Source organism: Mesorhizobium sp. M4B.F.Ca.ET.058.02.1.1, from assembly GCF_003952505.1.
GTDB lineage: Bacteria > Pseudomonadota > Alphaproteobacteria > Rhizobiales > Rhizobiaceae > Mesorhizobium.
The window spans coordinates 4,161,063-4,218,733 of sequence record NZ_CP034450.1; the positions used below are offsets into that span (position 1 = coordinate 4,161,063).

Sequence of the window (57,671 nt, forward strand, 5' to 3'; positions counted from 1 at the left end):
GCGGGCTGCCGAACTGGCGCAGCGCGCTGTCGCCCTCGATCCACTCGACGCGCGCAATCATTTGGTCGTTGCGTGGTCAACGGCGATGACTCGACATTTCGAACAGTCGGAAGTGCACTACGAACTAGCCGCTGAACTTAACCCCAACAGTCCAAAAACGTTGGTGTCGGCTGCTCTGGGTATGGCGTTCATGGGCCGCGTCGGTCCAGCTACTCAGTTCTTGGAGCGTGCAATGGATTTGACATCCATGTTTTTGGACTACCAGTGGTCACACATCTCGGTAATCCGCTATTTTGCCGGAGACTTCGAAGGCGCAATCGCGGCGGCCGATCGGTCCAGAAACGCAATAGTCGACACCGCCGGCTGGAAGACTGCCGCCCTGTGCAGGCTGGGAAGAACAGATGAAGCTCGCGCGGCGCTGATGCAATTGCAGGAGTCCGTTGCCGCAGCCTGGGCAGGACCTGCACCACCGACTTTGAAGGACATCTTGGACTGGTTTCTAGGCGCCTTCCCAATCAAGCGGGACGAGGATCGGCGTGATCTGGTGCAATTGATCGAGGTATGATTCCCGAACCCAATTATCTGCAGCGCCGCAGCATGATGGTTCCGAACAGATACTTCCTTACGTCGTCAGAGACGACCCCGCCTACATCGGTTATTACTTTGTCCAGGTATGACCCATTGGCAAGGATCACTGGATCTCTTGGGGCCGTAAGCCGCATGTTTTCGTTCCCGTTGCTGTCCGGCTTGTCCCTTTTTGCCTCTATTTTTAATTTTATGTAATTTCCGTTTACATTATACTTGTATTGTCCATGGCTCGGTGGATTTCCATTGTTGGTGTCTATTTCTAGAGTGTATTCTACACCGTTACTATGCGTGTATTTGCTCTTGTAAAGAGCAGCACCTGTGGAATCCTTTTCCGTGATGAGGTCATCCAGCGTCTTGATAAGGATCACGTCCGCGTCATTGTTGGGGTTTTGAGTGGCGGAGGCTATTCGATCTCCGGCCTCCTTCATTCCCTGGAACCTGTTCTCTGCGCCTTGAACCATTTTGTATACGACTATCGACGCCATGGCCTTCTCCTCCTAGCTGGCTTTCTGTTGGGTTGCGATAAGGTCGTGTAGGGCAAAGGGGCAATCGTCCGGTCCGAAAGGGCCACGTCCGCGTCCGCCGAGTTCGGACTTGGGCTCGAAGCAAACCCGGTTGTGGGCATCAACAATGCCATTTGGAGTGGCCTGTATGGCGGCATGGATCGTTTCCATGACGATGCGGCTGGCAAGCGGTCCCAGCCGCTGGCCGCCCTGAAAATGCTCCGCCTCGCGAATTGTATAAAACCACAATGGCGTCCGCTCGCGCAGCCGCTCCCCGTAGGAAATCCCCGCGTTGAGGCACTTGCTCACCAAGCAGGTCGTTTGGTGATCGATCTGCCAGTTCTCGAGAACCGCGAGGTCTGGTCTCCCCTGGAGACTTCTGGCGACACGAGCCGCCACGTCCTGTGCGTTCGGGATGAGCACGGTCCGCCCCCGCACAAGTGTGCGGGCCGCCAGATTGGCCGTACTTGCGATTTCACAGCCAGGCTCGGTCGGGAACATCCAATCTGGCAGTCGAAATAGCTTCTGCGCCAGGTGAGTATCAATCCGGGCCGCCTCTATCGGCGCGTTCTGCCCTCCGCCGGCAAGATTCGGCCAATGGACGACCCAGTCCGCCGGCAAGCGCCCGTCTTCCAGGCCTCCTCCGAGATGTGTGAGCTCCAGTAGTCTTGCCAGCGCTCCGCCGTTCTGCCTTCCCCAGGTCATGTATTCCGAGCGGACCATGCTGTGCCCGAAGCGGAAACATGCTGCTGCGAATTCAACCGGGAGAAGGAACGGCTCCTTGTCGAAACTGCTATCTGGTCGCACGACAGCGCGGCCATTCCTGAATACGTCGCGATAAACAACCGGATCGATCACGTGCTTCAGATAATCGAACAGGACCACCGCCTGGAAATGCTGCCGGGTGATGCTTCTCTGCTCATCCTCGCTCTCATGCGGAAAGCGTGAGGCAACGGCCTGGTGGAACCTGGTCATGGCTACGTGGAACTGTGCGATCCCGAGATTGCTGTCGTTGCGCTGGTCCGCAATCACGGCCTCACCTTGCCGGGTGCGGGGCAGATCGTCGAAGCCTGCGTTGGGGCCGTGCGTTTTGCCCAGTCGCAAACCGGCGCTCAGGCATGTGTCGCGCACCGGCTGCAAATGTCGGTCGACAGGACCGAATAGGCTGTCCAGATCGAGTGCTGCAGAGCGCCAATTCAGCGTGGGACAGGCAGGATCCTCATCCCGCATCTGCGAGAGATCATGCGCTATGAACTGGCCGAGATAGGTGTAGGCGGCCGGCATATGCGCACCGACGGTGACACCACCGGCCCCTTCCATCATCGCTTCGCCGAGCGCTGCAAGCGCGGCCGGATCCGGTAGCTCCGAAGGCTCCGCCGTAGGCATGATGCGACCGTAGAGCGTCGAACCCTTCGGTAAGTCCGGTACCAGCCTTTCAGCGAGGAATAATTCTGCGCCTTTTGGCGACAGCGCGACGGACCGCTTCTCCGGTTCGTAGAACCCGTCCAGCTTCAGGCCGGCGAAGCGCCCATCCAAGTCAAAGACGGTGAAGCTGGGTGACTGGTTTTGAAAAGAAAATGGAGGCGCTTCGGAGTAGTCCGCAACGACATGTAATCCGCCACCATGAACCCTCGACATTCGCATCCCTCGATTGCGAAAGGCGCCCTGAACTACAATAGTTAATCACACCCAACAGCACCGGTCCAGAGATACGGAACCTCGCGAGCGAATGGCTCGGCTCCTCGCGGAATTTTCAATTCTTCTCCAGATACAAGAAATAACAATTGGACTGGAGCATAAGTGTTCGCCTAGTTCTCTGGTCGCCACGACATTTTCTTCAACTTCTTTGTCAGCTCCGGTTTTGCCGAATCACTTAGTCTTCTTTCTGGAGCCGTATTTGACCATGCCATTCCGCCTAACCCTTACATTCGAAATGTAAGACACGAATACACTGGTAGAATTGGCGGCAGGAATCATCTTGCGCGCGAGGCAACTCCCCCGCTCGCTCCTGCGTCAGACAGCAAAAAGGCCCGGTTACCCGGGCCCTTTTTGCTTTTCAAATCTGAGAAGATTTGGAGCGGGTGAGGCGATTCGAACGCCCGACCCCAACCTTGGCAAGGTTAGAGATGGGGTACTCCACACTATCCGCTAATATCCAAAAGTTCGATATCATATTGATAATCCTTGACATTATTTTCAGCCGTTCGCTAGGCTAACCTAAGCTTTTCCCTCACGGTGTTGACCAGGTGTTGACCAAAAGAGTGGCTTGGAGGAGATGACTTCGTGGCAAAGCGCGTCGGCGTAGCCCTTACAAAGCGGGTGGTTGATTCCGCTGACAAGAGGGACGAGCGGTACTTCATTTGGGACAGTGAACTGTCCGGCTTCGGCCTGCGGGTCGAAACGAGCGGCGCCAAAACCTTCGTCGTCCGGTATCGTGCCGAAGGCGGTGGGCGATCGGCTGCGCAGCGATTTGTGACCATCGGCAGGTTGGGCACGCTTACCCCCGAGCAGGCGCGAAAGCAGGCAAAGACTGTTCTCGGAGGCGTCGCCAGGGGCGAAGATCCAGCCGATGAACGCCGGGCAAAGCGGCGCGAGATGAAGATCAGCGGCCTGATCGAACTCTATGAAGAGGAGGGCTGCGTGATCCAGCGCGGGAAACGGCAGGGTCAGCCGATGAAGCCGCTGACCAAGCAGCTGACCCTCGCGCGCCTTCGCAACCATGTCGTACCGCTGCTCGGGCACAAGCGCGTCAGCGAACTGAATGCAGGTGACATCGAACGGTTCGTCCGTGACGTCACCGCAGGCAAGACGAATCGAGACGAGAAGATCGGCCCCCGCAGACGTATCATTGTACGCGGCGGAGACGGCGCGGCTCGGAAGGTCGTGCGAGACTTGTCTGCTGTTTTTAGCTTCGCGATCCGCAGCGAGATTGTCCAGAAGAACCCTTGCGAAACAGCGGCCGTTCGCAAGACAGACAACCAGCGAAAACGCTTCCTCCTGCTCGACGAGGTAGCGCGTCTCGGAACTGCGCTGGATGAACTGGAGGCCGAAGGAGTCAATCCAAAGGCGGTCAATATCGCACGGCTCTGGGCGCTAACTGGCTGCCGACGAGAGGAGATCGCGTCCCTCAAGTGGGCGGAGGTAAATCTCAGTGAGGGACTTTTGCAGCTCGACGATAGCAAGACCGGAAAGTCGGTCCGACCGTTAGGAGCTGCTGCGGTTGCTCTGCTCGAAAGCCTGCCGCGTGAGGCAGGCAACGATTTCGTCTTCCCGGGTGAACGTGGCGACAGCTATTTCCAGGGGACCAAGCGCATCTGGGCTAAGGCGATCAAGAAGGCGGACCTCCCCGGGGTTACTCCCCACACACTTAGGCATACGATCGGCTCGACCGCGATTTCGACGGGCGAAGCGCTGGCACTGACGGGCGCGATCTTGGGCCATTCAAATCCGCGTTCGACCGCTATCTATGCGCACGTGCAAAATGATCCGTCTCGGCGTGCTGCCAATCGAGTGACGAAAAGAATCGCAGCGGCGCTCGCCGGAAACAGCCAAACGTCGCGTAGGTCCCTCAGGAAAACCGGAGGACCGGAGGGCTTGGCCGATCTCCATCAGCTAATTCAGCTATTGTCCTCTCGTCTCTTGATCGAGGGAATTGATGCGGCACAGGTCGAGCGCATCGTTGCGGGCGTGATTGCTGGGCGCGAGACTGGTCCCAAGGTTGTCTGAACGTCGATCTGGCTCGTTAACGGATAAAAGCACGTGGCGGCAGCGGGGGCGGTGCTCATGCCGGGTCCATGCTTCTTATTGAAAGGCGCATTGCTTGCTCGCCGACACGGTCGCCCATTTGCTCCACAATGTCATTCCTGCTGCCGCCGACTACGCGGCGGCGGAGGATGCGCTGAGCGAGGCTTATGCGGCAGACAGCGCACCCGCTGCGTGGGAAATGGCCGCTCGCACAGCGAAGCGCCGCGCCGCCGAGTTGGCAATCGCCATCGATGGCCTCACCGACCGGTGCGCTGCCGAACTTGGTGTCTCGAAGGCCTCTGTCAGAAATTCGATAGCTGCATTGTGCTCCTGGCCCGGCAGCACAGTCTTTCGCGCGGGGGCCCATGACCGGGTGCGCGGCGTTGCGAATGTCTACAAGCACCATGTCTTGAGCGACCCGACGCTACCGATATCTACCGAGGCCGACATCCTTGTCGTCGGGCTCGGCTACGGACTGGATGGATATGGGGTTGGAAAATTTGGCGGACTGGAAGTCCTGGTTCAGGAGCGGAGCGGCGTGAAATGGAAGTTCCTGGGAGATGCGCCTGTGGCGGTGTCCGCCTGGTTTAAGCATCTTGCGGCCAATGGAGCGGTTTTGCCTGCGCAAATGCAGACGGTCTGCGGCGTCCAGATTTATTCATGAAATCAGTTTGTACCGGATTGCACACGGGTCCAACCAACCAGTAACTGCAAGGCCTTGAAAGATGGGCCGGTTGTGGTATGTTCCTCCTTTGTTCTAGATGTGCGCATACGCCTCATGATCCCGCCTATGAGCGCGGAGCATGCCATGGGCAATTCGCCGGCGGGTGTTGGGGATTAACGTCGAGATCATACCAACCGGAACCGACAATCTCTAGACCTTAGGCGAAACGAAGGGTTAAGTGTATGACCTGCAGTGTTGCAACAAGCATGTGGCGCAGGATTGAGTTTCAACCGTAACTCTTCCCGGCTCGGATTGGCGTGGGGGCGAACTGGGATGAGCGTGAAAACCAAAGGCCAAAAGCCTGTCTTTATCGACGCCTTCGCGGGTTGTGGAGGCCTCAGCCTCGGCTTGCTGCGTTCCGGCTGGCAAGGCATGTTCGCAATCGAGAAGGATGCGTTTGCATTCAGTACTCTGAAGGCCAATCTGGTCGATCCCGGGGCTAGGGTCCGCTACGACTGGCCGGCTTGGCTGGAGCAACAGCCATGGACGATCGAATCGCTGGTAGAAGCGCATGGAGAGAAGCTCGCGGCGCTCCGGGGCAAAGTTGACCTCCTCGCGGGGGGCCGCCCTGCCAGGGATTTTCAAGTGCCGGTCGCCGGCGCCAGGGCGACCCGCGGAACGAGCTCGTTGAGCGCTACCTCGAGTTCGTTGAGATTGTGCTTCCCCGGATGGTGCTTATCGAGAACGTGCGGGGCATAACATACGACTTCGTTGGCAAGGACGAGGATGCGCCGGCTCGGAACTTTGCAGCGGAGCTCGTCGCGCGCCTTGGCCGGCACTATCATGTCTACAAGGATACCGTCCGGTGCTCGGAATTTGGAGTGCCCCAACAGCGACCGAGGTTCTTCCTCGTGGGCATGCTCAAAACCGAGATGCGGAAGCTCCCGCGCCGGGACGACCCGTTTGCCCGGCTCCGGTCGGCGAAGGCGCGATTCCTTGGCGAACGGGGACTGCGCCAAAGGGTAAGCTCCCGACAAGCGATTTCCGACCTCGAGCGGGATCATGCCGGGACTGGTCCTTGCCCGGATTCCGACGGGTATGACGCCTTGCTCACGACAGCGCCAAGGACCGCGTACCAGCGGCTGATGCGTGGTGATTTCGTTGGTGTCGTCCCCGATACCCGGCTTGCCAAGCACCGTCCCCACATAGTCGAGCGCTTCGCAAGCATCATCGCGGAATGCAAGGCGGCCGGCCGGCTCAGCGTGCAATTGAACCGGGAGATGCGGGAGCACTACGGGATAAAGAAGATGGCCACTCGCGTGTTGGACCCCGAAAGGGCTGCCCCCACCATAACCAGCATGCCGGACGACCTGCTGCACTATTCGGAACCCCGGACGCTAACCGTTCGTGAGAACGCGCGTCTGCAGTCGTTTCCAGATTGGTTCTCATTCCATGGCAAGTATACGACTGGCGGCGACCGCCGGGCCCGTGAGGTTCCCCGCTTCACCCAGGTTGCGAATGCAGTTCCACCGCTTATCGCCGAGATGTGGGGCGAGGTACTTTTGAGGTACTTGGTGGCGGCAACCCAACCCGCCAGGATAGCGGCCTAGGTTGAGTCTGATTCGCCTGCCAACATGGACAAGGCCGTGGAGAACGAGGATAGGGTGCAATATCCGGCGGGGTTGCTTGAATGGGCGGGTCACCGCAGCGGTGGGGTGAGGCGGCTGTTCGACGATAGCAGCGGCCGGCCCGGCAAAGATATCTTCGAGACCAACCTCCTCTTTCGCCTTCGAACCTGGGCAAGGAACATCGCAGCAGATAACGCCGGTGTTCCCCGCGTGGTGTTGCTGGTTGGTGGCCCAGGCAATGGCAAGACTGAGGCCGTCGAGGCGACGGTCAAAGAACTCGACGCTGCGCTTGGTTGCTCCGGTAACCTGGTAGCCGAGCTGGCACGGTCGTATCATCCGCCCGAGGGCATGCCAGTGCCTCGGCTTGTCGCCGCGGACGCCTTGTCGGCAGGCCAACAAGCCAGGCATCTTAGGGTAGAAATCGTCCAAGATGCCTCGGTAGGAGGCCAGTCTGCCGCAATCCAGCTGGTGAGGGAGCTAGAGCAAGCGCTGGCATCGCGGGCAGTGGCCTACATATGCTGTGTAAACCGCGGTGTCCTCGACGACGCCCTGATACATGCGATCGACTCGGGGCTCGACAAGTCGCAAGAATTGCTGGAGGCCGTCGTGCGCGCGGTAAGCCAAGCGTCTGGCGCCCCATCTTGCTGGCCGCTTGAAGATTACCCTGACGTCGCAGCCTGGCCGATGGACTCAGAGTCGCTGACGGAGCCAACCGACAACGGTGGCGAAGCTCCTGCCGCTGCGGTGCTCGGGCGTGCGGTGGATCCTTCGCACTGGCCAATGCCAGGGGCTTGCGAGGCAGGCAGCTCCTGTCCCTTCTGCGGCAGCCGAAAGGCCTTGGCCGGCACCAAGGAGTCAACTGCGTTCCTTCGCATGCTACGATGGTTCGAGCTCGGCACCGGAAAGCGCTGGGCATTCCGAGATATCTTTTCCTTGGCCTCCTACTTGCTCGCTGGAAATGGGACAAGCCAGCACGGGGTATCCGTCGATCCGTGCAAATGGGCCGCGTCCCTGGTGGAGGCTGACAAGCAGGCCCAACTAAGGGGCAGACCAAGGCGGGAGGTATCGGCCGCGTTGTTTTGGCTAGTCTCGGCGCAGTATGAGCACGCGTTGTTCCACCGGTGGGACCGAGGCCTGCCTGCCTCCTTGCTCAAGGACATCCGGGACCTCGGGCTTCAGGAGGACAACACTGCGATGGGGTTGCACTATTTCCTGCAATCTCGCACGGCGGGATATGTCCCGGCACCAATCGCGACACTCCTTGATTCCTTCGTGGAGTTGCTTGACCCAGCTATGTCATCGCCCGACATGGAGGTGGCCTTGTGGGGCGGCACGGTCCGACTAGGGGAATTCGACGCGCGCTTCAGTCGCTCCGTCCGCGAGGGCCTGGATTACGCGGTTGGCCGCCGGGCATTGTCGTCCAATGAGCGCATGCTACTGGAGCGACTCTCGGTGCTGGATGAGCTTCTTGCCGTCCCGCGATTGCGACTGAGACGTCCAGGCGCGGCCAGCCGAATCCAACGCGTCGTCAGGGATTTCGCGTGCCGGATTGCGCGTCGCAGCATCGGGGCACGGAACGCGGCCGTGCCAGATGCAAAGACGCTCGAGGCCTTCCAGAACGTAGTCGCGGATGCCGACGGACGGGGGCACGACTTGCGCGAAGTCGCGAACCAGGTGGAGGATCTGCTCAACGATGAGCATAACTTCAAGGTGTCGTTGACGACGACGTTCGGCCAGCCGCTGCCGCCGCCACGCCGCCGCGCCACGCTCGTTGTGCCCCGCCGCCGAGTCGTCCCGAGAGACGCCGCCCGGGATGGCCGGCCGCGCCCTTCGATTTGCTTCCTGGACGTGGAGGTAGGGCCGACGCTGCAACCGGTCGCGCTGACCTACGACCTTTTCAAGGCGGTGAGTGACCTCGACCATGGCTTGTCGCCCGCCTCGCTGCCCCGCAGCGTCCTTGCGCTCCTCGATACGACGAGGGCAAGGATAGCCGGCTCCATCGTCCGGGACCGCGACGTGCGCGAGCGTCCTACCATCGTGCTGGGCGAGGCGGTGACGATCGAAAGATACAGGGGCCGCTTTGAGGTACAGAAGCGAGGGGGTACCCGATGAACCTCGCGGAGTTCAAGGCCTCACCCTGGGCCAAGTCGCACCCGACGTACAAGGCAGCCGCGCTCTCGGTCACCCCGGCCCCAGAATATGCGAATTCCGAAGTCCTCATTGCAGGACTCTACCGGACCATTGGGCTGGATGGGTTCGCGGAGCGGGTGGTGCCCGGCAAGGGAAGGGATCTCGACCGCAACATCGCCGTTCGGCGCGACAAGAGGACCAAGCCGGACAGCGCCGCGCTCGACGGCGGGGCGGTGCATGCGCTGCTGCACGACGTGCTCGAGAGCCCGAAGCTTCCCAACCAGTCGACTAAGCGCTTCTTGCAAGTGACGCCCCTGGTCGGCGAGACGGCATCGTTCTCGGGCTCCGCGCGCCTTGCGGGTAACCCTTGGCCCGCTGGCGCCCTAGTCCGCAGGATGGTCTGGCTTGGATCCGACGGCGAGGAAGCCGCGCAAGCCCGCTGGTTGCGCTTGTTCGACGCTCTGCTGGTGCACGACGACGACGATGTCTTCGCTCGGTTTCTCAGAGACGAGCTGGCAGCCTGGACCGGGACGAAGTGGGGACAGTCATGCATCGCGCCCGACCCTGGCGACGTACAAGCCCTCCCCGCCCACGAACTCGAAGGGCGTGCCTTTCCGGCGCGGCAGTTCGTGCGGGACCTAGACGCCATCCTGGTCGCAAAGACATTGATGACCCGCAGGCAGTGGACCAGCCTCCTGGAGGCACTTGTGCGCGTCGCAGCTGTCGCCCACGTGGCATGGCTCTGCGAGGTGCAGAAGATGACATGGGACGCCGTGCGGCTTGCGATCGGGGGCCAGACGACCCCGGAGGATGCGCGGGCCATGTTCTACCCACGGGTGCTAGCCTACCTTAGCTACGGAACCGGCGCGGTCTCGGAGCTGAAGGACCGGATTTCGAAATACCTCCGCTCTCGGCTCGGGATAAATGCCGCCCTATGGAGCCTCCAAGAAGCTGGCGTAGCGTACGAGGGATCACTTTCGTGCGCCGCAGACCTCGCTGCCTTTTGCCGCCACGTATCCGGGCATCGATCGAGCTTGCGCGACGTGATGGCGCTCGTCGACGACCTCGCTGACAGGGAGGCCCGTGCGCTCCTCTGTCGGAAGGGCGTGGGCTCCAATCTCATGGAATTTGGGCGGCATGTCCTGTACCAGCGGCAGGCTGCGAACCCAATTCTCCGGGGGTATGACCAAGGCTATGTCTTGCGCAAACGCGGGGCGTCAAAGTCGAGCCCATGGGTATGCGCCCCGGGGCCGGTAGCCGTGCTTGCACTGGTCCACTGCTCGCTTGCCGGCCTGACGGGACCCCGGTCCGTCCATAGGCTCGCCCAGCACATGGCCGCCTATGGAATAGCCGTCGACCATCGTGAGATTGCCGAAAACGACCTCGGGCACCAGCTACGCATGCTGGGCCTTGTGCTGGATAGCCCCGACGCCGAGAGCGGGATGCTCCTGGTCCCGCCATTTGCCAGCGTCCGAAACGGCGGCGAGGGCATTGTCCAATGAGCAGACTTGCCGACTGGTTGGCTGGTGCAATCCGAACACGCTTGGCCGAGACCGCGACCAGCACATCCGGAGGGGGCGAGTCCAGGTTGATCTTCCACGGTCCGCCGCTTGAGATCCTTGGCGAGGTCTACGAGCGTCTTGTCGCGGAAGCCAATGGCGAAGGCCTGCCGATCCTCTTGCAAATCGGCGAACATGAGCCTGGTGCAGCCAACCCTCCTATCGGTTCATCCGGGCGATGCGACGAGGCCCACCTGCTGGACTTGCGAAATTCCCCGACCGCCTCCAGCTATCTCGCGTTGGTCCCGCCGCGACAACACGCAATCAGGTCAGTGTCATCTACGACCGACGAGTTTGGCGTCTCGGGGGCGAGCAACGGAGCCAACGTTCCATTCGACGAATGGTGGGCCGACAGTTTTGTCCAGAGGGTGGTCGCCGCCGCCCTTGAGGCGACAAAGGTCCCACAGGCCGGCCGCGACGGCGCCGCAGAACTTGTGGAGCGCGCCATGCAGGCGGTCGACGATGTTGACCCGGACAAGGATAGCCGTCGGGCCGCATGGCGTCTCATTTCCCGCATTTTCGCTGTCGGCGACAGCTCGCTCACCGCGACACGCGGCATCAGCCTGGCCTGCGGCATACCTCCAATGGCCGCTGACAAGCTGTCGCCGGGCGAACAGCATGCCAGCCTAGATGGGGTGGCTGCCGCGCTATCCGACGGCTTCAAGTCTGGCCTCGCCCAGGCTATCGACGCTGCAACTTCGGAGCAGAGGCCCTGGCTCCAGTCTTTCTTGCAACACATCCGGTCGACATGCGATGTTCCGACCGCGCTTGAGCGGTCGCCGGAGGCATTCTATGCGCCGGCCGTAGGGCTGGATCTCGCAGACCCCCCGGCCTGGTGGACTGGCCTGACGGCCGAGGCATGGGCGGAACTGCTTAGCGACGAGCCAGAGATTTCCGGTGACATCCAGCTAGAGTGCCTCAACCCATTGCTACCTGCCTCGCGCGGGGTGCCATTGCTAGTTGACGGGGACGTTGAGCTCTCTCTCCGGGTGGGGTCGGAAAGCAACAATCCAGTCCAGGTAGCGCTAGAGCGATCGCCCGGCAAAAGCAGCGGCGGCTTCCCCGCACTGGTCAACGCGCTGGGCGAGGCCGAATTCACCGACCGCACCCCGCCCCAGCATCGCGCGCCGATCCAGTACAAGGCGACCGCCGAGGGGCACAAGCCCGGGTCCCTCAAAGTCATATCGCTTGCGACTTGGCTTCCCGGCATATTCATCGCCTGCCGACCCGCCAGAAAGATAGTGGCCCCGAAGGCCCCGGCCAGACGCACCCGCGGGGCTAACTGGGAAACTAGCATCGCGCTTCCTGGTCCCGGTCGATATGAACTACTGGTATTCCTGTCGCCGGGTTCAGTCGTGGCCGCGCGCGCCACGGGGACCGCAAGCGGGGAGGGCGATGGCGGCGACGAGGGGCAGGAACTCGTCCTCCGAGAGATGCGGGCGGGCCTGCACCAGCTCGAGGTTGAAGCGGATGGCTCATATCAAGTCGACATTGCCTTTGAGCGGACTTTGCAGAACGGCACGTCTGCGGCCGAGGTGTGCCGCGTATTCCTTTCCTGCGAGGATGTCGTCGAGGAAGGCTGCAGGAGCGAGTTCGAGCGACTCATCAAGCTGAACCGGCGACAGGTCGATCCATCTGGATCCAAGCCGATCGTGCAGCTAAACAGGAGCGCTAGGACGAGTAGCTTGCAGGCATGGATGCTGCAGGACGAGGTTGCGTCGCTGTCCTACCTGCCGATCGTGCTTGCCGAGGACTATGGCGACCATTGGGTGCAGCCAAAGTGGGACGAGGAGACCGGACGAATCCTGTCGGCCGGACGGTTCCTCCAGGATCCAAGACCCCCGCGAGCCATTTCAATCCGCCTGCCACCTTCATCCAGTCCCGGCGCGCGATAGCAGCGCTGGTGCGGGGCCCGGACGACCAGTCCGGCCTGGTCGAGGCGGCGCCGCTAGGGGACTGGCTAACCCACCATGAGTCGTTCCCAGGTCTCGTGGAGCAATATCTCGACGCCTACGCCACGTGGCTCAAAGCTAGTCCCGAGGTAGCGGCGTGGTGCGACGTCACCGCCGTAGCCTCCTTAGAGCAAGGCGGCCGCACATTGTCTCGCGTGCCTGATGCCATCATGCTCTCGCCCCTACACCCGTTGCGGCTGGCCTGGCATGCCGTGGCGCAAGGAGTCCTGGACGCCTCGGCATCAAGCAGCCTGCCCTGCCCCGCTGCAGGGGTGCTCGACCCCGGAATGGTGCCGGATATCCTCCATATGCCGCTTCTCGCGCCGGAAGGGATCGAGCACGTGCCGTTCCTGGCGGTTGAATCGAACTCGGACTATTGGTCGATACTTTGGAATGGCGCGCGGCTGGGAACTTTGGCCGACAGGTCCACGCGCCCACCCTTCGGTCCAGCCCTGGGCCTCTCGGTCGGTGGAATTTCAACGGGATTCAGCGCGAGCCAGGTGGAGCGCGCGCTAGACGATGTCTCAAACGTCCTCTGTGCGAAGCCGATCATCAGCGTCGTCGTCGCCAGCGCTGGCGGCGCGACGGATTCCTGCAACGAGGGACTCGTCGCATGGTCAAGCGCCCGCTACTCGGAGGGAGGCAAGGCGGGAAGGCCGCAAGCGCCGGGACCTCGCCGCCTTGATGTGTTCGACACCAGGGCGGAGGCCGCCCGGCCCGATGAGGCAACGATCGCCAACCTTTCAGAGGACACTCGGAACCACGTCAGGTGGTTTGCCGCCGATCCACGCGGGGTTGGGCTTGATCTGGGCATTATCGCGCAGCTTGACTCGTCGGAGCCTGAGGCATCAGAGACACCGAACCTTTCGGCGTTGGGAGCCGGTGGCCTTATTCGCCACCGCGTCCGCCGGCAGCTCCCGAACTTTTTCCTTAGCGAGTCGCGTCAGGCGCGACTCGCCGCCACATCGGGTAACCCGCTGGCAGACAAGCTAGCCGGCTGCATCGGGGCGCTGGAGAACATGGGTGGGCAGCCGGCTGGCCTGCGCTTCGCCCCGAACGTCCATGCGATCGGCGAAATGCTCGAAGTGAAGAAGACCGACTTCGTGGCGATCTCGTCGTCGGCCGTCGATCCAGCTTGCTTCCTTGGTGGCTGGCTTCCGCAATCCTACCTTTGGGACTACGACCTACCCTCGTATTCCCACCGTGCTGGCGATACCAATGGCTACTATCTGCTGTCTCGGGTGAAGGCCACGGACCGCGACGGGCTCAGGAAGGTACTGTCCCGCCTGCCTGGCTGCCAAGGCCTAGATGATGCACTCGCAGAGGGCATCCTGCTTGAAGTTGCAAGGCGGGGTATCCCGACGATTCGGGGGCTGGCAGGCGACGACACTGGTGCAACTGGTGACCTCGGCCTGTTTGTCGCCGCCCGCCTTCTGCAGGACCGATTCCGCACGGGGTCGAGTGCTGATAGCCTGTTGCCAGTAATTGCGAGAGACGGCGACCGGCAGTCGATCTCGCTGGTGATTCCGGTTGATCCGTTCCGCGGCTATCTCGACGACCTGTCCCGTGCGTTGAACAAGGATCGCCCCGACGCGACTCTGGCCCGGCCAGATTTGCTCGTCGTAGGCATCACAATGGAGCCCGGGAAGACGCGCATCCACCTGACGCCGGTGGAAGTAAAATGCAGGCTAGGGTCGATTTTCCCCACGGCCGATGCCAAGGACGCCCTTGGCCAGGCAAGATCCCTGGCAGACCTGCTTCGTGCGCTTGCGCAACACAAGGATGCCCTGTCGGCCTGGCGACTCGCCTACGAGCACCTCCTCTTATCCGTAATAGGGTTCGGGATGAGGGTCTACAGCCAGCACCGGGACGTGGGAGGACAGTCCGCCGAATGGGCTGTGTTCCACGAGAGGATTGCGGATGCCGTCCTAGGGGGAAGCGGAGAAGTCACCATCGACAGCCGTGGCCGCCTCGTCATCGTCGATGACAGCCCTATCAGCGACGCCCATGATCGAGATGGCGATGGCTTTGAGGAAACCATGGTGATTGGCGCGCAGGACGCCGGGCGGATCGTCGCGGGCGATGCGCAGGGGTTCTACGACAGCGTCCGGGCGAAGGTCGCGGACTGGGCAATGGCAGCATCACGCCCAGGCGACGGTGCAAAAGATGACGGAGCCCACGGCACGAGAACCCCAGGCCCTGCTGGCGGTGCACCGGAGGCTGGCGGCCCGGTATCCCCCGGGCCTGCCGATGTCACGGTGGGCCCCGTCGCGGGCGCGGTGGCAGCAGGGCAGGAACTAGCCGATCCACTCGAAGGGGGGATTGGTGTGGAACTTGCGCTCGGGACGACAGTCGATGGGTTCCAGCGCCAGGACGTCTCACTGCTGTTGTCGGACACCAGGCTCAATCAGCTCAACATGGGGGTGGTTGGCGACCTTGGAACGGGCAAGACCCAGCTCCTAAAGTCACTCGTCTACCAGATTGCCTCCTCGACCGCCGGCAACCGGGGGATAGCACCCCGGGTGCTTATATTCGACTACAAGCGCGACTACAGCAGCGAGGATTTTACCAGGGCCACGGCCGCCAGGATCGTAAAACCTCATCGCCTCCCCCTCAACCTCTTCGACACGGCTGGCATGGAAGGCTCCATGGTGCCTTGGCTGGACCGGTTCCGGTTCTTCGCCGACGTCCTGGACAAGATCTATTCGGGGATCGGACCGGTGCAGCGGGACAAGTTGAAGCGCGCTGTAAAGGCCGCCTACGACAATTGCCACGGAAGCGCACCAACCATCTATGATGTCCACTCCGCCTATGCTGCCCTCCTGGACGGCAAGTCGGATTCGCCGATGTCGATCATCGACGACTTGGTCGACATGGAGATTTTCGAACCCGACCCTGGCAAGGCCAAGCCATTCGACGAGTTCCTCGACGGCGTCGTGGTTGTTTCGCTCGACGCCCTCGGCCAGGACGACCGCAGCAAGAACATGTTGGTCGCAGTGATGCTGAACATGTTCTACGAGAACATGCTGCGCATCCCGAAACGGCCATTCCTAGGGCAGCACCCCCAACTGCGCGCCATCGATTCCTACCTGCTAGTCGACGAGGCGGACAACATCATGCGCTATGAGTTCGATGTCCTGAGAAAGCTGTTGCTGCAGGGTCGGGAATTCGGCTGCGGCGTGATCCTCGCCTCGCAATACTTGCGGCACTTCAAGGTCAACGCAACCGACTACAGAGAGCCGCTGCTGACTTGGTTCGTTCACAAGGTGCCAAGCGTGGCCGCTGCGGAGCTTGGGGCCCTCGGCTTGGCCAAGCCCGCAGGAGAGATTGCAGAGCGCGTCAAGGGCCTGCCCAATCATCATTGTCTCTACAAATCGTTCGACGTGCCCGGGCAAGTCATCAAGGGACTTCCGTTCTATGAGCTGATGGCGAGCAAGAGGTAGAACGTTGCCAGACTTCCTTTCCCCTGCCGAACGATCGGCCAGGATGGCACGGATCAGGTCGAGCAACACGTCGCCCGAGATAGCGCTGCGAAAGGCCCTCCACCGACGAGGACTTCGCTATGTCCTGCACAAGGCCGGCCTACCCGGCAAGCCCGATCTCGTACTCCCGAGGCACCGCGCCGTCGTCTTCGTCCATGGATGCTTCTGGCACCGACACAAAGGATGCAAGATTGCCTCCACGCCGAAAAGCAATACTCAGTTCTGGCAGGACAAGTTCGATAGGAATGTTACTCGGGACGACCGCGTCCAGCGGGAATTGCGAGCCCTAGGCTGGCGCGTCTTCGTGGCCTGGGAGTGTGAACTGCAGTCAAAGGCCAGCACCAGTTTGAAGGCTGAGATTCTTGCAGAGGCAATCCGAGACCTGGCCCAGCCCAGCTAGCTCAAGTCATGCAGGGAACTTCCGGCCAGACCGGCGCACCTTGACGAGAGTCGTCAGGGATGCTCGACCATTGGCAATGGGAGGGCCGAGCATGACCGAAATTGAGGAATGGACGCCGGAGGCGGCAGCTGCAATCGGGCTCTGCGAGGCCTGGGCAGAAGAGGTGACGGCCGCCATTCCATGCACCATCTACCTCTTCGGGAGCGCCATCTACAATGGAGGCGACCAGTTTGACATCCAAAGTAGTGACCTGGACCTAGTCGTCGTCTTTGACGAGGACCTGGACGCAACCGAGCGCGCCGAGCGGTTGCATCTATTCTCCCTGTACAAGGCAAAGCTGGAATTGCGAATGGTGCCATCTCTTCGCCGGACCAACTGCAAGGATCCGGGCGTCAGCATCGTTCCGATCACCGCACTCGAGTTGACCGGAAACATCCACAAGAGCGGGGCGCCGCGATTCTTCGACAAGAACATTTTCCTTGACCTCGCGACAGGTAAGCAATCGCTGGGCTTGCCAGGGGCTGGCCTTGGCATGCTGCCTTATAACAGCAGGCAAGCGCTGGAGTACGTGCAGAAAGTTCGAAATCAATTCCTGGCGGTAAGCGCCAACCTAACCGGTGGTATCTCCCCCTTTGACGAGGTCGATCCGCTCCCCAAGCCGCTCGCTCGCGCCGCCGCCCAGCTCGACCCGAATGCTGCGGATGGCGAGTGGTATGACACCCGCCTCGGGCTGGAATATTTGTTCGCGGAGCTTACCCGGCGCCGGTCCGAGTCTGACGCCTTGGCGGCGCTATATCGGAAGGTTTCAATTCGGCGTGGCGGCAGGGGCCGACGATCTCCACTAACCGCCGCGGACCAGTTGCTGCTTGCGGAACTGCTCTACGATCTCGCGGCAAAGATCCCACTCGAGGCTGTCGCCACCTGGGAGATACGCTTCGGAGGCACGCCGCCGACAGATGCGGAACGCTCGCGTCTTGTCGACGAACTGCGCCGACTAGTTCCGGATGCACAAGTCCTGGGCATCTTCGTCGGAAGCATCGTGATCCGAGTGAGGAGCTCCAAGCGCAGCTACGCAACGATCCGGCAACTTCAGCAACTTCGCGTGCTCCCACGCTTCTTCGGCGTCAAGACGGTGGATGTCTCGCAGCCTAGCGACCCGGGCGAGCCTGGGGCCTTCACGGGCATTTCCATCGTCGAACGCATCGCCGGCAGGATCAAGGACTGGCGACCGCAGTCCAGAGACAGCCTGCTGGCCACGGAGGCCGGCCTCGCCGATTGGATCGGTCAGTGGCTTGCCGAAGAGAAGGCGTTTGCGCACACCACCGTCTCTCGAGAGGCGCTGGTAAGCGATGGACCTGGCGCGGCACGTGCGGATTTCCTCCTACGACTCGGAAATGGCATGCCGGAGCAATTGCTGGCGATCGAGCTCGTTCGCCTCCGCAATCGCTCTAGCTTCTTCAGCCAACTCGAGCACGTGCTTCAGTTCAAGCTGCCAACGATACTGGTGGTCGTGGGGACATATGAGCAAATTGACGGCCTCCGCGAAGACATTAGACGTCTTGAGCAGCTGAGCGCCAGGGTCCGCGTCGTTGCCGTGCCGCTTGACAACGGTTGAAGCCGGCCCGACGTATGGCTCCTTGGTCGCTATCCTAAGCCAGCTTGCCGCGGCAGAAAGGTCCCTCTGCGCTTTTGCGGCCAACGTCGTGCTGGGCCTCGTCCTGCTTAGTCTGCGATATAAGTGAACTGCGACGCGCCAGCCAATGCGACTCCCAAATCCCTGTCGCTCGCTACCGCCTCCCGGCCATTCTGCCTATTTTGGCTCGCGGCTGCGATAGAATGAGTATTTATGTGCGAATTCATTGCGGCGGTCATTGTAGTCACCGCACAAAGTGTAAAGCACGTTTTCGACCTGGATATTGCTCCAGTTCCATTCGCTGTCCTCCCACTTGGCGTCATAGAACCCGTCGAAGCGATAAGCCCCTGGTCATGGTGAAAGACAATCAAGCCGGCAGCACGCAAGGCCGATGCCGGGTCGACTAGCAACCCCGCCCGTGCCAGCAACCCGTCATCTGTCCCGGCACCCTCGAACGATGGTGACCGATAGATCTGTGTGCCAACCGCGCCAAATGCCAAGTGCCAAAGCGCGCCGCTTACGCAAGCTCCGCCCAGGCGGTCACAATAGTAAACAGGTGCCAATGTCCCCGAGCCTTGTCCCGGTAAAGGCAATCGCAAAACATTGGCCAGAGCAAAAGTCGGACCGCGCTGGAACTGCGCTTTCTTGAAATTGCCCGCGGCCTTCTGGATCAGGGTTTCGATGCATTGCCGCACCGACCGGGGATCATACCTCGTATCGTCTTGATATCGACGATATGGCGCAATTACGCCTTCGGCCATGGCGACTCGGCGGCCCTCCCTGACTTGCCTTTCGAGCTCGATTTGCACGGCCATGCCGTCTTCAAGCATTTCAGGAAGTCGCTGTGGTGCATCCGCAATGTCCAGCGACTTGACTTCGATGAAGAACTCAAGGCGCTGCTCCTCACCATTGTGGTCGTAGCGAAGGTCGCACGCGAAGTCTGGCCCGGCTTCCTCGGTTTCGGCTATCTTACTGATAGTGAGAGCAGGTCCGCACCTCTCCCGCAGGAGCCGGCAAACAAGGGCCTCGGAATAGACGTCGAAGACTTGCCGGTAGGCTTCGTGCCGTGGGCGTCCCGACTTGCGCGTCAAGCCATCCAGCATTTCTTTGGCAAACGTGCGCATGGACCCGTCGGACTGACCCTCATCCTCGATGAGCCTGACCTGCCCGATGTCAATGCATTCCAGCGTATAGTCGCGCGAAATACCACTATGGAGGTGATGCTCGTCGATAAGCTGCGCACAAACCGGGTAGGCCTGCCGCCTGGCCTTGTCGTAGAGGTTTGAGAACGCGTCCTTGAAGCTAGCCCCGGCTGCTTCGGGCGATGCCAGTAGGCCATGCATTTCGGATGTCAGAGACAGCAAGCTCGCGTCCTCTTCACGGATAGCCCTCTGCCGTATCGTATTCAGCCAACCCGACTCCACATGCCCCAGCGCGTAGTCTCTTTGCCCGTGAAACGCCTTCGCGTGGGATTCGAATGCGATGCCCAGGTCAGTAAGTGTATCACTCCAGACCGGCGTGTTTGCGATCATGTGGGCATTCCTTTGCCATCGTGTTGATTGACGCTGCGGTCGGCCCTTGGCTGGGAGCTGGCCGTCCACCCATCCTACCTAGAGGAATGACGTAGGCTCCAGGACATGGCCGTCGCAAGCACGTAGACATACTTCGCGCAAAAAGAAGAGGAGAGACGGTTCGTGGTCGCCTCGCTCGCGAATGCCGTTAGCGCTGAGCGGGACCGGGCGCTCTGACGGCTCTTCCGCCCGATGGGGCGCGGCTAGGCTTGCCGGCTTGCCTCCTGCCGCGCGTTTACGAGTTCCGGTAGGAAGGCCGAGGGCTGGCCTAAACCATGGACAGCCAGCAAAGGCATTGCGACCTCCGTGCTATCGACACGCTAAACAACCAGCATGAAACCAACCATGACGGGGAACATTCCTCGCGGTGCCAGGCGCCCCGCCGACCAGATTGCAGCTTAGGGGCGCGCTGCTAATGAAGCGGCGGTGATGGCCGATCTGGGCGCGACCCTGTTGCTCGCCGGCTGGTTCCACAAGGCTCACATCAAGCCGCAGAGCTGTTACCGAACGCGTCTCTTGTTGACACATCGCCGCAATCTGAAGGCCGATTTCCTCGACCTGGAGGACCCCTGCGCCATTCGCTCAAGGCGTTCGGCATCCACCTGGGGCAAGGTCGGCCGAGGGGCTTTCGAGCAGGCGGTGCGCGCCGCGGCGGCGGACGATCCGCTGTCGGCCGAGCTGATGGACGCCATGCTGTCGGCACGCCTCCGCGCTGTGGCGGAGTATCGCCGGCTGCATGGCCTCGTCGTCAAAATGGTGGCGCGCAGCGAGCTGTGCCGGCGCTTCATTGCGATCCCCGGCGTCGGCCCCGTCACAGCACTTTCGTTCATGACAGCGATCAATGATACGTCGCGCTTCCGTCGCTTACGCGACGTCGCGGCCTACTTCGGGCTGACCGCGCAGCCCTGCCAGCCGGGCTCGACGATCGACGTTCAGGGTCGCATATGGAAGGCCCGCGATGCTGACGTGCGACGCTTGCTTTACGAGGCGGCTTCGGGGCAGATGACGCGCTTCAAGGGCAGGGACAAGGTCAAGATCGGGGGCAAGGCGATCGCCAAACGCTCCGGCCACCGCAAGGCCTGTGTCGCCGTGGCGCGCAGGCTGGCGGTGATCATGCACGCCATGTGGAGCGACGGAACGTTCTATGTCGGCGATTCCGCGGTGAGCCAAAGCGATGCTGCCCGGCGCGCTCATATCAAGGATCGCAGGCTGCTGGTAGCGCATCGATGAACGGCGCGACGGAAGTTGAAGTGCATGGCGCCGGACGGCCGACGGGCGCCACCTGACGCAACGGATCCGCGCCGGCGGATGAGAACCGATGCAGACCAGGAATGACAGAACGCACGTTATCTTGCCTGCGGGCGCGCCGATCGCGAGACGGCCGGACCGCGCCGGATTGCCTGTGACGATGCTCCGTCAACCCGATGGAAAAGTGCGCCACGACGGCTCGATCGCTGCAAATAAGCAGCGCTGCTACCCCGTCGCAGAGCTCGGAAGACTGCACGGCGCATCGGAACTCGAAGCCAGGACGCGAGATCGTCGTTTAGAGAATAGATTCGTGTATTATCGCAACCTGGAAGAGGAACGACGATGTCTAAAAGATCACCCGAAGCACGGCCGATTAAGATGGCAGGATAAAAGGCTGCACGTTGTGCAGCGATCGGTTGGTTGTTTTCTATGCGTTTTTTGGCGCGATCCGCACGTTGCATCGCTTATACGCACCGTGCGGCTCCAGGCTATGCATTTGTGTCTCCAAGGTATTTCGAACGTTGCGGAGCCGCACCATGGGCGACGAACTGCAGTTTCATGTTCGAACGGGCCGCATTTGTCAGACGCGAACCTATCAGGCGCGGCCCTTCGTCGGCCAGTTCTTGATACCGCCAAGTGGAGTCCCGTGCTTGGGGCGATGATCCTCCTCAGGCCTTCGGGCCAGGATTACCCAATGGCTGGCGGGGACATCAGCGGTTGAGGCCGAGAAGGAGGGGAATTTTAGGCTGAAAAGAGACTCGTTCCGCTATTGGAAGCGGTCAACTATCAAGCGGACCTTCCGATACGGGGAGGCACATCCGCGACACTCGTGTCTGAGGTCGCTACGCTAGAGCGTTTCAAGATTTGACGGAATCGGAGGGATTCCCGATTTGTCGGATTTGTGATTCAAGATGCTGGCTGGAATGGAGGCCAGCATCTGATGACGCGACCTCTTTCGGACGATCTTCGCGAACGGGTTGTGGCGGCGGTTTTGAGTGGTGAGAGCCGCCGGTCGGCCGCCAAGCGGTTCGGCATTTCGGTTTCGGCGGCGGTGAAGTTGTTGCAGCGTCATCGGGCGACCGGCTCGGTTGCGCCCGGCAAGATGGGCGGACATCGCAAGAGGGTACTGGAGCCGCACCGTGCTTTCATCGAGGCACGTATACGTGAGACGCCGCATCTGACGCTGCATGGTCTGAAGGATGAGTTGGCCGCTCGCGGGGTCAAGGTCTCGCACAACGCAGTGTGGCAGTTCCTGCGCCGCGAAGGGCTGAGCTTCAAAAAAAACGCTGTTCGCCCTTGAGCAGGCACGCGCCGATATTGCCCGCAGGCGCCAGCGATGGCGATCCTGGCAGGCCGGCCTCGATCCCCAATGCCTGGTCTTCATCGACGAGACCTGGATCAAAACCAACATGGCTCCGCTGCGCGGCTGGGGGCCGAAGGGCAAGCGGCTGCGCGGCCTGGCTCCGTACGGCCACTGGCGCACGCTGACTTTCCTCGGCGCGCTGCGCTGTGATCGGCTCGCGGCACCTTGCGTCTTCGACGGACCGATCAACGGCCAATGCTTCCGCGCTTATGTCGAACAGCAGCTCATCACCGTGTTGAAGCCCGGCGATATCGTCGTCATGGACAACCTGGGAAGCCATAAGTCCGTGGCCATCAGGCAGATGATCAAGGCCGCTGGCGCCAGGCTCTGGTACCTGCCGCCCTACTCACCAGACCTCAATCCCATCGAGCAGGCCTTCGCCAAGATCAAGCACTGGATGCGCCAGGCGCAGAAACGCACCGTCGAGGACACCTGGCGACACATCGGCCACCTCGTCGAAACCATCGAGGCAGCCGAATGCAAGAACTACTTCGAAAACGCCGGATACGCTTCCGTCAAAACGTGAAAGACTCTAGCGCAAGATCAGGCGGAACCATCTTTGACTCGATACGGCTCATGGCGTTCGAGGAAGTAGGCATACGCGCGGTCGATGACTAGCGGGTCAAAAGAGGTCAACCCCAGTGGTACAGGGTTCCCCGTAGACGACCCGAGCGGGGCATGGACGACCGCCGCCGCCATTACGCCTGGCACCAAAAATAGTTCGAGAGATCGTGGGAAATCTGCGACCCGAATCGGCTGGATCTCATCAAAGGTCTTGGCCGTGTATTGAGCCGGCTTGTCCCAGGCATACAAGCAGATCGACTTCATCTCTGGCTTGTCGGGACCGGGAAAAGAGCGCGCAGTTTTTTCCTGAATCAAGGTCAAAAGATCGCGTTGCTGGGTTGTCGCGCCCCATCGGCGAGTCTGCGGTGCGACCGCGTATATATTCGTTGGTGCCTCTGTCATGTTTCGCAGGCCGTAATCGAAAACAGCCTGTATGCGCTCGATATTTCCAGGAAGAAGCAGCGACCCTACGATCGGGATCGTTTTTCGATCGACTCTAGGTTCGCCGGCACGGCTTACGGCTTCTCTCCAGTAACGGCCCTCCGATAGTCCGTTGCGCGTCGTAAACTCTTTGAGAAACTCCGGAGCAAGGTCAATCAGCGTCTGGTAACCGTTAGCTGCATCAAGCTGATTGACCGATGTCTGCTGATCTTTCACGAACAGTGCCACCGCGCGTTCGATCTCGGGCCTGTCGGCGATCTCGTGATCCATCCTCCACGAAGAGAGGTCGATTTCAGCTGCGGTCGGATTGGATGCCTGTGCGAATGTAACGACGCGAATAGGCATTTGATAGCGCTCACCCGGCGTGACAACGGGGTCAATTGAGTAAATGTCACGGCGCTCCGTCTTGCCTCGATCCGCCTGGTCGGCCAGCTCCCTGAAGAATTGCTTGAATCTTGCCGGAACTCGTTCAGCTACCCTGCCGGTTCCAGCCGGGTCTTCTGAAGGCAGTTCGGGCAGGACTCTTTCCAGCTCATCCAGAAACCGCTTTACCTGAGGCGCGATCGCCATCAGATCGAAACCGAAAGAGCGACGACGCGATTCCACGGTATAGATGGACGGCTGCTTGTCGTCGTCTTTGAATAAGCCTTCGCCCGAAATCGTAAGCCAGAGGCGCCCGGCCCTGCGTTCAAGATAGCCCGGGCCGATAGCCTCTTCCAACACGTATGCAATTTCGGACGGGCTGTAGCCAAAGAAGGTCGCCGCGTCGTCATCGGCAATGCCGGGAGCCGCCTTGACGAGGCGCAGCAAAAATTCGAGCGTCGGGCTGACCTGTCCGAGTGAAGCGACTTTGTAATTCACTTCATAGAAGCGGCAGGGCAACAGCACGTCGAATATGTCGAGGTCCACGCGCCGGTCTTCATCCGGCGGCACAAGCTCCTGTCCTTTCAGTCGGAGCAACGGGCGGCTAAGCATTGCCATGAGCGCCTCGCTCCTTCGCACGGGATAGGGCGACCTCATCGCGCTCTGTCTGCGCTCCTAGCAAATCTTCTACAGCGATGAGTGAGGCGACGCCTTCATTGATTCTGCGCGTAAACCCCGCCGATAGTTGGCCCATAGGTTTGTTGCCCTTCCATCGATGGCGCGACCCGACTATGACTAGCCGATCCATTGCTCGACTCGCAGCAACATTGATGCGGTTGGGTGTAATTAGGAAGCCTTCCTTGATCGACTTCACGCCGGCTTCGATATCGCCGAGTTCGTTGTTCCGCACGAGCGATAGGATGACGATGGGGTTTTCCTTACCCTGATAACTGTCAACAGTTCCCACCTTCACGTGTTTTTCCAACAGGGCAGCGAGCGAGGATTGTCTCAATTTTCGCTCGATCAGATTGCGCTGCGCGGCATACATACAGATGACGCCGATACCGACAGGATGATCCTGCTGCGTAAGCAGCCACTCGCGAAATTTGTCATCCGCATACCAGCGGTCGATCAGCCGTATGATTGCATCGGCCTCTGAAGGATTAGTCTTGCTTTTGGCTTCTTTCCGTTCGTAACCCATTGACCCTAGGCTATCCGTCTCCACCCAGGTCAATGGTGATTTCAGTTCGTCCGGCAGAACTTCGGGATCGACGATAGCCTCCTTACGCCCGGCGAGCAAAGTGAGATCGGGGTAAAAAACCTCGGAGACGAGTTGCCCTATGGGGGAGAGCATGCGGTACTGCGTTTTTAGCCGTGACCCTGCGGCGCGGCCGTATCCTGTCGCAAAGACCCGCTCGAAGTCGCTTCGCTTGATTTCTTTCTTCGCTATCGAGGTCCGCTCCGCGACGAGGTTGACCACTTCGGGTTTGTGTTGTGGCTGGAGCTGGGCCTGGTCGCCGACCAAGACTGCCCAGCGGGCCGCCTGGAGAGGTACAAGAAGCTCGCCTGAAGTGCACCGCGCCGCCTCGTCTACAATCACAAGATCAAAAGCAGTGGCCGTTAAGCCAAGTGATGACCTCCCGAGGCCTACGCAAGTGCCGACCACGATCTGGCGCGTGCCTGCGAGGAATGTATCAAAGCTGCGCTCAGGCCTGGAAACACTACCTATAAAATCCCGCCCCAGTCCGGCAATGGACCTCAGGCGATCAATCTTGTCCGCGCCGACTGAGCTCCGCCGCGCTGCACGCCGCGCTATAGCGCCGACTATCTCTTCGAGGGTGTTACGCCAGTCTTCCTCCAGGCCGGTCTCAGGGAGCAAAACGTCGACATCAAGCAGAGACAGATGCTGAGCGAGGGTTTCAATCAAGCCGTTGATCCGCTGAGTCTGCGCTTCAAATTCGCGGCTTAACTCGGCGATTCTTTCAATCACGGGCCTTAGTGTCGTTTCCAGGATTACGACATCCGAAATCACTTCCGGAGGTATACCTAACGCTTTGCCGACCGCAGCCATGCGCTCTGCAAATGTCGCACTGAAGCGATCCTTGTAGGACTGCTCGACGCGGGATGTGTGATACGGTCGCAACGGTGGGGACACTTGCCCGTCATCCATGCCGACGCGCAGCAAACTCGGCAGTTCGCCTGTTTTGCGGAAAAGCGCCAGCACCGCTTCAGCCGCATTGTTGACTGCCTCGTGGGACTGACTCGACAACAAGACGTTTCGGACCAGTCCCTTCGTAATTGCATAGTGGGCAAGCGCCGCGATGAACTTGGTCTTGCCGGTGCCGGGCGGTCCTTGGAGCAGACCCACAGGCCGCGTATCTATGATCTTGCGAAAAGCCTCCTCTTGGTCGTCATTGAGGCCGTAAAGTTTCAGGGACTCCTCAGTAGCCTGCTGATTGGCCGAGTCAGGCGTCGCGTCTGAGCGAGAATCAAAGACGGATAGGAGGCCGCTCGCGCGCCCATTGCCGGCCAGAATGCGGCCAACGGCGTCTGTACGGCGTTTGAGACTAGTGCCTTCGAAATGGCTGAGAAAGCGCAGCCGCTGTCCGGCTTCGACGAGCCTCGGACCGAAGGAGCCTCCGCGTTGTGCATCGATCACCGCTAGATCCGGGCGAGAACGGTTCAGATCGAGGTCTCCGATGCGCCGCCAATTTCCCTTCTTGTCCTGCTTTTGAACCCCTACAGTGTCGTTGCGGGAGAAGTCGAACTCACCGCTTTCAAGCTCCATCATGACCCTGTGACGACCGATACCGCGATCGTATGCACTGTCGAGCTGCGCCACCCCCTCTGTAGTCAGTTCGTTTTCTACCTCCATGAGAACGCGCCACAGTTCCGGCACGTCGATATCGGTAATGAGGGTGTTGCTAGCGGCGATCTCTTCGGCGAGTGCGTCCTCGGCCTCGTCCTCTTGTAGGACGAGATCGCTGGTTTCTCGTGGTTCAGAGATGAGGGGCGACGCGGAGCCCGCGATTTCTCTGTCGATCCGTGCCTGCACAGGAGGATCGGCTAAGATCTGCTCGAGAGCCGACAGCTCGGTTACGTCGGACCGCGTCACGGCCAATGAAGCATCTAATTTATGAAACTCCTGTTTTGCCACAAGAGCCAGGAGCCATTGGTCGAGCCTGCGTCTCGTTGCGCTGGCAGCCTTGCCATTAGCATCAAGGCGAACTTCAATTTCTTCAAACGCGCCACGAATGTGAAGAGAAAGATGGCCGAGATGCGGATGCCGACGCACACGAAGAAAGAGGAATCCCTCGTCTGAGTCGATCGGGCCCACCTGCTGACCAGCAAGGGAAATTGCAATGGTTCGGCTTTCGGCTACCGCTTGCTGCTGAGTGCTAGCGTGAAGTTGCCCCAACGCCTTTGCTAGAGTCTCCTGCAGCGGCAAGAGCGTCGAGAGCGCAGGCGGTTTTTCGCGGCAATCTTTGATCGCTAGCGCAACGTCAGCGCCGATTGCGGGAGCAAGATCAGAAGCGGCAAGGATTTCTTCGCTGATTTTGGTGAGGGCGTACCGGTCGCGCTCCATGCGATTTCCGGTTTCAGGAGAATAAGCAGAGCTGATGACTTCGCCATCGACGCGCGGCGAATAGTCGAGCGCGTCGATCAGAGTCGGCTGGCCGTTTGGATCGACCACAATGTTGGCCGGCTTCAAGTCACCGTGTCCGATCCCTTGTTCGTGAAGCGCGTCAACGATCGAAATGAGCTTGGCGCAAAACGACAGGGCAGTATCCGCGCTTGCAAATTCGTTGGTCGGATCATTGAGAAGGACGTCAAGCGAACTTCCTTCTACCCAGGTCTGCACGAGGACTAGGCTGTCTCCGAGCCAGTACACCCCGCGAATCGGAGCGATACCGGACGGCTTGTCCACCTTCATATCCATCGCTCTTCGAAGAAAGGCGAGGATGCTTCCTCCTTCCTTCTGGACATCGCCCCAGGCCGATTGCTTCCACTGTTTAACCAAAACCGGCACCCCGTTATCGTCGCTGCGCCACGCATCCATGCGGTCGCTTTCAACGATCATGTCGCCATAAACGGGGAACGCTCCAAACAGCTGCCTTTGCGAACGAATCACCGTTCTGAATGATTCGAGTCCGGCGATCACTTCGTCCGGAGTCGGACGAGAAGCGGTTGCTTTGTTGAATGCATCCAGAGCAATCGTTGCGTCTGCGAAGCGTTGCTCCGGGCTGATCTCGAGCGCCTGCGCGAACCAGTCATGGAGCAACACGTAGTTGTTAGCGACATCGACCGCGGGCTTCCATTCTGCGGGCTCACCCAACGGTAGCTGGCCAAACAATAGCTTGTGAACCGAGACACCGAGCAAGAAAACGTCTCGCCGTTTCGGTCCGCTGTCTACACCTAGTATGTCCTCGGGAACGGTAACGCCGGAAAGAAACTGATATCGGGACGGGCCGAGGGATTTTCCTTCCGGGATTCGCGCAGCCAGTAAGTGAGACAGCCTGACAGATGTCGGCATTTCAAGCCAAATGCTGTGCCCGCCTATATCCAGATGTGATGCATTCTGACGATGAATCGCGGCTACGGAAGAAATGATCTGCCGTGCCAATTCGATCTTCTGATTTGGTAAGGCTGAGGAAGCCTCGCTAATCGAAAACTCATTCAGGCGCCGCATGCGGCGGCGGCGGTCGTAAATCTCCCAGTAGTTGACGCTGTGATCCGGATCATCCAATCGCGGCGTGAGCAGGGTTCTTTCAAGGTCCTGATCGCGGTCGCGAAGCCAGTGATAAACCTGCTGCTCGCGCCCCGCTATCTCCAGGCGACCCTCTTCGGTCTGAAAACGGCCCTCGGTGCACTTAGTGAAATCCCACAATCTCAGGATTCCGAGATTATTTTTGTTGCCTTCTTCGGTGGCCTCATATTCCCGATAGACGTCGCTGGGGTGTGCATAGCTGGCGATGTCTTCAGCAAGGTATCGCTGAAAGCGGCGCCTTCCGGGCTTAAAAGGTGAGTTGGGACCAACATTGAAGAACCGGCTAAGCCGGTCCTTCCAAAAGCTGTCCGTAAGGGGCCTGTATAAGAATGCGGCGTGAGGTTCGCCAAACGTCTCATTCAGCTTACGTGCATTTAGCGCAAGTTTTATGAAGTCATCGACCGCGAGTACCTTTTCCTTTTCAAGGCCGTCGAGATGCGCGTTGGTCGCCAAGCCGGTAAGCACGACAAGGCCGACGATTTGTGGGATGGGTTCACGTCGGGTTTCCGGCCGACCCTTCAGGAGACCCCCTAGGGGTGTAAGTACCTCTCGCACAATGTCGCCGATTTTCTGCACGGGAGATGGACCGCTGTCCCTCCCATTGCTGTACCAGCGGCCGTCCCTGTTTTCGATCGTGCCGTTCCAGTCTTTGATATCGACAAAGAAAATACGGTGATCAGAAACGATGATGACATCGATCTCACGCGATTTGCCAAGCCCTAGGGTCAGGTCCAGATTCGTGAATGCGTACCAGTTCTGTGGCAGCTCTTTTTTGAGCCGCTCAATACCCTTAACTTCGCGCGTGTGTACGCCGCGACCGCAGTTAGTAACCTGCATGTCCCACCCCCGTGTAGCGGCACAATCTAGACGGGCGTTTCCTTGTATGGAAGAAAATTTCGAGGCCATTCGTAGAGGCGGTTTTCGAGCCTACTGCGCTTCCGGCATTTGAACAGCCGCTGTGTGCCGTCAAGAAGTGTGGCGCGCTCCTTAGGCCGCGAGTCCGTCCCGTTAGCAACCATTGAGCGGCACGCTTACTATTTAGAGGCTAGACCAACCTCTACCAACCGACGGAACGCCTCTGATCTAGTAGGAAGATCGGGCTGGCTGCGCCGCCATTCGTCAACGCGAGCAAGCAAGTCGCTCGAGAGGCGCAATTCGAAGCGCTCGGTTTTGGTGTCAGCAGGATCAGGCGTATTTGACAATCAGAGTGTCCGTAATGTACGGTATGTACGTAACTTGTGGTTCGCTCTTCGCAGCCGAACGACGTGCTCGAACACGTCGTTCGGCCTGACCACACCCAAGCTGTCTGGAGCTCGGATCATGGCTGATTCCGACAATACCACGACTTTGTCTTTCGTCACCGGCACGAGCGTACCGGCACCAGCGGCAAATGCAATGGTGGGATCGCAGCCAACCGAGTTTGCTGGCAAGGCCCTGGAAGCGGGCCAACCCGTCGATTCTGCGGTCTGTGTATGGCGTGATTGGCAGGATGCCCTGAACTTGACCGAACGGTGCTGTCGCGAGCAACAACGCCTAGAGCGGAAGCTTGCCGAAACTGTCGGCTTTCCGTGCGCGACTATCCTGCAGGCGAATGGTGAGAGCGTGACGTTGCATTCACTGAAGGAAATTCGCGAATTGCTGCGCGCCGATTCGATCGAGGCAGCGGTGCGTGCGAAGGCTGAAGCCGAGTTCGCGGCCCATCAGGCTCACTGGGATGCCGCCGACAGAGCAATCGGGTATTCCGCAGCGTTGCGCGCCGAACGCGAAGCGGCCGATCGAGCGGAGGAGCTGCTGGAGGTATTGTGCGAAACGCATGCCACTACCCTTGCCGGTGTAGCAGCCAAGCTCGATGCCGTGCTCAAGCAAGGTCAGCCATCGGAAAACGATACCGAGTTTCCCTGGCCGCAGATCCGATCGGTCGTCGAGGATATTGCCAGGATTAGCCTGCAGAGAGTGGCTAGTTGAAGAGATTCTTGGCGTTTCGTGCCGTTTTGCAACTCCCCAATCAGTCGGAAATTTGCTGAGTTCCTGGCGAGGGTACCGCGACAGACTCAGATACCGGGGAGTGATAGATGCACCAGCGAGCAGCCTTCTGGGATCGAAACGGCCTCCTGCCGTTATGGCGTGGGCAAAGCCCAAACCTCAGCCGAGCCCTCATCCCGCTGATCAGCATGTTGGCAGGCAGATCGCGATCGTTCGCGTCCAGTCGGACGTGTCGCAAGCCCAGCTTGCCCGATCCATAGGCATTAGCTTCCAGCAGCTCCAGAAATACGAGAACGCGAGGAATCGGGTCAGCGCCTCCATGCTCTACGAGATCGGCAGGTGGCTCGGTGTTCCTGCCAGCCGCTTCTTCGAGGGCTTGCCCGGAAACAATGACACCGACGGTCAGCTTCCGCCTCTGCCAGTCGACGAGCGCATAGAATTCATTGCAAGTGCAGAAGGCCGGCGTCTGATTGAGGGGCTGATGCAGCTTCCTCCGAGAGTGCGTGGTCGCGTGGCGGCCGTAATCGCAACATTAGGCGAGGAGTTGGCGTTCCTCGACGCGAATAGGGACACCGAGGCGATCGACGAACCCGCTTCGGCCGACCGCAAACCGGTTGACACTGCGGCTGCGGATTAAATCCGGGAGCATCGTGAGCGGAAAGTCAAACCCGGGTGGCTCCCATGCCCCAGCTTCGGACCGGCCATCTGCCGTGTGCATCCTTGTCTTCGACCGTGAAATGAAAATCCTTGAACCGTTTCGCCTCGAAGAGTGGCAGCATGTCCGAAAATTGCGCCCTGGTGACGTCAAGTGAAAGGCTCAGCGACGGCAGTTCATCGGTTTGAAAAAGAGCGCCAGCGTTGGGATGTTCCGTCTTCATGGGAGTGGGGGCCATGATCATAACGATCCCAGGCCATCTGAATGCTGCATTCGGCATAATGAGCGACGCAGGCAGTATGACATAGGTGAACTCGACTGATTGACGGGGCGGGCCTGGCTGAACGACCTGGCCAAAATTGACGTTGGCTGAGCCGACGATTTCACCGCTCCATTCGCCAGCGACGACCGGCGGCAACCGAAGAGGGTTAGCCTTTTTTCGGACTGTCATTCCGTACGTTTTGCGTCAGGAAGCCGGCAACATCAACGTCCGCTGCCTCAAGCCTACACCTGGCAGCTGGACGACCGCCAACCTGGTCCGTGCGAATCTTAGTGTGGCATGTTGATCAAGAGGAAACAGGAGGGCAGCATTCGCCAAGCTGCGATATGGTTCGAAGGAATGTCCGTTCTTCCAAAACCGGCTGAATTCCGAAAATCAAGCCGGCGCCTGCGGCCCAAGAAGTCAAGAAGCTAAGCAATTTCAATTGGATGGAATGGCGCGACCGAAGAGGCTCGAACTCCTGCCCCAGATTCGTAGTCCCTCAACCTGTACGAGCGAATGGCCGCCGTACTATAGAAAGAGGATCCTCTCGCGCATCGCTAACAACAGCGCCATGATTGCCAATCGAATCATGAGGGCGATAAATGCGCAACTCTGTTGAACCTGCAGAGAATGTCCGACGTCAGCATCAGGCACTGGCGATTCTTCGCGCACTACAGCGCGATCCTCACGATCAGAGGGCAAACGAGCGCGTCCTCGCCGATTTTTTGCAGGCACTCGCTCTGGGTGGCAGCCACGAGCACGTTCGAGCTGTCCTGCTGCGCCTCAGCGAGATCGGCCTTGTGCTGACCGAAATGGTCGAAACCATCCTGGTGGCTAAGCTGACCGAGCGTGGTGAAGCCGTCGCGCTCGGCAATGCATCCTGCGAAGGTGTACTCCGCGCCTATCCAGATTGCCCTTACTGACCCACAGTGGCTGCAAAGACGCCCCTATCACTTCCCTCGAACGCCACGCTCGTCTCGGCGCTCGCTGGCCTTGCTGATGCCGAAGAGTATGTCCGGCAGATATTTTCCCGCATGCGCTGCAGCAACCTGGATTATGTCCGAATCGGAGTGAGGAGCGGGACAGCTTGCCCTGACTACTTGCTCGGAGATTTCTTCAAGGCTGAAGAACATGATCCAGACCCTGGACAGCCAGTACCTATGGAGGCCTACAGCGGTAGAACACATCGGACTGTGTCCTTTGCCAAGTGGAACGACGGAAGCAACTGGTCTAGCATGGGCATGACCAGGGCGGAGGTGCAGCGACTTCTCGGCTCAATTAGAGGATGGTCGCCGAAGGCGAAGTGAAGGGGGAAGGTGCTTCAATGGATATATTGAGGCTGGCGCCGAAGCAGGATCATCTAGAGAAAATAGCGCGCACGACGGATATCGTCCGGGCCATTTCGGAGTTCGTCTGGAATTCCTTTGATGGAGATGCCACCGACGTTTCTGTCGAGTTCCACAGAAATACGCTCGGCGGGATCCAGGAAATTGTCATTCGCGACAATGGCGACGGCATTACGCCATCGCGAGCTGAGCACGATTTCATGAGTCTCGGTGACTCTTGGAAGCTGAAGGCACAGCGGACCCCTCGCCACAAACGAGCAATCCACGGCAAGGAAGGCCGGGGGCGGCTGCGCTTCTTTTCCTTAGCGCAATTCGCCGAATGGTCTTCAATCTCTGACGAAGATGGCGGCAGGCACGCGGTCGTACTTCGTATCAAGGCTGACGACCTGGCGGAATGCCAGAAATCAGTGGTTCTTGCACCGGATGGAGAAAAACTCGGAACAATCGTCCGATTGACCGGTCTCAAGAACACGTTCGATTGGCTCGCTGGCCGGCAGGCCTTTTTGGAGATGGCGACCCGCTTCTCGCCCTATCTCTTAGAATACCCAAGCGTCCAGTTAAAGTACGATGGCCAGATCGTTAAGCCTGGTGATCTCATTGCCAAGCAGCATGATTTTGCCAGCAGGTCTATTGCAGGGCCAACGCGCGTCATCGACGACCTCAAGCTCAAGGTAATCGAATGGAACGCAGGAATTGACGGTCGGAAGATTCATTTCGGCCGAGAGGATGGGGTCATTCTCGGATCGCAAGCAGCCAACGTCGTAGCACCTGGCTTCGAGTTTTCAGCCTATGCCTATTCGTCGTTCTTCGAAGAAATGATGGCAGCCAATCTTCTTGAGCTTGACGACCTGGCGGAGCCCAATTTCGCTGCCGTTGTCGGTCACATCCGCAGCGAACTCGGTGACTATTTCAGGGGACGCATGGCGGAGCGTTCGAGTGGCCTAATCGATGAGTTGATAAGGGCGGGCGTCTATCCTTATGAGGGAGACCCAAAGGACGCCGTCGAGAAGCATGAGCGTCAGGTTTTCGATATCGCCACGTATGTGGTCGACTCGTATTCTAAAGAATTCAAAAAAGCTGATGCATCCGTAAAGCGGATGACGCTGGCGCTGTTACGCGAGGCCTTGCGGCATAATCCCGAGGCCCTCTCTCGGATCCTTCACGCCGTCGTCAATCTGCCGAAGAATCGCCAGGATGAGTTGTCTGCCCTCCTCGAGCGAACTGAGTTAGCAAACATAATTGCTGCATCGAGCCTAGTTGCCGGTCGAGTGGCAGCACTTCAGATGCTGAGCGGTATGGTTTTTGATCCCGCGCATAGGATGTCCACGCGCGAACGTGGAGAACTTGACGAACTCGTCCGCGACAACACGTGGATTTTTGGGGAAGGCTTTCATATCGCACTCGCAGAGAGCGGTCTGACGAAAGTGATGAAGCGCGTCGCGGCTGAATTGGCCGTAAAGCGCTCACGGGGTCGGGTAACCAACGTAGACGGCAAGATCGGACGAGTTGATCAGTTTCTTGGGCGGAGCATCCCCCATCCGGACCAGAACCACAGAGAATTTCTGCTAGTCGAGCTAAAACGGCCGTCGATCACGGTTGGTCGCAAGGAACTGGACCAACTGGAGGACTATGCGAACGCCATTTTGGCCCAGCCCGAATACATAAACACGTCCACTAATTGGAATTTCTTTCTAGTCACGGGCAACTACGACGACTCAATAAAGGCGCGCATTACACAATCGGGCCGCCCAGTCGGCCTCTTCCATGAGCAGGAGACTCACCGAATTTGGGTAAAGTCATGGGCCGAGCTGGTTCGTGAGAGCGAAGGCCGCATCAACTTCATTCAGGACAAGCTCAAGTTCGAATTACCTGAGGACGAAATCGAACGCCGGATCGCAGCGCTGAAAAAGAAAATCATCGGGGAGAAGCGGGACGGCGCCTGAGCTGCGCGACGCTCCCAGGCGCCACGGCGTTTAGTCAACTGCCCGGGGGCGTCACGCAGACGGCGCCACAGCTGGGACGACATTCAGAGCCCGTTACGACGGTGAGGGCAGAGCTTCTTCAGCCATGGGTTGCTTCATCGGTGTGATTTCAGGATCATCGGGCAGGTCAAGTGTGTTGACCAGGTGTTGACCAGAAGCAGAAATAGAAAGGGTCACCCGGAGGTGACCCTTATCTAATATCTTGATTTCCCTAAGGAAAACTGGAGCGGGTGAGGCGATTCGAACGCCCGACCCCAACCTTGGCAAGGTTGTGCTCTACCCCTGAGCTACACCCGCTCACGCGGCCTCGGCCGCAAGCCGCGCCTATATGGCTGAAGAGCGCGGCGATTGCAACAGGGAAATGACGAGCTTTTTTCGGCCAGCTCTCAAGTGCCATCGGCATCGCTTTGCGGCGCTTGGGTTTGCCGTAGGGTTCCAGGACGGCCTTGCCGAGAGGGCACCATTGGCCGTAAACGGCATGGCCCGCCGGAATGAAGTGAGGACCGATGCCGAAGACCGAAGCCGAGCTCAATGCCTTTCTTGCCAACCTCGGCATCAGCGTGTCGACGGTGCGCCACCCGCCGCTCTACACGGTCGCCGATTCGCAGGCGTTGCGCGGCGAGATCGCCGGCGGCCACACCAAGAACCTTTTCCTCAAGGACAAGAAGGACAATTTCTTCCTCGTCAGCGTCGGCGAGGAGGCGGAGGTCGATCTCAAACAGATACATCATCTGATCGGCGCCGCCAGCCGGGTGTCGTTCGGCAAGCCGGAAATGCTGATGGAACTGCTCGGCGTCATTCCGGGCGCGGTCACTGTCTTCGGCCTGATCAACGACAGCGGGCGGCGGGTCAAGGTCGTGCTCGACCAGGAGTTGATGAGCCATGCGGTCGTCAACGCCCACCCGCTCACCAACGAGGCGACGACCTCGATCGCCTCGGCCGACCTCGTCAGATTCGTCGAGGCAACCGGACACGATGCTGTTATCTTGAAAGTCTCGGCTTGATCGCCACATGGATGGCGAAAACTGACCTAGGCAAGGATTGTCGCGCCTCCCCGCTGGCCGGCAGCGCGACTGGAAGGGCAAGGACATGAGCGACAACAATCCGTTCGGCAACAGTGGCGGCCAGTATGCCACGACCGTGCAATATGGCGGCGGCGAGCCCAAGCTCCCGCTCGGCGAGGCGCCGGCCGACCTCATCAAGGACACGACGACGGCCGGCTTCGCCGCCGACGTCATCCAGGAATCGCGCCGCCAGCCGGTGCTGGTCGATTTCTGGGCGCCGTGGTGCGGCCCCTGCAAGCAGCTGACGCCGCAGCTCGAAAAGGCGGTCAAGGCCGCAGGCGGCACCGTCAAGCTGGTCAAGATGAACATCGACGATCATCCCTCGATCGCCGGCCAACTCGGCATCCAGTCGATCCCGGCGGTCATCGCCTTCAAGAACGGCCAGCCGGTGGACGGCTTCATGGGCGCCGTCCCCGAGAGCCAGATCGCCGAATTCATCAAGAAGGTCGGCGGCAAGAACGGCGCCGGCAACCAGGTGGGCGAGGCGCTGGCGGCGGCAGCCGAGGCGCGCGGGGCGGGCGACATCCAGACCGCCGCCGACATCTACGATGCCATTCTCGAACAGGCGCCGGAGACGATCGAGGCGATCGCCGGGCTCGGCGAAGTGCTGTTCGAGGCCGGCGACACGGAAGGCGCCGAGGCCGTTCTGGCGCGGGCGCCGGAAGACAAGAAGGACGCGCCGCAGCTTGCCGCGCTGCGCGCCAGGATCGCGCTTGCCGCGCAGGCCGCCTCGCTCGGCAATCCGGCGGAGTTCGAGCGGCGCCTTGCCGCCAATCCGGCCGACCACCAGGCGCGCTTCGACCTGGCGATGATCCAGAACGCCCGGGGCGAGCGGACGCAAGCGGCCGACAATCTGCTGGCGATCATCAAGGCCGACCGCAGCTGGAACGATGACGGCGCCAAGGCGCAGCTGCTGAAGTTCTTCGAGGCCTGGGGCATGACCGACGAGGCGACGCTGGCGGCGCGGCGCAAACTGTCGTCGCTGCTGTTTTCCTGAGGCCGTTCGCCGGCTGTTTTTTCCGGATGGGCTTGCGGCCGGGCGCAGGTGCGCCATGTTAGAGCACGACGCGCGGCCCCGGCTTCGCGCGGGGATGGAGGAGATCGCGGATTTGAGATGCTTCAGGCGATCGGAGGACTGATTGCAGGCGGGAAACGCGCACTACCGGCGTGGAGCCGATCTGCCGGCGACGATCCCGGTGTTTCCGCTTGCCGGCGCACTGCTCTTGCCGGGTGGGCGCATGCCGCTCAACATTTTCGAGCCGCGCTATCTGCAGATGGTCGACGAGGCGGTCGGGGGTGCGCGACTGATCGGCATCATCCAGCCCAGCCTCGACGGCGCGCTGCGCGACGACGGCGAGCCGGAACTGTGCAGCGTCGGCTGCGCCGGGCGCATCATCTCGCTGGCCGAGAGCGGCGACGGCCGCTATCTGATCTCGCTGCAAGGCGTCTGCCGGTTTCGCATCACGCATGAGGCCGCCACCAAGACGCCGTTCCGGCTATGCCGGATCGCGCCTTTCCTCGCCGATCTCGACGAAGACCGCGCCGGCGCCGAAGTCGACCGGCCGTCGCTGCTGAAAGCGTTTCGCGCCTATTTACAGGCCAACGATCTCGAAGCCGACTGGGAAAGCGTCAGCCGCGCTGAGAACGCCATGCTGGTCAATGCGCTGTCGATGATGGCGCCCTATGGCCCTGCCGAGAAACAGGCGCTGCTCGAGGCGGCGGACCTGAAGACGCGCGCCGAAACGCTGATCGCCATCACCGAAATGGCGCTGGCGCGCGAGGGTGAGGACTTTGGCTCTAGCCTGCAATAGAGTGTATCGATATTCAGGTGAGGCCGGCCTGCAAACGGCGGCTTCCTGCGCTTCCGGTGCTCACGTACTTCAAGTGCGCTCTGCTCCGGTTCTCGGAAGCCGCCATTTTCGACTCGGCCTGACCTGAATCTCAACACCCTTAAGCACCAGTTGGACAAGGAAAAGTGCGATGGCTGCGGATGGGCGTGACGGACAGAAGGCCAGTGTCGATCCGAAGCTCCTGGAGCTGCTGGCCTGCCCGCTGACCAAGGGTCCGCTGACCTGGGATGCTGAGCGTGGCGAGCTGATCTCGCGCGTGGCCAAACTCGCCTATCCGGTGCGCGACGGCATTCCGATCATGCTGCCTTCCGAGGCGCGGACGATTTCCGCCGAGGATCTGCTGTCGCCGCCGCGGCTGAGCGGGCCATCGTAAATGGCGGGGGCGTAGCCTTTGGCGGAAGCCCTTCCTCCCATCGTCATCCTGGGGTCCGCGCCGCGTCGCTTTGCTCCTTGCTTCTCAGCCAATCTCGACGGTTTTCAACATGCATTGGCGTGAAGACGTCGTTGGGGCCGATCCCTACTGAAAATTCCGACCCTTGGGCATGACGCTCTCCGCCTTGCCGGACAGCACAGCGATGTCCGGAGGGGCTGGCAAAGCCGGCGGCATCTCCTCCAAAAGCACGGTCAGCCAGGGCGTCAGGTCCTCTACCTTCTCGGCGACGATATGGATGACGCCTGACTCCGACTGCAGCTTGCCGGTGACGCGCACGAAGCGCGCGCCCATGACGATCGGCCGGAAGCGGGTGAAGGTCCTTTCCCAGAAAATGACGTTGGCGACGGAGTTCTCGTCCTCCAGGGTCAGGAAGATCGCGTTGCCCTTGCCGGGGCGCTGGCGCACCAGCACGAGGCCGGCGACGGAGACGCGCCTGCCGTCCGGCACAGCAGGAAGGCGCGCATTGGGGATCACGCCGGCGCGGTCGAGCCGCTCGCGCAGGAAAGCCACCGGATGCGCCTTCAGCGACAGGCCGAGCGAGCGGTAGTCGTGGATGACATGCTCGCCGAGCGGCATTGTCGGCAGCCTGGTCTCCGGCTCCAGCTCGCGAAGGCGGACCGTCGGCTGGTCGAACAGCGGCAGCTTCTCGGCGGCGCTCTTGCCGTCGAGCGCACGCACCGCCCAGAGCGCGGCGCGGCGGTCGAGGCCGATCGAGCGGAAGGCGTCGGCCTCAGCCAGCCTTTCGATCTCGCCGACATCGAGGCCGGAGCGCAACCAAACGTCGCGCACGGTCTCGTAGCCGGAACCGCGCCGTCCGACGAACAGCGTCATGCGATCCTCCGACAGGCCCTTGATCTGGCGGAAGCCGAGGCGGACGGCATGGTGGGTCTCGATCACGCCGCGCATCCCGGCATGGCGGGCAAGCACGCGGGCCGGATCGAAGGCCGTTTGCTCCAGCGTGCAGTCCCAGACGGAGAAATTGATGTCGACCTCGCGCACCTCCACACCATGGTCGCGGGCGTCGCGCACAAGCTGCGCCGGCTGGTAGAAACCCATCGGCTGCGCGTTCAGGATCGCGGCGCAGAAGACGTCGGGATAGAAGGTCTTGAACCAGCAGGAGGCGTAGACCAGCAGCGCGAAGGAAGCGGCATGGCTTTCGGGGAAGCCATATTCGCCAAAACCCTCGATCTGCTTGAAGCAGCGCTCGGCGAAGGCTTTCTCGTAACCCTTGCCGACCATGCCGTCGATCATGCGCTGGCGATAATTGCCGATCGTGCCGGTGCGCTTGAAGGTGGCCATGGCGCGGCGCAATTCGTCGGCCTCGCCCGGCCTGAAGCCGCCGGCGACGATGGCGATCTTCATCGCCTGCTCCTGAAACAGCGGCACGCCCAGCGTCTTGCCGAGGATCTGCTCCAGCTCGGGCTTGGGATATTCGGGCTGTTCCTTGCCCTGCCGGCGGCGCAGATAGGGATGCACCATGTCGCCCTGGATCGGGCCGGGGCGCACGATCGCCACTTCGATGACGAGATCGTAGAATTCGCGCGGCCGAAGCCGCGGCAGCATCGACATCTGGGCGCGCGACTCGATCTGGAAGACGCCGAGCGTGTCGGCGCGGCAGATCATGTCATAGACCCGGCCGTCCTCCTCCGGAAGGGTGGCCAGCACATAGGGCCGGCCATAGGCGTCCCGCGCGTCCGAATAATGATGCGTGAGAAGCGTGAAGGCGCGTTTCAAGCAGGTCAGCATGCCCAGCGCCAGCACGTCGACCTTGAGGATCTTCACCGCGTCGAGGTCGTCCTTGTCCCATTCGACCATCTTGCGCTCGTCCATCGCCGTCTTGACGATGGGGACGACCTCGTCGAGGCGGTCCCTGGTGATGACGAAGCCGCCGACATGCTGCGAGAGGTGGCGGGGAAAGCCCATGATCTCGTTGGCGTGCTCGATCACCTGCCTGGCCAGCGGATCGCTGCGGTCGATGCCGCCGGCGCTCGCTTCCTTCTCGCCAAGCTCCGAGGTCGACCAGCCCCAGATCGAGCTGGACAGGGCGGTGCGGACATCCTCGGACAGGCCCATCGCCTTCGCCACCTCGCGCAAAGCCGAGCGGCCGCGATAGCTGATGACGGCGGCGGCGAGCGCGGTGCGCTTGGCGCTGTACTTCTGGTAGATATAGGCGATGACTTCGTCACGCCTTTCATGCTCGAAGTCGACGTCGATGTCGGGCGGCTCGTTGCGCTCCTCGGAGATGAAGCGCTCGAACAGCGTGTCGATCCGGTCGGGGCCGACCTCGGTGATGCCGATGCAGAAGCAGACGATGGAATTGGCGGCGGAGCCGCGCCCCTGGCAAAGGATATGCTGGCGGCGGGCGAACTGGACGATGTCGTAAACGGTGAGGAAATAGCGCGCGTAGTTCAGCCGCTCGATGAGGGCGAGCTCTTCCTCGATGCGCTGCAAGACGGAAGCGGGGACGCCGGCCGGATAGCGCGTGGCGGCCCCCTCCCTGGCCAACCGTTCAAGCTCGGCCTGTGGCCCGAGGCCGGATTCGGTCGGCTCGTCCGGATAGTTGTATTCGAGGTCGCTGAGCGAAAAACTCAGCTCGTCCGCGAAGCGCAGCGTCTCCGCCAGCGCTTGCGGATGCCGGCGGAAAAGCCTGGCCATTTCCTGCGGCGGCTTCAGATGACGCTCGGCATTGGCCGCCAGCTCCAGCCCGACCTGGGCGACGGGCGTGTTAAGGCGGATCGCCGTCAGCACGTCCTGCAGCGAGCGGCGGCCGGCGCTGTGGTAGAGGACGTCGTTGGTCGCCAACAGCGGCATGCCCAGCCGATCCGCCATCGCCGCCGCCTGCTCGATGCGGAAACGGTCGTTGCCGCGATAATCCGGCGAGACGGCAAGCCGAAGGGCGGCGCCAAAGCGATCCTTCAGCCGGCTAAGCATTGCAAGGCCGACCTCGGCGTTTGCGGACAGCTCAGGCAGGACCGCCAGCGACATCAGGTCCCCCCATTCGAGGAGGTCGCTCAGCTTCAGCAGCGTGGCGCCCTTCTCGTTCTCGTCGCGCAGATTGGCCTGCGTCAGCATGCGGCACAGATGTCCCCAGCCGGCGCGGTCGCGCGGATAGGCGAGGATGTCAGGCGTGCCGTCGCCGAACACCAGGCGGCAGCCGGGATGATAGGCAAGCGTCTCCACCCTGGACTGTTGCCAGGCGCGCACGACGCCCGCCACCGTATTGCGGTCGGCAAGCCCGATCGAGGAGAAGCCGAGGAATTTCGCCGCGACCACCAGTTCCTCCGGCTTGGAGGCGCCGCGCAGGAATGAGAAATTCGACTGGATGCCCAATTCGGCATAGGCGGTGGCGGCAAGCGCGTTCATGCGAAGACCCCGTGCATGAACCAGCGCGGCGGCGTATCGGACGCGCCGTAAAGGCCCTGGCGATAGAGCCAGTAGCGGCGGCCGTCGCTGTCCTCGATGCGGAAATAGTCGCGGGTCGGCGCTTCCTCCTCGCCGGGAAGCCTTCGCCACCATTCCGCGGCGATGCGTTCCGGCCCTTCGGCGCGGGCGACGCGGTAGAGCGCGCGCCGCCAGCGGAAATTCATCGGCGGTCCCTCGGGCATCTCGGTGGCCGGCACCTCGATCGGCTCGGGCGAACGGAACAGGCGGATCGGCCGTTCCGGCGGATAGATGGTCACCGGCGGAACGGCGCGCTCCGGCCGCTTGAGCGGCGCGCGCCTTTGCGGCGCCTCGGAGAAGGGGACAATAGTGACGGCGCGCTCCGGCAAATGGCTCTCGACGGCAACCGGCCGCAGCACCGCGGCCTCGCCGAGCCGGGCGCGGACGCGGTCGGCGAATAAAGCGATATCGGCGTCATCGTCGTTGGCCTCGCCGCTGAGATCGGCCTGCTGCATGTCGAAGGCCGCCGCCGACAGCACCGAGAGGCGCACGAGGTCGAAACCGTAGCCGGCGTCGATGTCCTGCTCCAGCGCGGCAAGCCGTTCGTGGAACAGCCTGCGGATCAGCGACGGCTCGCGCAGCGGGCGCGAGGTGCCGACGGCGATGCGGCTGACGGCGCCGTCGACGCGGAAGAGCAGCAGGGCGAGTGCCCTCGCGCCCTCGCCGCGCCGCTCGAGGTCGCCCTTCAGCGCCGTGGCCAGCCGGCTCACCAGCCGCTCGATGTCGTCGGTCAGCACGACCGGCTCGGCCAGGTGGCGCTCGACCGAAAGCGGCGCCACCGGCAGGCGCGGCGACACCGCCTCGTCGAGGCGGCCGAGCGCCTGGTCGAGCCGCAACAGCAAGCCAGCGCCGAAGCGGCGGGCAAGCGGGGCGCGGGGTGCTGCCATCACCGCGCCCGCCGTGCGCAGGCCGACGCTTTCGAGGCTGGCGCGCGTTCCCGGCTCGATGCGCAGTGCCGCGAGCGGCAAGGGCGCCAGCAGCGTCTCTTCCTCGCCGCCGGCGACGATGCGGTCGCCATGAAAATGCGCCGCCGCCCAGGCGGCGCCCGGGGTCGCCGCCAGCCCGGCGCGGACATCGAAACCCTGCTCAAGGAAGCGGACGAGGATCTCGTCCTGCATGGCGCGTTCGCCGCCGAACAGATGCGTGCAGCCGGTGACGTCGAGGAACAGGCCGTCGGCGCCGTCGATCGCCACCAGCGGCGTGTAACGGTCGCACCAGTCGGCGAGGCCTTCGAGCAGGCGGCGGTCGGCCTCGGGATCGGCCTCGACGATGTCGATCGCGGGGTGCATGGCGCGCGCGTCGGCGATGCCCATGCCGCGCTTCAGCCTGAGCGCCTCAGCCCGCTCGTCGAGGGCGGCGATGCGCTGGGCGTTCATGTCGCGGTGGCTGATCACCAGCGGTGGGTGAGGCGGGGGCAGGTGATCCGACGGCCGGGAACGCCAGGACCGCCCCAGACGCTGGCGCAGGATGCGGTCGGCGGCGAGATGCGGAAACCACAGCGACAGAATCCTTTGTTCTTTCCTTGCCCCTTCTTTCTTCGAAAACATGTTCATCGGGGTTCCACTCCAGTGTGAATTGTCCGGGGAGCGCGGTGCGGCTCTTGCCGATGCCGACGGTGAAGGCGGGGCGGCCGATCGAGCCGGCCAGCGGCCCGGCGATCGTCGCGCGGCTTGCCGAGGGCGCGGCCGACACGATCAGGCGCACGGGCGCGGCGGTTGGCTCGGCCTCGCCGGCCTGGCGCAGCAGGAACACCGGCCGGCCGGCGTCCTGGGCGCGGGCGTGCAGCCGCCGCGTCGCGGTGAGGTCGAGCGGCCGCGGGCTGCCGCGGATTTCGAGGATGACGGCGGCGAGCGCCGTCATGCGGGCGGCCTCCTCGGCGATCCACAGCGCGTCGAGCAGCCTCGGCGCCTCGGAAAACAGCAATTGTTCGGGCGCGATGCCGAACAGGCTCCGCAGCCCGCCGGCATAGGGAAAGCCGGCCTCGCGGAAGATTTCCGAGGTGCCGACCCACAGCACCGGCAAGCCCGGCTGCCGCGCGAGGATCAGGCCGGCAAGCGACAGGGCAAAGCCGGCGACGGCTCCGGCGTCGCGGGTTTCAGTGCCATGGATCTCGCTCAGCGCCGTCTTCGGCAGGCCGCCGCCAAGGGCTGCGTCGAGCGGCTCGACACCGGTGCGCAGGAACGCATCATGCGATGCAACGGCAAGGCCACGCCGAACCACCGTGACATCGGCGATGTCATCAGGCGACGCGCCGGCCGGCGCCGCAAGGCGCTCGGGCAGCGTTCCCTCGATCTTCGCGATTTGGCGGCGCAGGGCAAAAACAGTCTCCCGCGCCACGGCGGTCATCGCCATGACGGTCAACTTTCAGCAGCATTGTTCCTGTTATGTTCTTATAGATTCCAGAGGGTACCCCAAGAGTCAAGCCGACTCATTGTGAATTTATTCCTCTGTCGTTACGCGCTTTAGCGTTGGCCATCGAAGGCCAGCCGGGCCGCAAGTCCCGCAAAGACGCTCCCCAGCAACAGCTGCGGCGCCCGCTGAAACCGCGTCCGCCTCGACAATGCCGCGCCGATCCGGCTGGCGGTCAGGATGACCAGGCCATTGACGACCAGCCCAATCAGATTGAGCACGGTTGCCAGCACCAGTATCTGCCCCGCCACGGACCCGGCCTGCGGCTGCACAAATTGCGGGAACAGCGCCAGCACGAACAGCGCCATCTTCGGGTTGAGGAGATTGGTCAACAACCCCTGCCGGACGATGCGCCCTTGCGAGTAGCGCGGCAGGCCGGCAACCGGCGCAAGCGCTGTCCCGTCGGAGCGGAACGCTTTCCAGGCGAGATAGGCCAGATAGGCGGCGCCGGCGTAACGCACGATGTCGTAAGCGATGGGAACGGCAAGGAACAGTTGCGACAGGCCGAAAGCAGCGGCCAGCGCATGACAATAGGTACCAGCGGCGATGCCGACATAGGTCGCCAGGCCCGCCGCACGCCCCTGGCTGGCGCTGCGGGATGCGATCAACAGCATGTCCGGCCCCGGCGTCGCGGTCAAAGCGAGGCAGGCAATGGCGAAAAGTCCAAGGGTGGAAAAGTCCGGCATGGGAGCTCCTGATACATGGCCGGAACCGACCCGTACGCGATTCCCGCGCGGCAGCAAAGGATACAAGATACAGGAACTGCCGCATCATTTGCCTCGACCGGCGCGAAAGCCTATATGCCGGGATCAAAGGACAAAGAATGGCCCGCATCTACAAGACCCGCACCTGGCACGACCAGCTTTCGCCGTCGATGGAGGAGATGGAGTTCCTGGCGCTGGAGGCCTACGCCCATCTGCCGGAGGATTTCCGCAAGCTCACCGGCGAGATCGTCATCCAGATCGCCGATTTCCCGACCGACGAGATCATGGACGATCTTTCGCTGGAAACGCCGTTCGACCTGCTCGGCCTGTTCGAGGGGCGCGGCATCGCCGAGCGCTGGAACCCGCAGACCGGCGAGGGGCCGAACCGCATCACGCTCTACCGCCGCGCCATACTCGACTACTGGGCCGAGAACGAGGAGACGCTGGGCGACATCGTCACCCATGTGCTGATCCACGAGATCGGCCACCATTTCGGCCTGTCGGACGACGATATGGAGCGGATCGAGGAGGCGGCGGAGCAGACGGCCTAGGGCTTTCGCGAAATCGCATCGCGCCGTTCCTCTTTCCCCTCCGGAGGGAGAGGAAGGGTGCCTGCACCAAAGCGGGTTGTTGCCCGCGTCTACCAATCGCTGAGCTTGGTGTCGGGCGTGTAGTCCTGACCCTCGACATCCTTCACCACAGCCTGACCGCAGCGCATCGATTTGGTCTTCTTGTCATAGGCATAGGTCGGCGAGCCGAACAGGTGCCAGCCCTTGTTCAGCGACGCCGTCACCTTGTGGCAGAAGCTGGAGTCGTCAGGGCCGGACAGAAAGCGGTAAAGTTTCATTTTTCAGTCCCCGTGAGTTTGCGGCAATCGCCCGAAAGCGCATCATGCGCCGATGGCGGCGGCCTTCGCCAGAAGTTTCTCGGCCTGAGCCAGATGCAGCCGCTCGACCATGCTGCCATCGAGCGCGATGACGCCCTTGCCGGCATTCTCGGCAAGCGCGAAGGCCGCCGTCACCGCGCGGGCCTGGGCGATAGCCTCCGGCGACGGCGCAAAGGCCCGGTTCGCCGCCTCGATCTGCGCCGGATGGATCAGCGACTTGCCATCGAAGCCCATGGCGGCGGCTTCCACGCATTCACGGGCAAAGGCGTCAGAATCGCGAAAATCATTGGCGACGCCGTCCAGTACATCGACGCCGCCGGCGCGCGCGGCCAGCACCAATTGCATCAGCCAGGGCGTGAGATAGCGCCGGTCCGGCGTCGCAAGGATACCGGTCTCCTTGACCAAATCGTTTGTTCCGGCAACGAAACAAGCAAGGCGCGAGGCGGGATCGCGGCCGAGCTCGGCAAGCGCGCCGATGTTTAGCAGGGCTTTCGGCGTCTCCACCATCGCCCATAGTTTCACCGTGTCCGGCGCGAAATTGTCGTCGAGCAGGTCGGCGGCCTCCAGCACCTCGCGCGGCGTGACGACCTTCGACAGAAGGATGCCGTCGGCCTCGCCTTTCGCCGCCGCCAGCACGTCGTCGATGCCCCATTCGCTCCCCAGCGCGTTGACGCGAACGATCATTTCGCAGCGCCGGTTCGGGCGTTCGGCCAGGATGCCCGCCAGCCTTTGGCGCGCCGTGACCTTGTCGGCTGGCGGCACGGCGTCTTCCAGGTCAATGATCACGGCATCGCAGGCAAGCGTCGCGATCTTGGCCAGCGCCCTGTCGTTCGAGGCCGGGATGTAGAGCACCGAGCGGCGCGGGCGGTAGGTTTGCATTCTCGATCTATGCCGCCTGTGGACAATGGAGGCAAGCCGTGCGGCGCAGCCAATCGTGGGAAGTCGGCGCCGCCCCTCATCGCCCTGCCGGGCACTTCTCCCCGTATAGTGACGGGGAGAAGGGGCTGGTGTCCGAACCGGATAGATAGGTAACAGAATGGACCGATTGCATAGGTGACAGTTTTCTCCCTCGCCGGAGGACCCGGCGATGGTTTGGCGAGAGACTGGCATCATGGACGAGCGGCTTCGTTTTGTAGTGGATTGCCTTTCTGGCGAAGAGACGATGAGCGAGCTTTGTGCGGCCTACGGAATTTCGCGCAAGATCGGCTATAAATGGCTGGGTCGCTACCGGGAGTTTGGCCCGGAAGGTTTGCACGATCGGCCGCGAGCGCCGCTCAATCATGGCCGTGCGACAGCCCTTGATCTTGTCGAGCGGATCGTGGCGGCGAAGGAGACGCATCCGCTGTGGGGGCCCAAGAAGATCGTGGCGCGGCTCAAGCGCGCGGCTCCCGACTTGATCTGGCCGTCGGCCTCGACGGCAGGCGCTATCCTTGCACGGCATGGGCTTGTCAGCGCCCGCAAGCGGACCCGGCTGCGGGCCTGCGGCAATGGACCTTGGCCGGAGCCGCAAGGGCCGAACGCGGTGTGGACCGGCGATCACAAGGGCTGGTTCCGGACCCGTGACGGGTGGCGTTGCGAACCGTTGACGGTGATGGATGCGTCGAGCCGCTACTTGCTGGCGCTCGAAGCGACCGGCTCGACGGCGGATGCCGAGGCCTGGCCGGTATTCGAGCGGCTGTTTGAGGAGCATGGCCTGCCGGACCGGTTCCGAAGCGACAATGGCCCGCCCTTCGCGTCGGCCGGTGTCACCGGGCTGACACCGCTTGCGGTGCGCTTCATCAAACTCGGCATCGCCCTGGAGCGGATCGCGCCCGGCAAACCCCAGCAGAACGGGCGCCACGAGCGCTTTCATCTGACCCTGTTGCCGCTGGCCGAGGCACCGGAGGCCGACAGGGCGGCCCAGGGCCACGCCTTCGAGGCCTTCCGGCGCAGCTACAATGAAGAACGTCCCCATGAGGCGCTAGGCATGGACACTCCAGCCCAGCATTACAGATCCTCCCGGCGCGCCATGCCGACGATGCCGCCCGAGCCTGATTATCCGGCCGAGGCCGCGGTCCGTCATGTACGCCACAATGGCGAGATCAGGTGGAACGGCGGCTTCGTCTATGTCTCGCAGGCACTGGTTGGTGAAGCTGTCGCGGCCGCCCAAACCGAGGATGGTCAATGGGCTCTTTCCTTCCATGCACACCAGCTCGGCATCATCGACACAAGGCGTATGACAAATAGGGGGAGAACTGTTACCTATGTATCCGGTTCAAACTGTTACCCATCTATCGGCTGGACACTGGCCGCGGCCCAGGCACGCTTCCTGCGACGCGGGTGATTGGCGAAAATCCGCGTGACGACGTCCTTCTCCCCGTTCACGGGGAGAAGATGGCGGCAGCCAGATGAGGGGCAGCGCCAACGTTCGAAGCTCCCCTGCACGAAATCTGCAAATCATTGCTGAAAATCTCAGGCGGCCCGCCCCGCTATCTCCTCGCCTGCTTGCGAGACAGGCGACATGCAGACACACGAAAGTCCCCGTTGGTCCCTGCCCTACCGGCTGCGCAGCGATGGCTGGTGGCTCGCCGCGAAAGCGCGGCCGACCGCGACGCTGTTGCCCTTCGTCCTTAGATCGCCGCCGCGCCATGCGCCGGCCAAAGCGAGGAAAACCCGGTCATGACAGATCTTCTCGCGCCGGCGCCGAGCTATTGCCAGCGCTTCGGCGTCGCCGTCCTGCTGGTCGCGCTGGCGGACTTTTTCTTCTATGGCCAGCCGGCCGGCATCACGTGGTTCCTGTTCGGCATCGTGCTCGCCGCCGCGATCGTGGCCCTCAATTCCCTGTCTCTCAATTCCATGAACCTTAACGATCGCTGGCTCTGGGTCAGGCCTGCCGCCCTGCTCGCGGCGCTGCTGCCGCTGGTCGAGAATGTCAGTCCGCTGTCGGTCTCGATCGCGCTCGTGGCGCTCTCGGCGTTCGCGCTTTCGCTGACCGGGCGGCTGCGCGCCGGCCTCGCCCGCATCGCCAGGCAGCTTTCGGCCTTCTTCATCGCCGCGCCGTTCCGCTTGGTGGGCGACTTCGTGCGCTGGCGCAAGGCGGCGCGGCGCCATGGCGGGCGGCGCATCCGGCTGGCGGCGATCGCCGTCTGGGTGATGCCGCTCGGCCTCGGTCTCGTCTTCCTCGCTCTGTTCGGCGCCGCCAATCCGGTCATCGAATACTGGTTCTCGCTGATCGACCTTTTTGCACTCCTCAACCTGATCCAGCTGCCGCGGCTGGTCTTCTGGCTTGCCGTGCTCGCTGGCATCTGGGCCTTCCTGCGGCCGCGCCTGCCGCGCTTCTTCCGCCGTTTGCCGCGCAAGTCGCGGATCGTCCGCACGGAACCGCCGGCTCAGGCAAGAACGACCATCGAGGACGTCCTCTTCGGCAAGGCGGCGATCCTGCGCGCGCTGCTCGTCTTCAACCTTCTGTTCGCGCTGCAGACCGCGCTCGACGCCACCTATCTGTGGGGCGGGGTGGCGCTGCCGGACGGGCTGACCTACGCCGCCTATGCGCATCGCGGCGCCTATCCGCTGATCGTCACCGCGCTGCTTGCCGCCGGCTTCGTGCTCGCAGCGCTGAGGCCCGGCAGCGAGACGTCGGAGGACCCGCTGATCCGCCGGCTGGTCTATGCCTGGGTGGCGCAGAACATCATGCTGGTCATCTCCTCGATGCTGAGGCTCGATCTCTATATCGGCATCTACGCGCTGACCTATCTGCGCATTGCCGCCTTCGTCTGGATGGGGCTGGTGGCGGCAGGGCTGGCGCTGATCATCGCCCGCATCGCGCTTGGAAAATCCAGCGAATGGCTGCTCTCCGCCAATCTTCTGACGTTATCGGCGACGCTTTATGTGTGCTGCTACGTCAACTTCGCCGCGCTGATCGCCAACTACAATGTCGACCATTCCTACGAAATGAACGGCCCCGGCACCAGCCTCGACCTTTTCTACACGAGGTCTCTCGGCCCCGCCGCGTTGCCGGCACTCGACCGCTTTTTTGACCATCAGAAGAAGGTGTTCCTCGCCGACAAACGCGATCCGGCTGACGCCTTCACCGAGGCCCGCTTTCGCGACGAGCAGAAAAACTGGCGCGCCTGGAGCTTTCGCGACTGGCGGCTTTTGCGCGCACTCGACAAAAGAGGTCCGCTCGTGGTTCCTCCCGGGTATCAACCCGCGATGCCGGACCTCTGATCGATGCCGCACAACATCCTCGTCGCCGACGACGATCCGCATATCCGCGAGATCATCTGCTTCGCGCTGGAAAAGGCCGGCATGAGGACGCAAGGCGTCGCCGATGGTGCCGCCGCCCTGCAGGCGATCGAGCGGCGCGCGCCCGACCTCGTCGTGCTCGACATCGGCATGCCGGAGATGGACGGGCTGGAGGTGTGCCGCAGGCTGAGGCAGCGATCCGACGTGCCGGTGCTGTTTTTGTCGGCGCGCGACGAGGAGATCGACCGCATCCTCGGGCTGGAAATGGGCGGCGACGACTATGTGACGAAGCCGTTCAGCCCGCGCGAGCTGGTCGCCCGCGTCAACGTCATCCTGCGCCGCGCCCGCCCGGCGTCGGCCGAGGCCGAAGAACGGCAGTTCTCGCATGGCGGGCTGGTGCTCATGCCGGCGAGCCACGGCGCCAGCTTCGACGGCAAGCCGCTGGCGCTGACGGGCATCGAGTTCGCGATCCTGAAAGGGTTCCTCGCCCGCCCCACGCATGTGCTTGCCCGCGAGGCGGTGATGGCCAATGCCTATGCCGCCAACATCCATGTCTCGGAACGCACCGTCGACAGCCATATCCGCAACATCCGCGCCAAGCTGGCGGCGGCCGGCTGCACCGATGCGATCGAGACCGTGCACGGCGTCGGCTTCCGGCTCGGCCGATGCGGCCATTGAACTCGCGGAAATGGATCGGGGACAAATGGCGGCCGCGGCTGGCCACTGTGGTGGTCGCCATCCTGATCGTGGTGATGGCGCTGCCGCTGGTCGGCCTGTTCTTCTTTCGCCTCTATGAGAACCAGCTGATCCGCCAGACCGAGGCGGAGCTGATCGCGCAAGGCGCGGTGCTCGCCGCCATCTATGCCGAGGATGTGCGCCAGGCCGGGATTGCGCCCGAGAAACTTGGCGCGCCGGTCTCGGCCGATCCGGCAAGGGACAACAACTATCCCTACGACCCGATCGAGCCGCGCCTCGACCTTGCCTCCGACGATGTCATGCCGACGCGCCCTGCGGCTGTTCCCGCCATTCCCGATGCGGCCTTCGCGGCGATCGGCGCGCGGCTCTCCGGCATTCTCGACGAAACGCAGAAGACGACGCTGGCCGGCTTCCGGCTGCTCGATCCCCGGGGCGTGGTCATCGCCGGGCGCGAGGAGGTCGGGCAGTCGCTGGCCGGCGTCGAGGAGGTGCGCGCCGCACTTGCCGGCCGCTATGGCGGCGCGCTCCGGCTCAGGATCCCCGACCAGCCGGCGCCGCCGCTCTATTCGGTTAGCCGAGGCACCAGGGTGCGCGTCTTCGTCGCCCTGCCGGTCGAGGTCGAAGGCCGGGTCGCCGGCGTGGTCTATCTGTCGCGGACGCCGAACAACATCGTCAAGCACCTCTACGGCGAGCGCGGCAAGGTGACCCTGGCGGCGATCGCGATTGTCGGCGGCACGCTGCTGATCGGGCTGGTCTTCCTGCGCACGGTGAGCCGGCCGATCTACGGGCTGATCGAGCGCACCAAGCGCATCGCCGCCGGCGATCGTGAAGCGATAAAGCCGCTCGACCATCACGGCACGCGCGAGATGGCCGAGCTTTCCGCCGCCTTCCTCGACATGGCCGAAAAGCTGCAGGCGCGCTCCGACAGCATCCAGACCTTCGCCACCCATGTCTCGCACGAGCTCAAATCACCGCTGACGGCGATTCAGGGGGCGGCGGAATTGCTGCGCGATTCCGGCGATGCCATGGACGAGGCCGAGCGGAAGCGGTTTTCCGACAATATCGTCACCGATGCCGGGCGACTCAATCTGCTGGTCCGCCGCCTGCTCGAGTTGGCGCGCGCCGAAAACCTAGCGCCCAGCGGCGAAAGCACGTCGCTCGAGGCGGCATTGGCGCTGCTGCCGGCGGACAACCGGCTCACGGTCCGCGTCGAGGCCGGCGGCGGGGTCGGCCTGAGTATCTCGGCCGAGAACGCGGCGATCGTGCTAGCCAATCTCATCGACAATTCGGCGCGGCATGGCGCGAGCCTGGTTTCAATCTCTGCCACGAACGCGACCGAGCGGGCGACCGTCTTGGTCAGCGATGACGGCGCCGGCATTTCGCCGAGCAACCGCGGCAAGGTGTTTGAGCCGTTCTTCACCACGCGGCGCGAGACCGGCGGCACCGGCATGGGCCTCGGCATCGTGCTGGCCCTCCTGAAAGCGCATGATGGCACGATCAGGCTGGTTGACAGCGAGCGCGGCACGCGCTTCGAGATCAGCCTGCCGGCGGCGTGAAGGATGCCGCAGGCTGGATCGGAGGAAGAAGTGCGCTACGACATCGTCATCATCGGCGGGGCCATCGTCGGATCCTCGGTCGCCTACTATCTGCGCGAGGAGGGATTTTCCGGCTCGATCGCGCTGGTCGAGCGCGATCCGCAATTTTCCCATGCGGCGACGACGCTGTCGCTGGCCTCGATCCGTCAACAATTCTCGATCCCGGAAAACATCCGCCTGTCGCAGTTCACGCTAAAACTGTTCCGGCGGCTGCAGGAAACTTTTGGCGCCGAGGCCGATATCGGCTTTCGCGAGGGCGGCTATCTGATCCTTGCCGGCGACAACGGGCTGCCGATCCTCAAAGCCAATCACGAAGCGCAGATCGCCGAGGGCGCCGACATCGTGCTGGAGGACCCCGAGCAACTGACGCACCGCTTCCCCTGGCTGTCGGCCGAGGGAATTTCCGCCGGCGCCTATGGCCGCACCGGCGAGGGCTGGTTCGACGCGCATGCGCTGCTGATGCTGTTCCGCAAGGCGCTGCGCGACAAGAAGATCGATTTCATCACCGCCGACGTCACCGGCATCGCGCGCGAGGGCAACCGCGTGACCGGCGTCAGTCTCGACAATGGCGAAAAACTCGAAGCCGGTATCGTCGTCAACGCCGCCGGCCCGAATGCTGGCAAGGTGGCGGCCTTTGCCGGACTCGCGCTGCCGGTCGAGCCGCGCAAGCGCAACGTCTTCGTCTTCGAGGCGCGCGAGAAATATGCCGACATGCCGCTGCTGGTCGATCCCAGCGGCATCTATGTGCGGCCGGAAGGCTCGGTCTACCTCACCGGCGGCGCCGAACCAGAGGAAGGCGACCATGCTCCCGATCCCGCGGATTTCGACGTCAACTGGCCTCTGTTCGAGGAGGTGATCTGGCCGGCGCTCGCCACCCGCATCCCGGCCTTCGAGGCGATCAAGCCGACGCGCGCCTGGGTCGGCCACTACGACTACAACACGCTCGACCAGAACGCGGTGATCGGGCCGCATCCGGAGGTCGAGAACTTCCTGTTCGCCAACGGCTTTTCCGGCCACGGCCTCCAGCAGGCGCCGGCGGTCGGCAAGGCGCTCTCCGAGCTGATCGTGCATGGCGGCTACCGAACGGTGGATTGCACGGCGTTCGGGTACAGCCGGGTGGCCGAGGGGCGGGCGTTCCGGGAGCTGAATGTGATTTGAAGGGGAGGCGCTAGGCCGCTGCCTGCCTGCCCTCGCCAAAATACCGCTGCAGCCAGCCCAGCGCCCGCGCCCAGCCATCGGCATGTTCGGCCGCGGCTTCGGCGAACCCTTCGAAACCACCGTGGCAGATGGTGAGCCGGGTGCCGGCGGACGTCGGCTCCAGCAGATAGGCCACCCTCGTTTCGTGGCGGCCGAGGGTCGGATGGTTCCAGTCATAGCGCCGGGTCTGAACGATCCGGCGCGGCGTCTCGATTTCGAGGAAGGTTCCGCCGGCGGGCAGGCGCCTGCCGTCCGCCGTCTTTACGATGACGCTCCAGCTGCCGCCGACGTGCAGCTCGGCGGCCCAGGCGGTCATCCGGTAGCAGTCGGCAGAGCTCCACCAGCGCTCGACCGCGTCGGTGACGAGCGCTGCAAAGACCTGTTCCGGCGGCGCGAGAATCTCGGCCGATGCCATGACCGTCCGGCTGTTCGCCATGGCTCTCACAGCCAGCTGCTCCGGGTTCACATCGGCCTCCGTCAATGGTCGCTTCGTTGCCGAAACCAATCATCAGGCGCTCAGGCCGCCTTCGACGGCGGGCGGTCAAAACCCTTGCCGGTCTCGAGCAGGCTCTTCAGGCTGGCCAGAACCAGCGGCCAGCCCTTGGCGACATTTTCGATCAGCCGGTGCGGGCCGTCGGCCTCGTGGGTGACGGCGAGCTTCGTCAGTTCGCCATCCTGCTCGATTGCGAAGGTGCAGCGCGTATAGCCGTCTTCCCTCACCTCGGGCAGCCATTCGTTGCGCCATTTGATGACCAGGCGCCTGGGCGGGTCGATCTCCAGTATCTCGCCCGAGTCGGCAATGCTTCCGTCGGGGAAGATCAGCTTCCAGCTTGAGCCCACCTTCCAGTCGCTCTCCTGATAGGAGCAGAGGAAGAACTGCCGGTTGAACTCCGGGTCGGTTAGCGCCGTCCAAAGCTTTTCAGGCGTGGTGCGGATATAGGTGACATAGACGAAGGTGTTGTCGCTCACGGCTCTTCCCTTTCCAGTCGTTTCTTCAGGTCGCTCAATGCATCCAGCCGATGGCGCTCGAACTTGCCGATCCAGCGCTCGGCGATCTCGTTGATCGGAACCGGGTTGAGGTAGTGTTCCTTCTCTCGGCCCCGGCGGACGGTGGTGACGAGGTTGGCCTCTTCCAGGATCGCCAGGTGCTTGGTCACCGCCTGGCGCGTCATCTCCATCCGCTCGCAGAGCGCGTTCAGCGTCTGCCCGTTCCTTGCATGGAGGCTGTCCAGCAATTGCCGGCGGGTCGGGTCGGCCAAGGCGCGAAAGACGGCATCCATGCTCATCGCTTTAATATGCAACCATTTGGTTGCATGTCAAGCAGGGAGACAGATCGGGCGATCACTTGCCCGTGAGTCGGTGAGGAATATGGAGACGGATCAGCCCTTGCGGGAGAACCAGAAAGCGTCGGGCATGCGCCTCATGCCGATGCGCTCGTAGAAGCCGACCGCGTTGGGCATCGAGATCAAGCTGATGGCGACGGCGGGACCGAGCTGGCGGCGGGCCTCGTCCATCAGCCCCTTGCCGATGCCGAGCCCTTGCGCCGATCGGGAAACGGCAAGCTCGGAAATGTAGCAGACCCAGGAGAAGTCGGTGACGCCGCGCGCTACACCGACAAGCGGCTTGCCCTCGCTGTCGAGCCGCGCCGTCAGCACCAGGTTGGCGTTGCCGAGCATGGTCTTCAGCCGGGCCTCGTCGTCGACGGGGCGCGTCTCGCCGAGGCCAGATTCCACCAGCACACGGCGGAACTCGGCGACGTCGAGCGCCGGCTCGCTGGCATAGAGGACGCGGCATGGTTCCGTCATGGTCGCAAGACTGCACCAGCGGGCCAGGATTTCGAAGTCCTTTTTTGAGCCCGATCCGCGCACGAACAGTTGCCTTTCATTTGCCGCCGGCTTTGTGTAAACCGTGCGCCAGCAAATTCCCGAACGACAAGAAGACGGCAAGGACCATGGACAAATTCACCAAGCTGACCGGCGTCGCCGCGCCGATGCCGATCGTCAACATCGACACCGACATGATCATCCCCAAGGATTATCTGAAGACGATCAAGCGCACCGGACTCGGCACCGGCCTGTTCGCCGAGATGCGCTACAAGGAGGACGGCTCGGAGAACCCCGACTTCGTGCTCAACAAGCCGGCCTATCGCAAGGCGCAGATCCTGGTCGCCGGCGACAATTTCGGCTGCGGCTCGAGCCGCGAGCACGCGCCGTGGGCGCTGCTCGATTTCGGCATCCGCTGCGTCATCTCGACCTCGTTCGCCGACATCTTCTACAACAACTGCTTCAAGAACGGCATCCTGCCGATCACCGTCAGCCCGGAAGACCTGGACAAGCTGATGGACGACGCCTCGCGCGGCTCCAACGCCACGCTGTCGGTCGATCTCGAGGCCAAGGAAATCCGCGGGCCGGATGGCGGCGTGGTCACGTTCGACCTCGACGACTTCAAGCGCCACTGCCTGCTCAATGGGCTGGACGACATCGGCCTGACCATGGAGAAGGCCGGCGCCATCGACTCGTTCGAACAGAAGAACGCCGCGCAGCGCCCGTGGGCCTGATCGTCTGTATCTGAATGCTTAAGCCCGGCCACGACAGGCCGGGTTCGTGCTGCGGCTGAACGGAGGGACAGTCATGACACGCTCGCTTCTGGCCGGCGCCTGCGCGCTGGCGGTGATCCTGCTGCCGATGGCGGGCGCGCATGCCCAGACCGACGCGGTGCTGGTGCCGGCCGACGATGCGTCCGGCGGCGCCGCCGACCAGGGCGCGTCGAGCACCACCGATGCGGCGCCGGCCGACGAGGACAAGCTGGCGCCGATCCCGTTCGAGGGCGGCCAGTTCACCATCACCCAGCAGGAGGAGTATGGCGAGAAGGTGCTGGCCTATGACGGCAAGCAGCTCGCCGACAATTACGACGTCTTCTTCGACAAGATTGTCGAGGTCGGCGGCGTCAAGGTCGCACTGTTCGATGTCGGCGATGGCGGCAATCAATGCGGGCCGGCGAGTGTCATCGCCTGGAAGCCGGAAGGCGGCGAGATCCAGACCACCACCGTCGAGCAGGACGAATGCGGCGCGCCGCCGGCCGCGGTCTCCGACAGCGCCATCTACTATGTGCCCTTTCTGCTGCCGGGCGAGACGAGAGCGGCGCTGCAATGGTCGCCGACGGAAGGGCTGACCACCTCCGGCAACCTCACCTACACGCCGGAATCCGGCACCGACTGGAAAGATGTCGACCCGTCGAAATACGACAACATCATCGACGCCTTCCACAACGAGGCGGTCTACAAGGCGGCGCAGACGGTGCTCGGCGACACCATGCCCGACATGGCGACCAGCCTGCTGGTCGGCGGCGGCACCGAAAACACCGCATCCGGCGCCTTCTACGCCACCGGCTGCGTGCCGCATGATTGCGGCGGCAATGACGGCTTCATGGCGGTCGATCCGGTCAAGCACAAAGTCTATTTCGCGCGCCGCGGCGACAATGGCGAGCCACAGGGCTGGCCCGACCTGAAGACGTGGCCGGCGGATATCAAGAAAGCGTATGACGACGCGCAGGGGTCGGCGAATTAGCCCGAGCCTCTATTGCTAGGTCGCGTTCCTTCGCGCCCCCCTCTGTCCTGCCGGACATCTCCCCCACAAGGGGGGAGATTGGCTGTTTCGGCGCCCCGCCTGTTTTGCAACGCTGGTGATTGGCGAAAACCGGCGTGACATCTGATCTCCCCCAAGTGGGGGAGATGGCCGGCAGGCCAGAGGGGGCGCTGTCCCGTCAGCATCAAAAGTTTGCACCGCCAGTCTACGCTCCCTGGCTCACGACTGGATCGCTCGTCCGTTTCAGAATGCGCGCATCCAACGCGAGGCTCTCCATGCGCACACTCATCTCCACCGGCTCGCCCTTCGAGAAAACCGCCGGCTATTCGCGCGCGGTGGTGCAGGGCGACTGGTGCTTCGTCTCCGGCACGACCGGTTACGACTATGCCACCATGACCATGCCCGACACGGTCGAGGCGCAGACGCGCAATTGCCTCGCGACCATTGCCAAGGCCTTGGCCGACGGCGGCTTCGAGATGGCCGATGTGGTGCGGGCGCATTACTACATCACCGACCAGGCCTATGTTGACGTGGTGTTCCCGATCCTCGGCGAGGCGTTCGGTGATATTCGGCCGGCGGCGACGATGATCGTCTGCCAGCTCAACAAGCCGGAAATGAAGATCGAGATCGAGGCGACGGCGCTCCGGCGCACGGCCTGATGCAGGTCGCCCAGGACAGGGGCACCGGCTTGCACAAAGCAAGGATCAGCCGATGGTAAAGGTCAAGCGCATCGTCGCCAACATCGCCACGCAGGACACC

General features: G+C 62.2%; 46 protein-coding genes, 3 tRNA genes and 3 pseudogenes (2 of these 52 cut by a window edge). 32 read left to right on the top strand and 20 right to left on the bottom strand.

Going from position 1 to position 57,671, the window contains the following annotated elements:
- Positions 1-565 carry the 3' end of an adenylate/guanylate cyclase domain-containing protein gene (locus tag EJ073_RS20420; RefSeq protein WP_126057356.1) on the top strand. The gene continues 1,898 nt to the left of window position 1, outside the view, so 565 of the gene's 2,463 nt are visible here — the last part of the coding sequence; the start codon falls outside the window, past its left edge; it ends in the stop codon at positions 563-565.
- 13 nt (positions 566-578) lie between these two features.
- Here the strand turns inward: EJ073_RS20420 and EJ073_RS20425 are convergent, their stop codons facing one another.
- The 3 genes from EJ073_RS20425 to EJ073_RS31360 form a co-directional block, all read right to left on the bottom strand.
- On the bottom strand, positions 579-1,073 hold the full coding sequence (locus tag EJ073_RS20425) for a hypothetical protein (protein ID WP_126057357.1): 495 nt from the start codon (positions 1,071-1,073) through the stop codon (positions 579-581).
- A gap of 12 nt (positions 1,074-1,085) precedes the next feature.
- The gene (locus EJ073_RS20430; RefSeq protein ID WP_189347284.1) at positions 1,086-2,729 is read right to left on the bottom strand and encodes a peroxidase family protein; all 1,644 of its coding nucleotides are present in this window, start codon (positions 2,727-2,729) and stop codon (positions 1,086-1,088) included.
- 435 nt (positions 2,730-3,164) lie between these two features.
- Positions 3,165-3,240: transfer RNA gene (locus tag EJ073_RS31360), tRNA-Gly, on the bottom strand.
- A gap of 134 nt (positions 3,241-3,374) precedes the next feature.
- Here EJ073_RS31360 and EJ073_RS20435 point away from each other — a divergent pair.
- The 10 genes and pseudogenes from EJ073_RS20435 to EJ073_RS20470 all read left to right on the top strand — a co-directional run bounded on the left by EJ073_RS20435 (position 3,375) and on the right by EJ073_RS20470 (position 18,265).
- Complete coding sequence (locus EJ073_RS20435) at positions 3,375-4,817, top strand: site-specific integrase (RefSeq protein ID WP_126057359.1); 1,443 nt, start codon at positions 3,375-3,377, stop codon at positions 4,815-4,817.
- 94 nt (positions 4,818-4,911) lie between these two features.
- Positions 4,912-5,499 (top strand): hypothetical protein, encoded by a 588-nt coding sequence (locus tag EJ073_RS20440; protein WP_126057360.1) that lies wholly within the window; start codon positions 4,912-4,914, stop codon positions 5,497-5,499.
- Between the two features lie 333 nt (positions 5,500-5,832).
- Positions 5,833-6,258, top strand: coding sequence for a DNA cytosine methyltransferase (locus tag EJ073_RS32785; RefSeq protein ID WP_281033010.1), 426 nt, complete (start codon positions 5,833-5,835; stop codon positions 6,256-6,258).
- Positions 6,177-7,109: pseudogene (locus tag EJ073_RS20445) on the top strand (DNA cytosine methyltransferase); the annotation flags it as partial. The gene EJ073_RS32785 and the pseudogene EJ073_RS20445, both read left to right, overlap by 82 nt.
- A 24-nt stretch (positions 7,110-7,133) precedes the next feature.
- The gene (locus EJ073_RS20450) at positions 7,134-9,239 is read left to right on the top strand and encodes a zeta toxin family protein (protein ID WP_245455297.1); all 2,106 of its coding nucleotides are present in this window, start codon (positions 7,134-7,136) and stop codon (positions 9,237-9,239) included.
- Entirely contained in the window at positions 9,236-10,759 is a 1,524-nt protein-coding gene (locus tag EJ073_RS20455; protein WP_126057361.1) for a hypothetical protein, read from the top strand. Before EJ073_RS20450 ends, EJ073_RS20455 begins: the two co-directional genes overlap by 4 nt.
- Entirely contained in the window at positions 10,756-12,711 is a 1,956-nt protein-coding gene (locus EJ073_RS32240) for a hypothetical protein (protein WP_245455298.1), read from the top strand. Before EJ073_RS20455 ends, EJ073_RS32240 begins: the two co-directional genes overlap by 4 nt.
- A 344-nt stretch (positions 12,712-13,055) precedes the next feature.
- Positions 13,056-16,211, top strand: coding sequence for a type IV secretory system conjugative DNA transfer family protein (locus tag EJ073_RS32245; RefSeq protein WP_245455299.1), 3,156 nt, complete (start codon positions 13,056-13,058; stop codon positions 16,209-16,211).
- 43 nt (positions 16,212-16,254) lie between these two features.
- A complete protein-coding gene (gene vsr, locus EJ073_RS20465; RefSeq protein WP_348627212.1) occupies positions 16,255-16,650 on the top strand; it encodes a DNA mismatch endonuclease Vsr in 396 nt (131 codons plus the stop codon).
- A 91-nt stretch (positions 16,651-16,741) separates the two neighbouring features.
- The gene (locus tag EJ073_RS20470) at positions 16,742-18,265 is read left to right on the top strand and encodes a nucleotidyltransferase domain-containing protein (RefSeq protein ID WP_126057363.1); all 1,524 of its coding nucleotides are present in this window, start codon (positions 16,742-16,744) and stop codon (positions 18,263-18,265) included.
- Positions 18,266-18,372: 107 nt separating this feature from the next.
- Here the strand turns inward: EJ073_RS20470 and EJ073_RS20475 are convergent, their stop codons facing one another.
- The gene (locus EJ073_RS20475) at positions 18,373-19,815 is read right to left on the bottom strand and encodes a hypothetical protein (RefSeq protein ID WP_126057364.1); all 1,443 of its coding nucleotides are present in this window, start codon (positions 19,813-19,815) and stop codon (positions 18,373-18,375) included.
- Positions 19,816-20,292: 477 nt separating this feature from the next.
- On the opposite strand from EJ073_RS20475, the pseudogene EJ073_RS20480 reads away from it, so the two are divergent.
- Both EJ073_RS20480 and EJ073_RS20485 read left to right on the top strand, forming a co-directional pair.
- Positions 20,293-21,084: pseudogene (locus EJ073_RS20480) on the top strand (transposase); the annotation flags it as partial.
- Between the two features lie 958 nt (positions 21,085-22,042).
- A protein-coding gene (locus EJ073_RS20485) for an IS630 family transposase (protein WP_126057365.1) occupies positions 22,043-22,991 on the top strand; the annotation gives its coding sequence in 2 pieces (ribosomal slippage) (positions 22,043-22,378 and positions 22,380-22,991; 948 coding nt in all).
- Between the two features lie 17 nt (positions 22,992-23,008).
- Here the strand turns inward: EJ073_RS20485 and EJ073_RS31650 are convergent.
- Entirely contained in the window at positions 23,009-24,451 is a 1,443-nt protein-coding gene (locus EJ073_RS31650; RefSeq protein ID WP_190233795.1) for a hypothetical protein, read from the bottom strand.
- Complete coding sequence (locus tag EJ073_RS20495) at positions 24,438-29,438, bottom strand: AAA domain-containing protein (protein ID WP_190233796.1); 5,001 nt, start codon at positions 29,436-29,438, stop codon at positions 24,438-24,440. The genes EJ073_RS31650 and EJ073_RS20495 overlap by 14 nt, the downstream gene beginning before the upstream one ends.
- A 483-nt stretch (positions 29,439-29,921) precedes the next feature.
- Here EJ073_RS20495 and EJ073_RS20500 point away from each other — a divergent pair, with 483 nt between their 5' ends.
- The 3 genes and pseudogenes from EJ073_RS20500 (at position 29,922) to EJ073_RS32255 (ending at position 31,221) form a co-directional block, all read left to right on the top strand.
- On the top strand, positions 29,922-30,566 hold the full coding sequence (locus tag EJ073_RS20500) for a hypothetical protein (RefSeq protein ID WP_126057367.1): 645 nt from the start codon (positions 29,922-29,924) through the stop codon (positions 30,564-30,566).
- Positions 30,567-30,720: 154 nt separating this feature from the next.
- A pseudogene (locus EJ073_RS32250) lies at positions 30,721-30,882 on the top strand (helix-turn-helix transcriptional regulator); the annotation flags it as partial.
- Between the two features lie 21 nt (positions 30,883-30,903).
- Positions 30,904-31,221, top strand: coding sequence for a hypothetical protein (locus EJ073_RS32255; RefSeq protein WP_245455799.1), 318 nt, complete (start codon positions 30,904-30,906; stop codon positions 31,219-31,221).
- Positions 31,222-31,246: 25 nt separating this feature from the next.
- On the opposite strand, the gene EJ073_RS20510 is transcribed toward EJ073_RS32255, so the two are convergent.
- Together EJ073_RS20510 and EJ073_RS31365 are read right to left on the bottom strand one after the other, a co-directional pair.
- On the bottom strand, positions 31,247-31,690 hold the full coding sequence (locus EJ073_RS20510; protein WP_126057369.1) for a hypothetical protein: 444 nt from the start codon (positions 31,688-31,690) through the stop codon (positions 31,247-31,249).
- Positions 31,691-31,953: 263 nt separating this feature from the next.
- Positions 31,954-32,025 (bottom strand) — tRNA-Ser (locus EJ073_RS31365).
- A gap of 78 nt (positions 32,026-32,103) precedes the next feature.
- Between EJ073_RS31365 and EJ073_RS20515 the strand changes: the two genes are divergently transcribed.
- The gene (locus EJ073_RS20515; protein WP_126057370.1) at positions 32,104-32,424 is read left to right on the top strand and encodes a hypothetical protein; all 321 of its coding nucleotides are present in this window, start codon (positions 32,104-32,106) and stop codon (positions 32,422-32,424) included.
- A 27-nt stretch (positions 32,425-32,451) separates the two neighbouring features.
- Here EJ073_RS20515 and EJ073_RS20520 read toward each other — a convergent pair whose 3' ends face one another.
- Positions 32,452-32,634, bottom strand: a complete 183-nt coding sequence (locus EJ073_RS20520) for a hypothetical protein (RefSeq protein ID WP_126057371.1) — start codon at positions 32,632-32,634, stop codon at positions 32,452-32,454.
- Positions 32,635-32,786: 152 nt separating this feature from the next.
- Between EJ073_RS20520 and EJ073_RS20525 the strand changes: the two genes are divergently transcribed.
- Positions 32,787-34,790 (top strand): ATP-binding protein, encoded by a 2,004-nt coding sequence (locus EJ073_RS20525; RefSeq protein WP_210211258.1) that lies wholly within the window; start codon positions 32,787-32,789, stop codon positions 34,788-34,790.
- Between the two features lie 261 nt (positions 34,791-35,051).
- On the opposite strand, the gene EJ073_RS20530 is transcribed toward EJ073_RS20525, so the two are convergent.
- Positions 35,052-35,126, bottom strand: a tRNA-Gly gene (locus EJ073_RS20530).
- 209 nt (positions 35,127-35,335) lie between these two features.
- On the opposite strand from EJ073_RS20530, the gene EJ073_RS20535 reads away from it, so the two are divergent.
- From EJ073_RS20535 to EJ073_RS20550, 4 genes are all read left to right on the top strand, one after another.
- The gene (locus tag EJ073_RS20535) at positions 35,336-35,833 is read left to right on the top strand and encodes a prolyl-tRNA synthetase associated domain-containing protein (RefSeq protein ID WP_126057372.1); all 498 of its coding nucleotides are present in this window, start codon (positions 35,336-35,338) and stop codon (positions 35,831-35,833) included.
- Between the two features lie 85 nt (positions 35,834-35,918).
- Positions 35,919-36,890 (top strand): thioredoxin, encoded by a 972-nt coding sequence (trxA, locus tag EJ073_RS20540; RefSeq protein WP_126057373.1) that lies wholly within the window; start codon positions 35,919-35,921, stop codon positions 36,888-36,890.
- A gap of 142 nt (positions 36,891-37,032) precedes the next feature.
- The gene (locus EJ073_RS20545; RefSeq protein WP_126057374.1) at positions 37,033-37,704 is read left to right on the top strand and encodes an LON peptidase substrate-binding domain-containing protein; all 672 of its coding nucleotides are present in this window, start codon (positions 37,033-37,035) and stop codon (positions 37,702-37,704) included.
- 169 nt (positions 37,705-37,873) lie between these two features.
- A complete protein-coding gene (locus EJ073_RS20550; RefSeq protein WP_126057375.1) occupies positions 37,874-38,116 on the top strand; it encodes a Trm112 family protein in 243 nt (80 codons plus the stop codon).
- Positions 38,117-38,260: 144 nt separating this feature from the next.
- Here the strand turns inward: EJ073_RS20550 and EJ073_RS20555 are convergent, their stop codons facing one another.
- The 4 genes from EJ073_RS20555 to EJ073_RS20570 all read right to left on the bottom strand — a co-directional run bounded on the left by EJ073_RS20555 (position 38,261) and on the right by EJ073_RS20570 (position 44,712).
- The gene (locus EJ073_RS20555) at positions 38,261-41,539 is read right to left on the bottom strand and encodes an error-prone DNA polymerase (RefSeq protein ID WP_126057376.1); all 3,279 of its coding nucleotides are present in this window, start codon (positions 41,537-41,539) and stop codon (positions 38,261-38,263) included.
- On the bottom strand, positions 41,536-42,993 hold the full coding sequence (locus EJ073_RS20560; protein ID WP_245455300.1) for a DNA polymerase Y family protein: 1,458 nt from the start codon (positions 42,991-42,993) through the stop codon (positions 41,536-41,538). The genes EJ073_RS20555 and EJ073_RS20560 overlap by 4 nt, the downstream gene beginning before the upstream one ends.
- Positions 42,953-43,969: a hypothetical protein gene (locus tag EJ073_RS32260; RefSeq protein ID WP_126057378.1), complete on the bottom strand. Its 1,017-nt coding sequence runs from the start codon at positions 43,967-43,969 to the stop codon at positions 42,953-42,955. Before EJ073_RS32260 ends, EJ073_RS20560 begins: the two co-directional genes overlap by 41 nt.
- Before the next feature lie 110 nt (positions 43,970-44,079).
- Complete coding sequence (locus EJ073_RS20570; protein ID WP_126057379.1) at positions 44,080-44,712, bottom strand: LysE family translocator; 633 nt, start codon at positions 44,710-44,712, stop codon at positions 44,080-44,082.
- A 137-nt stretch (positions 44,713-44,849) separates the two neighbouring features.
- Between EJ073_RS20570 and EJ073_RS20575 the strand changes: the two genes are divergently transcribed.
- Complete coding sequence (locus EJ073_RS20575) at positions 44,850-45,281, top strand: metallopeptidase family protein (RefSeq protein ID WP_126057380.1); 432 nt, start codon at positions 44,850-44,852, stop codon at positions 45,279-45,281.
- Between the two features lie 89 nt (positions 45,282-45,370).
- Here EJ073_RS20575 and EJ073_RS20580 read toward each other — a convergent pair whose 3' ends face one another.
- Both EJ073_RS20580 and EJ073_RS20585 read right to left on the bottom strand, forming a co-directional pair.
- Complete coding sequence (locus EJ073_RS20580; RefSeq protein ID WP_126057381.1) at positions 45,371-45,577, bottom strand: DUF1737 domain-containing protein; 207 nt, start codon at positions 45,575-45,577, stop codon at positions 45,371-45,373.
- 42 nt (positions 45,578-45,619) lie between these two features.
- Positions 45,620-46,495 (bottom strand): CoA ester lyase, encoded by an 876-nt coding sequence (locus EJ073_RS20585; RefSeq protein WP_126057382.1) that lies wholly within the window; start codon positions 46,493-46,495, stop codon positions 45,620-45,622.
- A gap of 208 nt (positions 46,496-46,703) precedes the next feature.
- On the opposite strand from EJ073_RS20585, the gene EJ073_RS20590 reads away from it, so the two are divergent.
- The 5 genes from EJ073_RS20590 (at position 46,704) to EJ073_RS20610 (ending at position 53,289) form a co-directional block, all read left to right on the top strand.
- Complete coding sequence (locus EJ073_RS20590; protein WP_126057383.1) at positions 46,704-47,939, top strand: integrase core domain-containing protein; 1,236 nt, start codon at positions 46,704-46,706, stop codon at positions 47,937-47,939.
- 335 nt (positions 47,940-48,274) lie between these two features.
- Entirely contained in the window at positions 48,275-49,822 is a 1,548-nt protein-coding gene (locus EJ073_RS20595; RefSeq protein WP_126057384.1) for a DUF4173 domain-containing protein, read from the top strand.
- Positions 49,823-49,825: 3 nt separating this feature from the next.
- Complete coding sequence (locus tag EJ073_RS20600) at positions 49,826-50,518, top strand: response regulator transcription factor (RefSeq protein WP_126057385.1); 693 nt, start codon at positions 49,826-49,828, stop codon at positions 50,516-50,518.
- Positions 50,506-52,092 (top strand): ATP-binding protein, encoded by a 1,587-nt coding sequence (locus tag EJ073_RS20605; protein WP_126057386.1) that lies wholly within the window; start codon positions 50,506-50,508, stop codon positions 52,090-52,092. The genes EJ073_RS20600 and EJ073_RS20605 overlap by 13 nt, the downstream gene beginning before the upstream one ends.
- A 30-nt stretch (positions 52,093-52,122) precedes the next feature.
- On the top strand, positions 52,123-53,289 hold the full coding sequence (locus EJ073_RS20610; protein ID WP_126059292.1) for an FAD-binding oxidoreductase: 1,167 nt from the start codon (positions 52,123-52,125) through the stop codon (positions 53,287-53,289).
- A gap of 10 nt (positions 53,290-53,299) precedes the next feature.
- Here the strand turns inward: EJ073_RS20610 and EJ073_RS20615 are convergent, their stop codons facing one another.
- From EJ073_RS20615 to EJ073_RS20630, 4 genes are all read right to left on the bottom strand, one after another.
- Positions 53,300-53,809 (bottom strand): SRPBCC family protein, encoded by a 510-nt coding sequence (locus EJ073_RS20615; RefSeq protein ID WP_245455301.1) that lies wholly within the window; start codon positions 53,807-53,809, stop codon positions 53,300-53,302.
- A gap of 35 nt (positions 53,810-53,844) precedes the next feature.
- Positions 53,845-54,297 carry an SRPBCC family protein gene (locus tag EJ073_RS20620; RefSeq protein ID WP_126057387.1) on the bottom strand — a complete coding sequence of 151 codons (453 nt, stop codon included), beginning with the start codon at positions 54,295-54,297 and terminating at the stop codon, positions 53,845-53,847.
- The gene (locus EJ073_RS20625) at positions 54,294-54,614 is read right to left on the bottom strand and encodes a metalloregulator ArsR/SmtB family transcription factor (protein ID WP_126057388.1); all 321 of its coding nucleotides are present in this window, start codon (positions 54,612-54,614) and stop codon (positions 54,294-54,296) included. The genes EJ073_RS20620 and EJ073_RS20625 overlap by 4 nt, the downstream gene beginning before the upstream one ends.
- Positions 54,615-54,707: 93 nt before the next feature.
- Positions 54,708-55,133 carry a GNAT family N-acetyltransferase gene (locus EJ073_RS20630; RefSeq protein ID WP_126057389.1) on the bottom strand — a complete coding sequence of 142 codons (426 nt, stop codon included), beginning with the start codon at positions 55,131-55,133 and terminating at the stop codon, positions 54,708-54,710.
- 146 nt (positions 55,134-55,279) lie between these two features.
- On the opposite strand from EJ073_RS20630, the gene leuD reads away from it, so the two are divergent.
- From leuD to EJ073_RS20650, 4 genes are all read left to right on the top strand, one after another.
- Positions 55,280-55,885 carry a 3-isopropylmalate dehydratase small subunit gene (gene leuD, locus EJ073_RS20635; RefSeq protein WP_126057390.1) on the top strand — a complete coding sequence of 202 codons (606 nt, stop codon included), beginning with the start codon at positions 55,280-55,282 and terminating at the stop codon, positions 55,883-55,885.
- Between the two features lie 73 nt (positions 55,886-55,958).
- The gene (locus EJ073_RS20640; RefSeq protein ID WP_126057391.1) at positions 55,959-56,894 is read left to right on the top strand and encodes a hypothetical protein; all 936 of its coding nucleotides are present in this window, start codon (positions 55,959-55,961) and stop codon (positions 56,892-56,894) included.
- A 293-nt stretch (positions 56,895-57,187) separates the two neighbouring features.
- On the top strand, positions 57,188-57,571 hold the full coding sequence (locus tag EJ073_RS20645; protein WP_126057392.1) for a RidA family protein: 384 nt from the start codon (positions 57,188-57,190) through the stop codon (positions 57,569-57,571).
- Positions 57,572-57,623: 52 nt separating this feature from the next.
- Positions 57,624-57,671: the 5' portion of a VOC family protein gene (locus tag EJ073_RS20650; RefSeq protein WP_126057393.1), read on the top strand. It continues 306 nt past the right edge of the window; only the first 48 of its 354 coding nucleotides appear in the window; it begins with the start codon at positions 57,624-57,626; the stop codon falls past the right edge of the window.

What these genes read in the sequence shown, in the direction of transcription:
- EJ073_RS20425 (WP_126057357.1), bottom strand. Translation starts at nt 1,073, where the DNA reads ATGGCGTCGATAGTCGTATACAAAATGGTTCAAGGCGCAGAGAACAGG.
- EJ073_RS20430 (WP_189347284.1), bottom strand. Translation starts at nt 2,729, where the DNA reads ATGTCGAGGGTTCATGGTGGCGGATTACATGTCGTTGCGGACTACTCC.
- EJ073_RS32785 (WP_281033010.1), top strand. Translation starts at nt 5,833, where the DNA reads ATGAGCGTGAAAACCAAAGGCCAAAAGCCTGTCTTTATCGACGCCTTC.
- EJ073_RS20450 (WP_245455297.1), top strand. Translation starts at nt 7,134, where the DNA reads ATGGACAAGGCCGTGGAGAACGAGGATAGGGTGCAATATCCGGCGGGG.
- EJ073_RS20455 (WP_126057361.1), top strand. Translation starts at nt 9,236, where the DNA reads ATGAACCTCGCGGAGTTCAAGGCCTCACCCTGGGCCAAGTCGCACCCG.
- EJ073_RS32240 (WP_245455298.1), top strand. Translation starts at nt 10,756, where the DNA reads ATGAGCAGACTTGCCGACTGGTTGGCTGGTGCAATCCGAACACGCTTG.
- EJ073_RS32245 (WP_245455299.1), top strand. Translation starts at nt 13,056, where the DNA reads ATGGTGCCGGATATCCTCCATATGCCGCTTCTCGCGCCGGAAGGGATC.
- vsr (WP_348627212.1), top strand. Translation starts at nt 16,255, where the DNA reads ATGGCACGGATCAGGTCGAGCAACACGTCGCCCGAGATAGCGCTGCGA.
- EJ073_RS20470 (WP_126057363.1), top strand. Translation starts at nt 16,742, where the DNA reads ATGACCGAAATTGAGGAATGGACGCCGGAGGCGGCAGCTGCAATCGGG.
- EJ073_RS20475 (WP_126057364.1), bottom strand. Translation starts at nt 19,815, where the DNA reads ATGATCGCAAACACGCCGGTCTGGAGTGATACACTTACTGACCTGGGC.
- EJ073_RS31650 (WP_190233795.1), bottom strand. Translation starts at nt 24,451, where the DNA reads ATGGCAATGCTTAGCCGCCCGTTGCTCCGACTGAAAGGACAGGAGCTT.
- EJ073_RS20495 (WP_190233796.1), bottom strand. Translation starts at nt 29,438, where the DNA reads ATGCAGGTTACTAACTGCGGTCGCGGCGTACACACGCGCGAAGTTAAG.
- EJ073_RS20500 (WP_126057367.1), top strand. Translation starts at nt 29,922, where the DNA reads ATGGCTGATTCCGACAATACCACGACTTTGTCTTTCGTCACCGGCACG.
- EJ073_RS32255 (WP_245455799.1), top strand. Translation starts at nt 30,904, where the DNA reads ATGCTCTACGAGATCGGCAGGTGGCTCGGTGTTCCTGCCAGCCGCTTC.
- EJ073_RS20510 (WP_126057369.1), bottom strand. Translation starts at nt 31,690, where the DNA reads ATGACAGTCCGAAAAAAGGCTAACCCTCTTCGGTTGCCGCCGGTCGTC.
- EJ073_RS20515 (WP_126057370.1), top strand. Translation starts at nt 32,104, where the DNA reads ATGCGCAACTCTGTTGAACCTGCAGAGAATGTCCGACGTCAGCATCAG.
- EJ073_RS20520 (WP_126057371.1), bottom strand. Translation starts at nt 32,634, where the DNA reads ATGTTCTTCAGCCTTGAAGAAATCTCCGAGCAAGTAGTCAGGGCAAGC.
- EJ073_RS20525 (WP_210211258.1), top strand. Translation starts at nt 32,787, where the DNA reads ATGGTCGCCGAAGGCGAAGTGAAGGGGGAAGGTGCTTCAATGGATATA.
- EJ073_RS20535 (WP_126057372.1), top strand. Translation starts at nt 35,336, where the DNA reads ATGCCGAAGACCGAAGCCGAGCTCAATGCCTTTCTTGCCAACCTCGGC.
- trxA (WP_126057373.1), top strand. Translation starts at nt 35,919, where the DNA reads ATGAGCGACAACAATCCGTTCGGCAACAGTGGCGGCCAGTATGCCACG.
- EJ073_RS20550 (WP_126057375.1), top strand. Translation starts at nt 37,874, where the DNA reads ATGGCTGCGGATGGGCGTGACGGACAGAAGGCCAGTGTCGATCCGAAG.
- EJ073_RS20555 (WP_126057376.1), bottom strand. Translation starts at nt 41,539, where the DNA reads ATGAACGCGCTTGCCGCCACCGCCTATGCCGAATTGGGCATCCAGTCG.
- EJ073_RS20560 (WP_245455300.1), bottom strand. Translation starts at nt 42,993, where the DNA reads ATGAACGCCCAGCGCATCGCCGCCCTCGACGAGCGGGCTGAGGCGCTC.
- EJ073_RS32260 (WP_126057378.1), bottom strand. Translation starts at nt 43,969, where the DNA reads ATGGCGATGACCGCCGTGGCGCGGGAGACTGTTTTTGCCCTGCGCCGC.
- EJ073_RS20570 (WP_126057379.1), bottom strand. Translation starts at nt 44,712, where the DNA reads ATGCCGGACTTTTCCACCCTTGGACTTTTCGCCATTGCCTGCCTCGCT.
- EJ073_RS20575 (WP_126057380.1), top strand. Translation starts at nt 44,850, where the DNA reads ATGGCCCGCATCTACAAGACCCGCACCTGGCACGACCAGCTTTCGCCG.
- EJ073_RS20580 (WP_126057381.1), bottom strand. Translation starts at nt 45,577, where the DNA reads ATGAAACTTTACCGCTTTCTGTCCGGCCCTGACGACTCCAGCTTCTGC.
- EJ073_RS20585 (WP_126057382.1), bottom strand. Translation starts at nt 46,495, where the DNA reads ATGCAAACCTACCGCCCGCGCCGCTCGGTGCTCTACATCCCGGCCTCG.
- EJ073_RS20590 (WP_126057383.1), top strand. Translation starts at nt 46,704, where the DNA reads ATGGTTTGGCGAGAGACTGGCATCATGGACGAGCGGCTTCGTTTTGTA.
- EJ073_RS20595 (WP_126057384.1), top strand. Translation starts at nt 48,275, where the DNA reads ATGACAGATCTTCTCGCGCCGGCGCCGAGCTATTGCCAGCGCTTCGGC.
- EJ073_RS20600 (WP_126057385.1), top strand. Translation starts at nt 49,826, where the DNA reads ATGCCGCACAACATCCTCGTCGCCGACGACGATCCGCATATCCGCGAG.
- EJ073_RS20605 (WP_126057386.1), top strand. Translation starts at nt 50,506, where the DNA reads ATGCGGCCATTGAACTCGCGGAAATGGATCGGGGACAAATGGCGGCCG.
- EJ073_RS20625 (WP_126057388.1), bottom strand. Translation starts at nt 54,614, where the DNA reads ATGAGCATGGATGCCGTCTTTCGCGCCTTGGCCGACCCGACCCGCCGG.
- EJ073_RS20630 (WP_126057389.1), bottom strand. Translation starts at nt 55,133, where the DNA reads ATGACGGAACCATGCCGCGTCCTCTATGCCAGCGAGCCGGCGCTCGAC.
- leuD (WP_126057390.1), top strand. Translation starts at nt 55,280, where the DNA reads ATGGACAAATTCACCAAGCTGACCGGCGTCGCCGCGCCGATGCCGATC.
- EJ073_RS20640 (WP_126057391.1), top strand. Translation starts at nt 55,959, where the DNA reads ATGACACGCTCGCTTCTGGCCGGCGCCTGCGCGCTGGCGGTGATCCTG.
- EJ073_RS20645 (WP_126057392.1), top strand. Translation starts at nt 57,188, where the DNA reads ATGCGCACACTCATCTCCACCGGCTCGCCCTTCGAGAAAACCGCCGGC.